The following is a 57,671-nucleotide window of genomic DNA, read 5'->3' as shown; positions in this document are numbered from 1 at the left end:
TCTTTATTAGAAAAGTTCAACTTTTTCAAGCAATCCTTGATGGTCGCGATTAATTGTCGTTCAAACTCCTTACTCCCAACGTAAAAGGAGCCACCTTCCATTCGTTCATCAGCAATTAATAAATACGGTGCGGAGCTAATGTTGCTCATCATCCGGCCCCCTTCAAATCCTTCAGCCGTTCTATAACCACTGAAGTAGACATTCAGAGGTGGTTTCAAATCACCAGGATTAAAGTAAGTCGCAATCTGGCCCCTATAATTTTGTTGATCGGTTAGGGTTTTAGATCCAACCATGTAAGTTCCAAGATTCCATCTTCGGTTTCTGATGTGAAGTCTTCGTAATGTAAACGATTCGATCGTGCCTTGCAGGAAGACCGAAACATATAGATTAGTAGGCTTTTTGGTCGTTTCGTAAGCAACCGGTTGGTCTAAATCAGACTCAGAAACAGTGAGCTGTTTTACGATCTGATCCGTTTCGACATCCAAAAAATACAGTTTAAATTGCACTTTTCCCGTACCTTGGAGTTTGTACTCTGGCCAAAACTCCATTAAAGTGTGATCTTTCCCTTGCGCTAGGGTCATTTGAAAATTAATGGCCTGGACCTGATCGGGCAAAGTTAAATTATGGAAACTAATCTGACCGGAACCGGTCTGTGTCATGTTGGGCAATAATTCAGAATTTACATCGATTCTGTCTTTGTCCAACCGATCTCCAAATTGACCCCCAAAATAAACCTGCTCAATTAGCTGAGTTACTTCATCAACATCCGCTAAGTTTGCGCTTTGCGCGTTTTTGTAGCTGAGGGCTTCACCAATTTCATCTGAAAAATTTTCCCCTTGCTGGTAAATAATATTATTGGCGGGAAGATCCTTAATCAGTTTCGGCATGATGTAAACCATGGACTGATTACCTAAGATAAACAGCGTATTGCTATATTTAGGGTCAAGGTGCTCCTGGTGTTTTTCATCCAATAGCTCTTGTTGCATCGCAAAAACGTCCTTGGGATCGGCCAGTGAAAAATACTGAAACTTGAATTTATCATTTAATGTTTGATTTAAATTCAACCGTTGCCCACCTAATTGAATGAGCTTCTTAGTCTTTGCCATTAATTTCGCCTCATTTCCTTAAAGATTGAATTGATTTCAGTGACAATCTTTTCACTGGAAAACATTTCAATCTTACTGATATCGGCAACCAGCGACTGGTTCCAATGATCCAAATGATCTAAGAAATAATTAACCGCTTTGATGAGATGCAAATCATTTTTAATGATGATGCCATTCTTGTCATAATCCACGTAGTTCGTTTTAACCACGTTAATTTGTGGAATTCCCGCGCTAATCGCACTAACCTGCAAATAAGGGCTCGGGAGCCGATTCAAATCAACCAAAACACGGGCCTCATGAATACTTTGCTGATAAAAGGATGGCTCATTATTAGAATAAATTTTGATCCGATCGAGCGTTTCACTCGCATCGACGAGTTGGTCCCAATTGGTTTGCTGCTCTTTTTCCTTCGCTCGTTTCCGTAGCTTAGGCGTTAACTGATGTCCCTTTTTTAATCTGAGGTACTTGTGCACCCACTTAAAATCAGTTGAACTTAACGAAACGTCGAAGTGGGTTTCTATTCCCGTGATGACTTCTTGTTTTAAGATTTCGTGAATATCTTCGTGATTTGCTCCAAAAGCGAGGGCCTTATCCTTACCCTTGATAACCACTTGCAGTAGCTTCTGGGTTAGTCGTCGAATGGTTCTTTCGGGCATTTGGTTAACTTTCCAAAAAATAACCTGCTGCTCCATACTATTGCTGATCCCTAAATTCAGATGGGCCGCGTATGGGGAAACAATTTTGACGTTCAGGGGATGTGCTTTCTCATGCCAAATCCGTTTGATTTTAGCGGCGAATAATTGGTTCGGCACTAGAATCACACTGTTCTTGGCAGATAGCTGGGCTAGAAATGGTCGCTTAATTAAGTTTGCATCGGTTAAGAAGCTACAGACCTGACACTTTCTTTGTAGCTCATGGGTAAGCGCTAAGCTATCTTCCGTCGGATTGTTAAGGATTTTAATATCAGGGTCAGCCTTGACCTGATTAAAATGATTTTGCGAAACCTCACTGATTAAATCCGTCAACTTAGAATAGTGCGAGTGCGTAAAGCGTTTTTGAAAGGGTTCAGCGATCTGAACCTGATCATTTTGAGTATGATTAATGGTTAAAACCACCTCTGAAAGTGGATTATACAATTGGGTTTGATAGGGAACACCATTATCGTACGTGCCCCTTCTTGATAAAAAGCCGCGCGAATCGAAATAATCAATGGCGGTTAACTGATCATCTTGATAATACTCAATCGTACTTAACACTTTTCCTGCAAAATAATTTGCCTTGGCGTACAATTGATCGTCCTTTAAAAATTGGACTCCTCGTGGTGAATAAACTCGTTCTAAATCACTAGAAAGGGGAAGATCCTCTATCGCTAACGGTTTGCCAATCTTAATGTGCACATCCTGAATTTCATCTAAGGCTTGCCAATACGGAGTACTAAGCAGTCCAAACTCATTTAATTGGTAAGTTAGCATGGGCAAAAAACTATTGGTAACTAACGTACAATCTTCATTATTATCCTGAAAAATCGCAAGTTGACTAATAATAATGTTATAACCCAGCTGCAACGTATAAGGACGCCAATTAGGGATAAAATAAACCATACACACTCCTACTAATAACTAAAAAATACGATAACGATATTTGTAAATCAGTGCCCGAATTTCTTGGGAAATGCCGTCTAAGATAGTAATTAAAATAAATAAGGACCCAAACAAAAACGAAAAATTCGTTACAATGGGAAAATATAAACCAACTACTAAGGGAGCTAAGGCAATCAACAAAATATAAATGGTACCGACAAACGACATAATGTTAACCTGTCCGGTCAGATACTTCTCGGTTTCTTTGCCAGGAGCCAAGTTAAAGATGTAATCGCCGCTTTCTTTTAATGATTTGGCAATTATATTGGGCTGGAAATTTACAAAGGCAAACAAATAACTTAGAACGATGATAATCAGACCGTAGGAAACAATTCCCTGCCACGTGTGATAAGAAAATAAAAGCGAAATAATTTTAGACAGCTTAGCGTTTACATTTAGGTTTGATACCACTAACAGTGGAATTGAAAACAACGATAGGGCAAACATAAACGGCATAGCGCCAGAAACCAGCACCTTAATGGGAATATATGAATCCGTTAAAAAACTATTAACCCCAATTCTTTCAACGGGAATTCGATATTCCCCCTCATTAACAAAGACCGTAATATAAACAAATAAAATGACGATGATGGCAACGATTATCCAACCGATAATCGAAAAATTCAGGGGCTTTTTTAGGCCTGAATCTAAAACGGTGGGCAGGTTTTTGACCAATCCTGGAATAATGAAGATACTGACTCCACCAACTCCAAGATCCTTATTTACGTCAGCCAGCCACACAATCAGCATGGCGCCAGCTAACAAGACCGTGAAGATGAACCAGAAAAAGGTCCCATCATCAAATCCCAGGGTCTTGGGTCGATAACGCAAGAATAACTTTGCCATCGCTAGGGCCTGCAGGGCCGCTAGCACAAAGGTAATGCCCTTTTGCCAGTATCCTGAAACCTTCTGAGACATTCGGCTAGTCGTTTTGTCGTCCACCGTCGTAATAACCTGCCATACAATTAAGGCCGTCATGTAAGGCCCTAGTCCTAGGGCGAATAAGCTGGGAACTGTGATTTGACTACCAAAGTTACTAGAAATTAAATTGATGTAGGCATTTTGATCTAACGCGCCAGCATAATTTTTTAATTGAAACCCTGGAATTAAGATAAATCCACCTAATTCAAACAAAGCCAATAAAAAGATTGTAAATGATCCCCGCTTTAAAAATTGCCTCACAACAAAATCTCCCTTTTTAACCTATACAAAAATCAAATCAATGGTGCCATCGTCCTTTTGTACGATTTCTGATAATAAGATGTTTCTAAGTATTAATAGATAAATTTTTTCGCGCATATTATGAAAAGCCCGACGCGCCTCGTGTTGATATTCATAAATTGGATTATGCTGACCCCAGTTTCGGCTGCTAACGGCTAATTTCAGCTGTTCCAGCGCATCAACTTGGTCGATCCACATCGTATCAATTGATTTTAATAAGACGAGTCGCTTGTACTCTAACAACTGATCCTTATTTTCAAATTGTTTATAGACACGCTGCTTTTTCGTTTCAATCATGTTTAACAACTGGGCTCTTAAGTATTTCCGGTCACGCCACCGATCCTTTAGGGTACTTTGATTAGGTAAAAACGAATAATCAATATTGTTATAAATGAAATTCGTGATATCAAAATAGTTTTTCCACTTCGGTAGGTAATTATCGATACAGGAATGAATCGCAGTATCAACGTAATGATCTAAATCATCAGACCGCATGACCTGATTACGGGTGTCGTAAAGGCAATTTCGCTGCGCCTTCACGACCTCATCAAATTTTAAGATGTTTTGCCGTTCGGAAATTTCACTATTTTTTTGGATCCCCTGTGCTTGATTAATAATGTTTTTAATCCGCGGCTTTTTTAGTGCACTCGTAACGTGCTTTTTGACCAACTTTTCCCGGTACCTTTTGACCCATTTGGGAGCATTTTCGGTAACAATCTTATCTTCCAGTGAAACATAAAACTTCGTGTCGCCGGGCTCACCCTGGCGGCCAGCACGACCACGTAGCTGATTATCAATTCGTAAGGAAGACATTCGTTCCGTTCCAACCACAAACAAACCGCCATTTTTAATGGCCTGATCGGAAAGCTTAATATCAGTGCCCCGGCCAGCCATTGAAGTGGCAACCGTAATGGAATTCGTCTTCCCAGCTTCAGCAATGATTCGACTTTCCTTGGGAGCACTATTAGCGTTCAAAATGTTATGGGGAATGCCTAGCGATAACAAAATATGCGAGTACAGTTTCGACATCGATACCGATCCGGTTTCAATCAGAACTGGTCGATGCAGTTCCCGCATTCGCTGAACCTCTTGCAGGGAAGCCTTAATCTTATCTTCGTTGGTGGCATAGATCTGGTCTGCATGATCCTTTCGAATGATCTTTTCATTGGTGGGAATAACAAACGTATTTAAATGGTAGGTTTCACGAAATTCGTCCGCATCCGTTTTGGCCGTTCCGGTCATGCCAGAAAGGCGGGTAAACAAGCGAAATAGGTTCTGATAGGTAATACTTGCTAACGCTCGACTGTCATCACTGATCTTGACGTGTTCCTTAGCTTCCAAAGCCTGATGGAGTCCCGATTGTAACTTGGTCCCATACAATTTACGTCCGTTCATTTTATCTAGTAGAACAATTTCATTGTTTTCCACCACATAACTTCGGTTTCGAACAAACAGACACTTGGCTTTCAGCGCTAAATTCAAGTGCTGATATAACTCATGAGCCTTAGGCGCTAGTAAATCGGGCACCCCCGAATACTCCTCTAAATTATTGATCCCGGTTTCGGTAAACCAGACCTTTTTCCCGTCTTCTGACTTTTTAAAATCAATCTTTTCGTCTAACTGTTGAATCATATTTTCACATAGCTGATACAAGTTGGACTGCACGTTTGGCGCCCCGGAGACAATCAGCGGCGTCTGGGCCTGATCCAATAAAATGGAATCAATTTCATCAATCAAGGCGAAATTCAAATGCTTAATATATTGGTTTTCCGGCTTCGTTGCTAAGTTGTCAAATAAATAATCAAATCCCAAGTTACTGTGGGTGGTGTAGACAATGTCCGAACTATAGATCTTCTTTAGGTCACGACTCTCATCATCACCGTCGTCCTCAGGGACGCCACTAGCAATCGTTAAGCCCAACCAGCGGTAGACTTTACCGATATCTTCCGCATCCCGTTTAGCCAAATAAGAATTAGCCGTAATTAAAAAGGCACCTTTCCCCACGAGTCCGTGTAAATACATGGGCATCGTGGCAGTCAGTGTTTTCCCTTCACCGGTTTTCATTTCGGCAATGTTGCCATAGTTCAAAACTACGGCACCTAGAATCTGCGTATAATATGGTGATAATCCTAAAACGCGGCGGTCAGCTTCACACACGGTGGCGTAGGCCTCCACGATCAAACTATCTAGTTTGGCTCCATTCTTTAACTGGTCTCTCAATCGCTTGGTTTGTTGCTTTAACCGTGCATCAGAAAAATGTTTTAAGTCTTTAATGCGTTTTTGCACTTTTAAAGCAATTTTTTTATATTTATACATTACTTAAAACATCCTCCTACTGTTTAAAAGTGATTTGAGCCAATCCTTCTCAATTACTTAATTATTTCACAAGCACAAAACATTTAGCCAAGCTTATTTTTTTTAATAATCATTCTTCTTACCATCGAGCAATTAATTACTTAACGGAAAAGTCCCCGTTGAGTAGCCTCTCACACCACTGTTACATATTCAAGAGCATTATAATTTTTTATGTTACACATATTTAATTATGTAACTTTTTAAATGGATTGTGATTAATTTTGAATTAAAATTATTGTGACTTTGATAACAATTTAAGAATAATTATTGTCTTAGAAGTCGACCATTATAGGCATTTATCGAATTACTGTCCTTCCCCCTCAATAAGAAAAAAAGAAATCACAAATGATTTGTGATTTCAAATTTACCTCATTTCGTCTCTTCATGGTTGCCATGACAGCCAAAATAACCATAAGAATTTTTGATAATAAAAAAGACCTACACCGATTGAAGATCGGTATAGGTCTTTGAAAGGATCAATTGTCTAATTTTGAGATAGTCCTGCATTTCGGTTCATTTCACGTGGCTTAATGCCGGCGAAGGTTGAACTTTCTAATTTGAAAAATTAAATAAATTAGCAACAACAAGATCACAAGTAACTCAAGCGCTCCCATGATCATCTTCATCACGTTGACTGGGTTAGCCACTTTGTAAACAACCGGAACACTCGTTTCACTTCCGGGAAGCAAATCGAGTTCATCTGAACCAGCTTTAATATTCACCGTTCCAACTTTTTCACCCTTAATGATGGGTGCAAGTGGCGTCTTAAAAATCTTGGAATTAGTATTTGAAACAAAATCAGTTTTTACCTTTTCGCCTTGCGGTAACCAGTACGTTTTCGGTGAAGTTGGGCCAATTTTCGTTGTCTTATGAACCCCGTTAACGACGTTCACCGTTTTAGTGGGCAAAACGTTGGCTCCAATCGTCGTCGGAAATAGATTTTGACTAATCTGATTTAGCATCAGCTGAGTCTGGGTAAACCGTTGATCCCTTGGAGCTCCCAGTACCACGGTAATAATCCGATCGTGATTGCTGGTCCCGGTTCCCACGAAGTTTTCACCAGCCGTGTCACTGGTACCGGTCTTGAGACCGTCAATTTTGAACGGATGAGTTTGTCCTAACAACAAATTCGTATTTTTATAAACTTTACCATCCCACTTCAAAGACGTCATTGAGGTGGTTTTCAAAATTTCTGGATGGTTTGTGATTAACTTTTGCGATAATTGGGCTAGACCCTCCGCTGACATGGTGTTTTCCGCATTGTCTTTCAGGTTGGGATCCTTTAAAGCCCCCAGATCACTGTTGGACAGTCCACAGGCGTTATATAGTCGAGCGTTTTTGATACCTAACTTATTAACTTCCTGGCTCATCATCTTGCCAAAGTCGTGGTTAGGTCCCGCCAGATATTCTCCTAGCGCCATGGCAGCGGCGTTAGCGGAACAAATTAGACTGGCATCGTAGAGTTGCTTGACCGTGTAGGACTTCCCGGCTTGGAGAGGAACGTTGGTAAAATCACTTCCCTGACTTAAATTGGCCACTTTTGGACTGATTTGGACCTTGCTGTCCCATGAAATCTTTTTGGCCTGAATTTGATTTAAAACAATATATGTAGTGATAAGTTTGCTGAGGGAGGCGATGGGAAGCTGTTGCTTGGCATTCTTATCGTAAATAATTTGACCGCTGGTAGCGTCAACGGCAATGGCACTCTTGGCACTTATGTTAATTTCATTTTGTGAAATGGGTGGCTGCCGGCTACTGGCAGTGACCGTGTCGGGATTAAAGATGAGTGGGATGACTAAAAAGATAAGCGAAAATAGGACGCTTAACGTTAGAACCTGATGTTTTTTAGCATTCAAAATCAGATGACCTCTTTTTTATTAAATAATATTTTTTATAAATAATCTTAACATACTCATTGTACTAAACTAATCAAGTAATAAAAATAATAAGCTAACAATCTCGTCAAAGATAGTTAGCTTAGACTTCCATTAATAAAATTTAGAAACCAGTAGCATTAGTTCCACCACAACATCACATAAACAATGGTGGCGAAGGCAAAGAAAAGCCCGTTAATTACGTAGGTTTTCTTAGTTGGATAACACATAAAATCAACCAGGTTCAAGATTAATAAAATGGGCATCCCAATCACCGAAAAGCCGGTTATCATTGTATCAATAAATTGTGGGATCTTCATCCCAATCATGATTAGTCCAAGAATCAGGGCCGCAATCACGTATACGATATTGACAATCAACATTCCCCGTGACGCGTACCTACTATTTTTAGTCTCAATCGGCTTCGTCTTTTTGAAGAGCACGTTATAGAACAGCGCGTAAACGACCGCGAACACGATAATTCCGTAGATCAGAATGATGAAAAACATGGCTGGACTGAGTGTGGGACTGGCCTTGATGTTTAAGACCGCAAATAATTCAGGAAAACTACCAAAGACCATCACCGCTGATATCAGTGGTGACAAGACAAACTTACCTAATGATTTAAGTAAACGCATATGGACACTCTTCTCTCGATTAAATTCATTCCTTAGATAAATTATACTATAAACGTAAAAAATACCAACTAACCCATTTTAGATTAGTTGGTATTTTGTTTTAATTATCATTTAAACTAATTTCTTCCGAATATAACCAGAACAGCCATCAATCACCATTACCATGACGACGATTCCGAACAGGATGATTCCAACTCGTGGCCAGTTTCGAGTGTTCAAAGCCATGATCATCGGCGCACCAATTCCGCCAGCTCCTACCAAACCAAGGATGGAGGCAGAACGAACGGAGATTTCAAAACTATACAAGGTGTATGAAATCAAAGCTGGTAGGATCGTGGGCCACGTTGATAACGCGAAAACCTGGGGTTTACTGCCACCGGCGGCCACAATTGAGTATTCCGAACTATGATTCATTTCTTCAATTGACTCTGAGAACAATTTTCCTAACATCCCAATTGAATGAATTCCAAGGGCCATAACACCAGCAAAACTACCGGGTCCCACGGCTTTAATGAACATAATTGCCAGTACAATCTCGGGGAAAGCTCGGATTGCGGTCAGAAGAAAGGTTCCCACTTTGGAAGTCACGTTATACTTACTGTTCTTGCTTCTAGAAGCAAAGAAGGCAAAGGGAACACTGATGATGGCGGCAATGATGGTTCCTAAAAACGCAATTGCCAGCGTCATAATCAGTTGGGAAACGAGGTCTTCTCCACTGCCGTTATAGATATAAGCCCAGTCGGGATGAATTAGTCCCATGAAGATGGATTTCGAAACCATCCCAGCCGATTCCTGAATATGACTAAATTTCATGTCAGAAAAACACCAGCCATAGATCACAATAATGATAATGCCCCAGATGATCCAACTGTAGCGATCTCGACGCTTTTGTTTTTCGTTAATTTTGGGAATGGTCACTGTAGTTTCCTCCTTAGATAATTGCTAAGGATGTCGATTACTAGGACAGTTGCAAACGTTGCTAGAATTACAACCGCCGTTTCTGAATAATTAAATTCGTCAATGGTCTGCTGCAGGTACAATCCTAATCCACCTGCTCCAACGTATCCTAAGACGGTTGAAGAACGAACGTTCACTTCGAGGGTGTACAAGAAGAAACTGCAGAACTGTCCCGCAATTTGGGGAATAATCGCCAACCGAATAATTTGGATAATGCTGGCACCAGAAGCCTTCATTGCTTCTGCTGGACCCATATCGACCGTCTCCAACACTTCGTAGAAAAGCTTGGAAATCATTCCAAACGAGAAAATCGCCAGGGTGATCGTTCCAGTTGTGGGACCAATGCCAAAGATGGCTACCAGGATGGCAGCAAGCAGTAGAGATGGCAACGTTCGAACAATATCTAAGACAAAGCGTGATGTGCCATGAACAACCATACTGTGATCCAGATTACGAGCCGCCAGAAAGGCCGCTGGAATTGCAAAAATCGTTCCAATCGTGGTTCCCAAGATAGCCATCTGAACCGTCTGGACCAGTGGATCCCAGATGAAACTAAAGTAGGACCAGTCTGGATTGCTCATCTGACCGATTAAAACCCCAAACTGAGCAATGTTAGAGACAAATAAACTTGGATCGACCCCACAAATCTTCAGCGAGTAAAGAAACAGGACAATTAGGATGGCAATCACGATAATGCCCTTAATATGATATTTTTTAACAAATGATCGCTTGGGCACTTCGCTAGTATGCATTAGCTATTGCCTCCCTCATAGATCTCCTTTAGATCATCGGGCGTCGACTGAGCAGCCGCTTTATCAAACACTAATTTTCCGTCCCGAATTCCGATAATTCGATCGGCAAACTCAAGTGCCAGGTCAATGGAATGTAAGTTAACGAGCACCGTGTCGTGATCCTTGACGTTTAGATTTCTTAAATCTTTCATGACGCCCTCACTCGTTTTGGGATCGAGCGAGGCCACGGGCTCGTCAGCCAAAACCAGGTCAGGTTCTTGCATCATTGTCCGGGCAATGGCGACCCGCTGCATCTGTCCCCCGGACAATGAGTCAGCCCGATCGTACAGCTTTTTTAACATATTTACGTGGTCCAGTGATCGGACCGCTTTTTCTTTGTCTTCCTTACTGTAAAGTCCCAAAATGGTCTTCCAGGTTGGATAATAGCCGACCCTTCCACTTAAGACGTTTTTTTGAACTGTAAGACGATTAACTAAATTAAAGCTTTGAAAAATCATGCCAATTTTGCGTCGAAAGTGTCGGAGTTCCTTACCCTTTAACTTAGAAATGTCAGTACCATTGATGAAAATTTCACCATTAGTGATATCCTGCATTCGATTGATGGAACGAAAAAGCGTACTTTTCCCCGCTCCGGATAGTCCGACCACGGCAATGAATTCGCCACGTTTCACATTAAAACTAATATCGTCTAATCCTTTGATACCGTTCGGATAAAGCTTGGTCACATGATTCACTTGTAAAATGTCGGAATCGCTCAATTTACTCCTCCTTAATTATTCTTTCGTCTTGCTAATCTTGTTGGCTTGATCCATGTACGAATGGAGTTGCTTGAACTGAGCTTTCTGATATGGAACGTATCCCTCTTCTTGATAAATCTTGAAGATGATATCGTGTCCCTCTTTCGTCTTAGCCATGTTTTCGTATGCTTTAGCAATCTTGTTTTTCCATGACTTCGACATGTCACTTCGAGTGGCTACGACATCATTAGGAATAGCCTTAGTCGTATAGATAACCTTTGTGTCCTTCATAACGTTCGGATCGTCCTTTTGAACAAGGGTCTGAGCACCTTGGAAAGTAAAGGCGGCATCGTTGTTCTTGTTTAAAACGGAAAGGACAGCTTGATCATAACCATTAATAACATCGGTCTTAATGCCATCCTTGTTGATGTTAATTCCGTGTTTCATGAGTTCCACAACGGGGTAGACGTAACCAGCCGTTGAATTAGGCGTTCCGATCGCGATTTTTTTACCTTTTAAATCATTAATATTATTAATCCCACTGTCCTTACGAACAACGACTGTCGAGTAAAAATGATCTGATGTTTTATTAGTAAGCTGTAAAGTCTTCGAATCGCGAGCCTGTCTGGTAGCTTGAACCAGTGGGGCCACCTGATAATTCTTTTGTGCTAATACAAAGTCACCAGGGTTCATCTCCGAAACATCTAAAGTCTTGGATCCCATGGCTTGAACGAGTGAGTTCCCATCCGTTGAAACCTTGACTGTGACAGGGATATGTAACTGTTTCTCTAATTGTTTGGCAAGTGGTTTGGCTTCAGCATTCGCTTGCCCTGCGTTAACTGATGGCGTAAATCCGACCGTTAACTTCTTGGGTTTGTAATTGCTAGACTGCTTGCCACAGCCCACTAATCCGATTGATAAAAAGGTGAGTGCTGCTCCTGCGGTGATCCATTTCAAAACTTTCTTAAGTTTCATTACGAAGTCCCTCCCAAAATTGTTGTACCAGACAAATTAATAATACCATTATACATACAATTTTCAACATATATCTTTATATTGTTCGTATTTTATCCATTATTTGGATTTTTATAAGTATTTTGTTCAATTTATTAATTAATTAACGAATATTAGTAATTATAATAATTAAATGGGTCACACCATTAAATACGTGCTGTCCAAGTCAAAATTTCTTTTAATAAAACTAATTTGTTTCATGTGAAACTATTTTATTAGTTAATTTAACTCCAAATAATAAAATAATTGACAAGCTAGTGAATTAGAAATAGAATTAAAGAGTAATAAAAAAGGAAGAGATGCTGTAGACATCTCTTCCCGCGCAGATTTATGTGTTATTGGACAAAAAACTAATCTTTATGATTAGCTTTTTTTATTATCTCATATAACGGAATGATTTTTTATGTTAAATAATAATTGACATTCTTCATCAACGGAAATAGAATAATAATATACTAAATAAAAAAGAAGAGATGCTGTTACCATCTCTTCTGCATAGGTTTAGTGCGTTACTGTGGATAAAAAGCTAATCTTTGCGGTTAGCTTTTTTTATTATCGCGTATGCTTTGGCAAAATTAATTGCTGCACGCGAGACAATAAGAACCACTACTGCTAATGGTACAATCCCAATAACCAACTTTCTTCTGTATTCAAACGACTCACCTCTTCGTTAATTATTAAGGTGGAGATGAGGTTCAACACAGTAAACCTACTAAAGCTCCAATTGGTGATCAAATCAATTGTCGCTCTGTATATAATCATACCTAATTATTTCAGATAATGGAACACAAAAAGCATCCCCACTTCCAAAAAAGTGAGGATGCTTTTTACGTATTTTATTTCGTATAAGTTCGAATCTTTGGTGCTGTGTATGTGGTCATAAATTTATAGATTTCTGGCAGTGAGTCCGAAAAGAGTAACTTCTTGCGATCTTCTACCGTCAAAAATTCTTTTTCGGTCATTTCGTCGAACATCTTCTTCAAGGTATCATAGTATCCTTGCACGTTGTAGATTACGCATGGATCGTCATTATCACCAATTCGCGCCCATGAAAATGCTTCAGAAATTTCTTCCAAAGTTCCTGGACCACCAGGAAGTGCGATGCATCCGTCGGACTGAGCAAGCATCTTTTGTTTCCGAATATCCATGTTAGGAACAACTTCTAGACTAGTAAGTCCGTCCATGCTGGCACCGCGATCAACAAGTTCTTTGGGCATAATTCCATGAACGACGCCACCTAGTTCCAAGACGGTACTGGCAAGCAGACCCATGAGTCCAACTCCGCCTCCACCATAAACTAATGTCAAATCGTGATTGACCAACCATTTAGCTAATTTCTTGGTAGCGTTTTGATATGCGGGATCGTTGCCGGGAGCAGCGCCGCAATATACTGCAACTGATTTCATTTTTATTTTTCCTCATTTCAATTTATTTTTACATTAAGTAGTGTACCACGTCACTTCAAGCCAGTAATAACAGGTGCTTTGGCAAATTGTTTCATGTGAAACAAAAGGGTTATTTTTTATGCTCATAATATAAGAAAACCTCGTTACATAATGCAACGAGGTTCTAATGGACGATGCTTAAAATATGGCTTGCAAAAAGCAGCTTATGTCATAAATAAAGTAACACACTATTTCGAGTCTTACTCGCCCAGATACTATTATAATAGTATCTTAATTTATTATAATAGTAAACTATTTACCAAAAGTTTTGTATGGAAATTTGCATTTCTTTTTTATCACTTTTGTTAAATTTGAATCTATATTTTTACCGTATAAGTAATGAGAATTAATATTATTTACAACAAAATCAGCAGCTTGGATTTTGTAATTTCTTTGAGAGTCGACATATTCAACATTAATATTTACGAATGGCCTATTAAAATCTCCCCATACTTTTTGTTTTATATACTCACCAAATGTTTTTTCATGACCAACTTTTATAGTCCTATTATCAAGATGAATTTTTAAGTTAGATAAATTATCATAGTCCTTTAATATATCTCTCACTAAAAAAGATAATAAATAATTATACAAAATATTCTGATGATCTCTTAAATTCCCATAAACTTGTTCTAAATCAACTACAACATAATAAATACTTGAAATGATATTACTTATACTTCGATAATAATAATCTTTAATTATTATGTTACATTCAGCAGATTTAACTTCTCCATTATTAGTATAACAATTGTTAAATTTTCCCTTAGCTTTTCTACTGCATTTTTTAATCTTATTTTTTAATTTTTTACTTTGTTGTCTATTCTCACAGCATATTCCAGCTATCGTAAAATAACGTCCCTGTGCACCTAAATTTCCAGATTCATCAATATACAAATCAATAATATCCACACTTCTTACCATATACATTTATAAATATTGCATACTATAATTATACATAAAAAAGTTAATATACAAAATAAGTAAACTACATTAATTTTTACTTATTTATCATAAATACTGGCATCACATTTAAAGGGATGCTCCTTAAATAACTTACTGTAAAAAGCACTCTCGGCGAAAGCTCGATTCAACTTCTTTATATCGCCATGCATTCCCGGTGCATCCTTCACAAAGTTTCCATCTACACCAAAATTCTTGTCGACATTTCGAACTGATGTCGGTTTTGGGAGAGTGAAAAAGCCCAATTGTCCAAGCGTCGGCAATAGTGCCGGGTACGAGAATTGACCACCACGCGAATTATTAGAGTAGGTAATAATTTTGGCGGGTTTACCCTTTGCTTCAAACGCCAAGAAGTCGAGTGCATTCTTCAAAACGGCAGGAAAGGAATGGTTATATTCGGGAACCAAAAAGATATATCCATCCGCCTTCCGCATGTCATCAACCCATCTTTGTTCATTAGGCTTTAATACTCGATTGGGGTTGTCCATCGGTGCCATGCTTTCGTAGAAAAACGGCAAATTATAATCCGATAAACTTATAAAATTAAACTTAACATCATTTACTTTTTCGAACTCATCCTGTCTACCAAGAAGATACTTAAAGAGCCGTCTACCAAGGCTTTCATCCCTGGTGCTTCCTAAAATCACATTAATTATCATTGGCCTTACCTCCATTCTCTTCTAATAATTATACCCTAGTAAAAATAAAAAAACCGAACCAGCCATCTCTAGCCGATCCGGAATTTTACTTATTTCTTAGTTTCTTCTTTGGGACGATCAATCACTCTCACCTTATCGCCACCGATGATTAACTGATCACAGATGTTCAGGAACAATCCATGTTCAACAACCCCAGTATAATTCTTTAGGTTGTGAGCTAATTTAGCTAAATCAGCGTCATCTGGGATCGTAATATCGATGAGGTAATTTCCTGAATCCGTCTGAAGGATGTCACCGTCGTCTCTAAAGCGGAACTCGGGCTTGTACCCAGCTTCGTTTAAGTAACGGAAGACACCCATTCCACCGAATGGAATTACTTCAACTGGTAACTTCTGACCCGCTAAGGTCTTGTGATACTTAGTGGAATCAACAATCCAGATGTTCTTGTCCGACATGGTGGCAACTAATTTTTCAAAGAGAAGGGCAGCTCCACCACCCTTGATCCCGTTGAGCTTATCGTCAACAGCGTCAGCGCCGTCAACCGTTAAATCAACGCGATCAATTGTATTAACATCAAGCATTGGCATGCCGAGACTTTCGGCTAATTTCTCGGTTCCAACGGAAGTTGCGACACACTGAATGTCGAGACCTTCCTTTTTGATTCGTTCATTAATCGCCTTAACGAAGTAAGCAGCCGTACTACCCGATCCAAGTCCCAGCACGATGTGATTAGGAACCTGTGCAGCCGCATATTCAGCAGCTTGCTTCTTCTCTTTCTCGATGGCTTCCTTGGTCTTGGAAGTTTTGCTGATAACGTCTAAAACATCCTTTTCGTAAGGAATGGAGTTCTGCGCACCGGCCACCTGAACTGTCAAAGAAGAGGCGTGGTTCGCGTACAACATCGCGTCACGAATGTTGGCACTGTTTAAATCCAATCGGGATGCCAAGGCACCAATGAAGGTGTCTCCGGCAGCCGTCGTGTCAACCGCTTTTACCTTAAATGCTGGGATAAACGCATGGCTGGCTGGAGTGGCGTAGAACGAACCCTTGTCACCAACGGTAATGATTACCATTCGAATTCCTAATTTGAAGAAGTATTCCGCATTCTTCATCATGGAATCATCATCAATGACTTTAATCCCAGTGAGAGCTTCGGCTTCCGTCTCATTTGGGGTAATAATGTCAGTTAACTGTAGGAGTTCTTCTGGTAACTTTTTGGCTGGTGCCGGGTTCAAAATGGTTTGAACCTCATTCTTCTTGGCAATCTTAAATGCTTCAATAATGGTTGGTACTGGAATCTCTAACTGCGCAATTGCTCGGTCAGCATTCTTAATGGCGTCTTCGTGTTGATCAACGTCTGCGGGGGTCATTGACATATTTGCTCCGCCATAGACGTAGATCGAGTTCTGTCCAGTACTGTCAACGGTAATGTAAGCTTGCCCGGTTTGACGAGCTTGAGTAGTAATTACGGAATCAATGTTCATTCCGTCTTTTTTAAATCCTTCAATCATGAATTTGGCGTCTTCGTCATCACCTAATTTCGTGATGAACGTTGTGTCAGCACCAGATCTTGCTGCAGCAATTGCTTGATTGGCACCCTTTCCGCCACCATGAGATTCTTGGTGGTTTTCGACCGCCAGGGTTTCACCTGGTAACGCATATTTATCAACGTTTAAAACTTTATCAACGTTGGTGGATCCGATCACAACAACTTTTTTACTCATTTTACTGCCTCCCTATTTGCAAACGCTTTCATAATATATGATATCATTGTGGGAAATAGTTGTATATAGATTTGGCTAAAATGATGTTTTATCACAGACAGTTAATTAATTCTTCAATGGTAAGTTTATCGACAAAAACACTTCACTCATTTAACCACTTCAACCCTTCATATTTTTAAGGTACCATACACGGTACCCAAAATGTTAATTTACACAAAAAAAGAGACGCCCTCAGGCATCCCTTTAAACCATTTAATTTATTTCTTCGATTCGTCTAAAGCCTTTTTAGCTAACACAAAGTCTCCGAATGTTGCGGAACCATTGTGAGGTACAACCGGACGACTAATGTACTCGTCAAGCGGACCAACATCAAGGTAGTTATCGAACAAGAGGTTGAATTGGTCACGAACCTTTTCAACGAATTGGGGAGTACATACTCCTCCACCAAGCACGATTTGATCAGGACGGAAGTTAACCGTCAAACTGATGACACCTTGAGCCACATAGTAAGCAATGATGTTCCAAACTGGATCATCTGGTGGAGTATCTTGACCTTTAATGTTATTTCGAGCTTCAAAAGTTGGGCCCGAAGCAACCCCTTCAAGACAGTCACCGTGATAAGGACAGATTCCATCAAAGTCCATGTCATCTCTGTGTCTCTTAACCCGAATGTGTCCGAATTCAGGGGTTCCACGAACTCCTAAGAATTCATCATTAATGACAGTTCCAGCACCAATTCCGGTTCCATCAGTGATGTAACTAACCGCTTCAATCTTGTTATTAGACTGACGACGCTTGATGTATTCACCATAAGCTGAACCGTTAACGTCAGTAGTCCAGTAAACTGGTACACCAAACTCGCGTTTCATGGTTCCAACAAAGTTAACGTTGCTCCAACCCTTTTTAGGAGTCTTGATGATCCAACCGTATTTGTCAGAATCTTTTCGAACATCGATTGGGCCAAATGAAGCAATTCCAAATGCATCAATGTGGTCAAACTTCTTAAAGTATTCCACTACCTTAGCCAAGGTTTCTTCTGGCGTAGTAGTTGGAATATGAACACTATCAACAATGTTGAAATCGTCGTCACCAACGGCACAAACAAACTTTGTTCCACCTGCTTCAATGCTTCCATATCGCATAAACATGATCCCCTTTGTAACATTTTGTGTTTCATTTATTGATATAAGTATAAAGCGCTTACATATCGAATGCAACACTTTTTATTCATTAGTTAAAAAATTAAGTAATCAGTAAACAAAAAGCTGGACTATTTTCACATAGTCCAGCTTTATTTTATTTCTTTTTCGCAATTTTTCCCTGCTGAATGTATACCGAAAGAATCGCAATGTCAGACGGATTAACCCCACTAATGCGGGCCGCCTGAGCAATCGTCTCTGGCTGAATCTTCTCCAACTTCTGACGACCCTCAGTCGCAATCCCATCAATCACGGAGTAGTCAATGTTGTCCGGAATCTTCTTTGATTCCATCTTCTTCATGCGGGCAACCTTGTCCTCTTCCTTCTTGATGTAACCAGCATACTTAGTTCGAATCTCAACCTGTTCCACCACTTCTGGATCCAATTTTTCGTCGGGTACTGAAATGAAATCAAGCAGTTTATCGTATGTTACATACGGACGCCGCAAGAACTGCGCCGCAATAATACCATCTTTAAGCGGTTTGTCACCCTGAGATTCCACAAACTGATTAACTTTTTCACTTGGTTTAATCCGAACGGTATTCAAGCGCTTAATTTCGTCTTCAACCGCCTTGCGTTTGGCAACAAACTTAGCGTAACGCTCATCTGAAATCAGTCCTAACTCATGACCAATTGGGGTTAAGCGCATATCAGCGTTGTCATTTCTAAGCAACAGTCGGTACTCGGCACGACTCGTCAAAAGTCGGTATGGTTCGTTGGTTCCTTTAGTAACCAAATCATCGATTAAGACCCCGATGTAGCCCTGATCACGCTGCAGAATCAACGGATCCTTGCCCTGAATCTTCAAAGCGGCGTTAATTCCGGCAATCAGCCCCTGACCAGCAGCTTCCTCGTATCCAGAAGTACCGTTGGTCTGACCGGCACTGAATAATCCGCTGACCTTCTTGGTCTCAAGGGTTGGTTTCAATTGGTAAGGGGAAATGATGTCGTATTCAATCGCATAACCGGGACGCATCATTTTGGCGTCCTCGAGTCCCTTCACGGAATGCAACATCTGTTGTTGAACCTCTTCTGGAAGGGAGGTCGACATCCCATCGACGTACCATTCTTCGTTGTGGCGTCCTTCCGGTTCTAAAAAGACCTGGTGTCGCTTCTTGTCCGCAAACCGGACCACCTTGTCTTCGATTGAAGGACAATAACGGGGTCCCACACCTTCAATGACCCCAGTAAACATGGGAGCACGATCCAAATTATCCTTGATAATCTGGTGAGTTTCCTCGTTCGTATACGTCAACCAGCAGGAAATTTGTTTCGAAACTGGCAGGTAGTCAGCATACGGGGTGGTGTAACTAAAGTGATGAGGTGTTTCATCCCCAGGTTGTTCCTCAGCTTCATCGTAATGAATGGTATCACCGTTCACTCGTGGTGGGGTTCCGGTCTTAAACCGCTTCAATTCGAAACCTAAATCTTCCAAGTTTTCTGAAAGATGAATGGCTGGAATCGAGTTATTTGGACCAGATGAGTACATCAACTCACCAATGATGATTTTGCCACGGGCGGCAGTTCCAGCACAGATCACAACTGCCTTAGAATGGTACTCCGCTCCGGTATTGGTAACGACGCCTTCAATCTGACCGTCTTTAACAATCAAACGATCGACGATTCCCTGACGCAAAGTTAAATTAGGCTCTTTTTCAAGGGTATTTTTCATTTCATGATGGTAAGCATGCTTATCGGCCTGAGCTCGTAAAGCCCTGACCGCAGGACCCTTTCCGGTGTTTAACATTCGCATCTGAATGTAGGTCTTGTCAATATTCTTTCCCATTTCACCGCCAAGGGCGTCGATCTCTCTGACCACGGTTCCCTTTGCGGGTCCACCAACTGATGGATTACATGGCATAAATGCCACCATATCAAGGTTAATTGTGACAAGGAGTGTCTTTTGACCCATGCGAGCGGCTGCCAGAGCGGCTTCACAACCAGCGTGTCCGGCACCCACCACGATGACGTCATAATCGCCACCGTTATAGGTCTTCTTCACTTCTTGTTGTATCATTTTATTCATTTAGTAACCTCCATTGAGTTAATCGCTTACTTACCCAAACAGAATTGGCTAAATAATTGATCCAACAATTCGCCATCGTAACTGTCTCCGGTGATCTCACCAAGTAAATCCCAAGCATTCGTCATGTCAATCTGAACTAGATCGACGGGCATCCCGTTATTTAAGCCATTTTCAACCGACTGAAGGGAATCACTCGCCTGTTGTAAAAGACTAATATGGCGGGCATTGGTAACCATGACGTCGTTTTGAGAACTCTTGATGCCACCATTGAAGAACATTTTGGCAATCGTATCTTCAAGTGACTGCGTTCCGTTATCCTTCGTCGCCTGGGTCTTGATGATATTTTCAGCGTGATAACGTTGCTTTAATTCGTTAACATTAATTTTTCCCGGTAAATCGGTCTTGTTCAGTAGAATAATCCGTTTACTCTTCTGGGTCAGATCAAGCAGTTCCCGGTCCTCGTCAGTCAGTGGCTCACTGGCATTCAATACCAGCAACACCAAATCCGCCTGTTTGATGGCGTTTCGGGAACGATCGACCCCGATTTTTTCAACCTTATCTTCAGTATCACGAATACCGGCAGTGTCGACCAAGTGCAGTGGTACCCCGGAAACGTTGACGTATTCATCCAAAACATCTCGCGTAGTCCCTGGCACATCGGTTACAATCGCCTTATCCTCGTGAAGCAACCGATTCAACAGACTCGACTTGCCCACGTTTGGTCGTCCAACAATGGCGGTATTCAGACCGTCCCGCAGGACTTTTCCCTGCTTCGCCGTCTTCAAAAGTTGGTCGATTTGGGCCTTTAATTCCTTCGATTTGTCCATCAGGAGTTTCGACGTCATGGTCTCCACGTCATCGTACTCAGGGTAGTCGATGTTGACTTCCACTTGGGCCAAGACGTCCAAGATGTCCTGTCTGAGATGCTTAATGAGGTGTGAAAGGTTGCCATCTAGTTGATTCAAAGCCGCTTTCATTGATTCATCGGTCTTGGCTTCAATTAGGTCCATCACAGCCTCTGACTGGGACAGGTCCAAACGGCCGTTTAGAAAGGCACGCTTGGTAAACTCACCCGGTTCCGCCATTCTGGCACCGTTACTTAGGACCAGCTGGAGAATCTTGTTAGTAGCCACGATCCCACCATGACAGTTAATCTCAATAATGTCTTCCTTGGTGTACGTCTTCGGTGCTCGCATAACCGAGACCATCACTTCATCAACTTCACTGTTGTGGTCTGACGGATCAACGATGTGACCGTAGTTAATCGTGTTAGAAGCAACTTTTGCAAGGTTCTTACCCCGATAAATCTTCTCAGCCACCTTCATTGCATCCGATCCACTAATGCGGACAATCGAAATGCCACCTTCACCAGGTGGGGTTGAAATTGCTGCAATTGTATCGTAATCAGTCGTTGTCAGTGCCATATCCAAACTCCTTTCTCATTTAATCGCATAAAAAAAGTACTCAAACCACGCCCTGTGCGTGGATAAAGTACTTTCACTACTTTACCTATTCGAATTTACAATCCTATATATACTAGGACGAAAATTTTATTTTGTCAATTATTTAGCGAGGAGCCACCACAATCGAACGGTGGGGTTCGCGTCCCGCTGAATACGTCATCACTTCTGAACTGTCCTGAAGTGTCACGTGAATTTGTTTGCGCTCAAAAGAGGGCATCGGGTCCAAGTAAACTGGTTTGCCTGTTGCCACAACTTCTCTAGCCGTCCGTTCGGCGAGACTAGTAAGGATCTGAAGCCGACGTTGGCGGTAATTAGCCGTGTCGAGTTCAACTTCCAGGTAGCTAATTCCCATGTTATTTAGGTAAATATTGCTCAATTCCTGCAGGGCGTTAATCGTCCGACCGTGCTTGCCGATTAACAAGCCTTCTTTGGGCGTATCAAAATTAATGGTCACGTGGCGATTGTTCGGCATCTCGTAGCTTAGTTCAGCCTCAATCCCCATTTGATCAGTAATGGCCTGTAAATATTGAATTAGTCCACTTACCGCCTCGACGTTTTTGGCGTGACGATCTTCGGTTTGGACCGGACTAGCAACAGCCGTACTAGCCTCCTTTTTGACTTTTAACTGACTTTCAGCCCGTTTCGGGGCTGGATCAGATGTTTTAACGTTCATTTCAACTTCTGCGGGATGCTTGAAAAATCCTAGAAATCCCTTACTAGCGGTTTTAATAACCTTAATTTCAACATTATTACGATTAGTATCAAGTGATTTTAAGCCATTTTGGATGGCTGCTTCGATGGTGGCTCCGGTGTATTTCGTCATTGTTGCTTCTCCTATATTTGTAAATGTCCAACGGTATTAATATTATCACAAATCAAATCGTTGAAGGAATAGGAATTCACAGATGTAATATTACAAATTACGAGAAAACAAAAAAAGCAGACCACCGTCTGCTTTTTTATTCGTTAATTATTTGTGATGTTTACTCTGCTTAGCTTTCCGAATGGCCTTTTTAACAGCCCGATCGTGTTGACGTTTTTCACGTTCTTTTTCTTCACGTTCACGATTGATCTTCCAGGGATTCTGGATTAACAACGTCTGAACTACTTGGAACGCATTCGTAACCACCCAGTACAAGGACAAGGCTGATGGTACGTTCAAAGCGGTGAAGAAGATAATGATTGGCATCCCAATCGTCATCATCGTTGTCATTCCGTTTGATTCTGGTTGGCCTTTCATAGACAACCAGGAACTAAGAAAGGTGAATAAAGCGGCTAGCACAGGCAAGATGTAGTACGGATCCGGATTACCAAGCTGCAGCCACAAGAAGTGACCAGTTCTTAGAATGTGAGTCCGCCAGATGGCTTGATACAAGGCAAAGATCACTGGTAGTTGAACAACCATCGGCAAACATCCGGCCCATGGATTAATGCCAGCTTCCTTATACAGCTTCTGTTGCTCCGTCTGTAATTTTTCCATTGTCTCGGAATCTTTACTGGAGTACTTCTTCTGCAGGGCCTTCAGTTGCGGCTGAATTTCCTGCGTCTTCTTCATACTCTTAGTCTGATACATCATTAGTGGTAGAAGGATAATTCTCACAATAATGGTGAAGATGATAATTCCGATTCCGTAGTTATCACCAAAGAATTTTGATAACCAAATAATTACTCTCGAGAAATTAAGGACAACTAAGCCATCCCAAATCCCCTTACTATGGTTAGTAATTGGAGCGTTACTACATGCCGTGAGCACCAGACCAAGGCTGGCAATCATCGCCGTAGTAGCGATTCTTTTCAATTTTTTCAATTTTATTCCTCGCTATAATCAGAATCTAATAGATGAGCTAACTTTAAAACATGAATCAGGCTCGCCTTGACGTCTTTTTGTGACATTCCATCAGCTCTGGGACGTGCAATGACTAAAAAATCCACGTCCGTTCTTAGATCCGGCTTCAGTTCTGTGATCGACTGGCGAATTCTCCGTTTGACCCAGTTTCGATGAACGGCATTTCCGATCTTCTTACCCACGGAAATTCCAATCCGGAAGTGTTTCTGTCCCGGTTTTTCCAGCTGGTACACGACAAATTGTCGGTTAGCAACCGAATCATGTTTTTCGAAAACCTTTTGAAAGTCAGCCTCTTTTTTGACACGGTACGATTTTCTCATGAATAATCTCCAAGTATTTTCAAAAAAATAATGAAAAAGACCACTGAATGGTCAGTGGCCTATGCCGATAATACTTTTCTACCTTTTTGACGTCGACGTGCTAAAACTCTACGACCCTTGCCAGTGCTCATGCGTTTTCTAAATCCATGAACGCAGTTTCTACGACGTTTCTTTGGTTGGTAAGTTCTTTTCATTACTAACCCTCCTTACTAATTAATCGCCTATATTAAGTTGTCTATTCAATAGCTTTTCTAACTTATAGTATCACAAATCTAATAATCTTCAAATAGGGATTTTAAATTAATACACAACACTCCGTTCGCTTTAAAAAAGTTTCATAAAATTTGCCTGTGGATTATTGTGGATAACTCCTGTGGGAATTAACATGAATTGAACACGTTTTTGAACAAAAACACAGCATGTTAACAACGTTAAACACAATCTGTGGATAAAGTTCATTATCAAGCCTCAATCCCCACTGTAACAACAATTAGTTATGCACAGCAAACTGTCGATTTCAGCAAATTATAAATTAATTTTTAGACTTATGAACAGGTGTGTGGATAACTAATGAACACCCTGTGAAACATTTATACACACCCTGTTTTTTCTGTGGAAAACTTTTTTTCTACATGCTAGAATACAATCATAATTTAAACACAAGGAGTCACTCTCAATGGATCAAAACGAATTATGGGACAAAATTAAGAATAAATTTAAAGCGGATCCGAAATTTGAGGGCACGACATACGATACTTGGATCGCCACCGTGAAACCAATTGCATACGACGGCGATACCTTGACACTCGAATTACCATCTTCGCTTCATCGTGACTACTGGGAAAAAATGCTCAAAAGTCAATTAGTTGAGTACGCATACTCCATTACTTATAAGAACATTTCTCCTAAATTTGTTTTAGAGGAAGAACTACAAAAGGAATCAAAACCCGCTGCAAAGCCAGCCGATGGCGGCCAAGACTCTTACAGCTACACCGATACCCACTTAGAACCAAACTATACGTTTGAAACCTTCGTGATTGGCCAGGGTAACAAAATGGCCCAAGCTGCGGCTCTCGCTGTTAGTGAATCACCCGGAAAATTATACAATCCGCTCTTCTTATATGGAGGAGTTGGACTGGGGAAGACCCACTTGATGCACGCGATCGGAAACAACATCGTCAAGCATGATCCCAGTCAGCGCGTGATGTACGTGACGAGTGAAAAATTTGCTAACGATTTCATCGGCGCCATTCAAAACAACAAAATGGATGAATTTCGTCACGTCTACCGAAACGTTGACGTTCTTTTAGTGGATGATATCCAGTTTTTTGGTAACAAAGAGGGCACCCAGGACGAATTCTTCAACACGTTTCAGGCGCTCTACTCCAATCATAAGCAAATCGTGCTAACGTCCGATCGACTTCCAAACGAAGTTCCCAAACTAAAGGATCGCTTGGTCTCGCGGTTTGCCTGGGGACTTTCCGTTGACATCACCGCGCCCGATCTGGAAACCAGAACCGCTATTTTGCGTGCGAAGGCCAAGGCCGACAATATGGACATCCCGGCTGACGCCCTAGGGTACATTGCCAGTCAGATCGAATCCAACGTGCGAGAACTGGAGGGGGCCTTATCCAGAGTGCAGGCGTATGCCAAGTTAAACAACGCACCCATCGATACCGAACTGGTCGCAAACGCACTTCGACCGCTCAAACTAGCGAAGGCACGCTCCGCTCTGACCGTTTCGGACATCATTTCGAAGGTGGCGTCCTACTATCACATCAGTGTCAAAGAAATTAAGGGCACCAAACGGGTCAAGGCAATCGTGGTTCCACGTCAGATCGCGATGTACCTGTCACGAGAAATGACCGACAACTCGCTTCCAAAAATCGGCGATGAGTTTGGCGGAAAGGATCACACCACCGTCATTCACGCCTACGACAAGATTAGTCGCGCATCCGCCAACGATTCTGACTTAAGCAAACAAATTTCGGACATTAAGACGGAGTTACAGCACTAACCGTGGTTCGATTTAAAAATGTTATAATTACGGGTGTGGATAACCTGCAAATAACTCAATGAGTTACTCACAAAGTTATCCACAGTTAATAACTTTTATTCCGTAAATAATTACCGAGTTATCCACAGTATTAACAGTGCCTACTGCTTCTACTGTTCTTTATATCTTTAATTAAGTAAATAGACATCACATTTTCAGGGGGACATTTGGCAATGAAATTCGTAACGAACCGTAATGCTTTTATCAAAGCACTCAATACCGTATCAAGAGCAATCTCATCAAAAACCACCATTCCAATCTTGACTGGTTTAAAGATGGACGTATCAGAAAGTGACATTCTTCTCACTGGTAGTAACGCTGATGTATCAATTCAAACCAGCGTTAAAGCAAGCAATCCTGACAACGAACTAACGATTAAATCAACTGGTAGTATCGTTCTACCGGCCCGTTTCTTTAGTGAAATTGTCAAAAAACTTCCTGACAAAACGATGTCACTAGAAGTTGGCGATAATTTTCAAACGACCATTAAATCAGGCAACTCTGAGTTCACCATTAACGGTCTTGATGCCAATGGTTATCCGCACCTTCCGGAAGTTGATACGGAAAACACCGTTGATCTAGCTGCCGACATTTTTAGACAGGTCATTGGTCAGACGGTCATTGCCGTTTCAAAGCAGGAAAGTCGTCCAATCCTGACAGGGGTTCATTTCACGCTTGCTAACAATAAGTTACTGGCCGTTGCGACCGATAGTCACCGTCTTAGCCAACGAAGAGTTAGCCTGCCAGCCGATGACGACGGTAAGTTTGACGTGGTGATCCCGGGAGACAGTTTAAAAGAACTTTCCCACATGTTGGACGGAATTGATCAGAACATTCAGATGAATTTATCAGAAAATCAAGTGCTCTTTACCCTGGGTGACACCAGATTCTATTCTCGCTTACTTGAGGGGAACTATCCGGACACTTCCCGTCTGATCCCGAAGTCATCTAATACTAAGATGGAGTTTGCAGCGGGCGACTTACTTTCAGCCATCGAACGAGCTTCCCTTCTTTCACACGAATCACGAAATAATGTCATTAAGTTGACCATTAAACCCAACGACCAGGTGGTTACTATTTCCGGGAATTCACCTGACGTAGGAACAGTGGAAGAAGACTTGAAGCCAAAAAGTTCTGAGGGTGAAGACCTTGAGATTTCATTTAACCCCGATTACATGAAGGAAGCCTTGCGGGTCTTCGGTCAGACTGACATTGAAATTTCGTTTACGTCCGCCTTACGACCATTTACCTTGGTTCCAACCGAAAACAAGGAAGATTTCATTCAACTCATTACCCCCGTTCGAACCTTTTAAATTAATAAATGATGATCAACGACCCCAAGTTGAGGTCGTTTTTTTGTGCGTGCAGTTTGAACTTACAAAAAGTTGGTAAATTAGTCAAAAAGCTCAAATTTCCATTTATTTACGAATATGAGCTTTTTAGTGCATTTGAGGCACTTATGTATGAAAAAGCACAAATGAGCATAAAACGCATAAAATCGCCCAATTTGTGTACTTTTGCCTATTTTTGGGGTATAATAGAAATAGATTTGAAAGTGGGTGAATTCATGAAAAAAGACATTTTCATAACGACTCCGTACATAACTTTGGGGCAACTTCTAAAAGAAGAGAACATTGTGGAATCAGGCGGAAAAGCTAAGTGGTACCTAAAGGAAAACATGGTGTACCTAAACGACGAACCTGAGAATCGACGTGGGAAGAAACTCTACAAGGGTGATACGGTCTCAATTCCAGACGTAGGAATGTTTTTTATTAAGACAAAGTAGGGTTAAGCATGCAGCTAGAAGAATTGAAATTACGCAATTTTCGTAATTATAAAGATGCTGATGTTCATTTTTCAGACGGAGTGAACGTTTTACTTGGACAAAATGCCCAGGGAAAGACCAATCTACTTGAAGCAATTTACGCGCTCGCACTCACTAAGAGCCATCGGACGACTACCAATCGTGATCTGATCAATTGGAAGGAGAACCATGCGCAACTATGGGGACGAGTTAAGAAGAATCATACCACCACTGAACTAGAACTTGATTTTGGTAAAAATGGCAAACGAGCCAAGGTGAATCACATTGAGCAACCCAAGCTATCGTCATACGTTGGGCAGCTTAACGTGATTTTATTTGCCCCCGAAGATTTGTCGATCGTAAAGGGATCACCACAGGTTCGTCGGCACTTTATGGACATGGAGTTCGGCCAGATGAGTAATCGCTACCTGTACAACACGACGCAGTATCGCCGGATCTTGAAGCAGCGAAATGCCTATCTGCGGGAACTCTTGTTACACCGACAAAGTGACATGGTTTATCTGGACGTTCTGTCGGACCAGCTGTCAGCGTATGCCGCCGAGATTATTTTTCAGCGTATTCAGCTGATTGCCAAGCTACAGAAGTGGTCGCAGGCAATTCATGCTGAAATTTCCCAGCAGAAGGAAACGTTACGCTTTAAATACGTAACATCCTTAAAGAAGGCGGACCTGACCTCGGTGGAACAGATCTATCAGAGTTTGTTAGCCAAGTTCAAGGCCAATCGTGACAAGGAAGTGAAGCAGGGAACGACCATCTTTGGTCCGCACCGAGACGACCTTCACTTCATGGTCAACGGGAAGGATGTTGCGACGTTTGGTTCGCAGGGTCAGCAACGAACCGCCGCCTTGTCTACGAAACTAGCAGAGATCGACTTAATGAAAGAAGAAACCGGGGAGTATCCGGTTCTTCTACTTGATGACGTGTTATCCGAACTGGATGAGAGTCGGCAGACCCACTTGCTAACGGCCATTCAGGACCGGGTTCAGACATTTTTGACCACCACAAGCATGAGTGGGGTGGCATCTAATTTAATTAATAACCCCAAAACTTTTCACATTGAAAAGGGAGTCATTGTATCCGAGTAATGTAGTTGAGGAGGAATTGTAGTGACTGATGAAGAAAAAGCAGCAAAAAGAGAACGTGCCGGCGAATACGACGCTAGTCAAATTCAAGTCTTAAAGGGACTTGAAGCGGTTAGAAAGCGTCCCGGGATGTACATTGGGGCCACTAACGAACAGGGACTTCACCATTTAGTTTGGGAAATTATTGATAATGGAATTGACGAAGCCCTTGCTGGTTTCGCCGATGAAATCAACGTTGTCGTTGAAAAAGACAATAGTATTACCGTTACCGATAACGGTCGTGGAATTCCGATTGGCACCCAGAGAGATACCGGTAAATCAGCGCTAGAGACCGTTTTCACGATCCTGCACGCTGGTGGTAAATTCGGCGGTGGCGGTTACAAGGTTTCTGGCGGACTTCACGGAGTTGGAGCCTCAGTTGTAAACGCCTTGTCAAAAGAACTGGACGTTGTGGTTACAAAAGGTGGCAAGCGCTACTACATGGACTTTGAAAGAGGCCACGTCAAGACCCCAATGAAGGTCATCGGTGATGCACCTCAAGACGCCCATGGAACTAAGGTTCACTTTGTTCCGGATCCAGATATCTTTACCGAAACCACGACCTTTAACATGAAGACTTTGACCACCCGGGTCAGAGAATTGGCCTTCTTAAACAAGGGTCTCCGCATCACGATCAGAGATGACCGTTCGGAAGAACCCGTTGAACACGACTTCTTCTACGAAGGTGGAATTCGTCATTACGTTGAATTCTTGGATCGTGGTCGAACCCCAATTTTCAAGGATCCCATTTACATTGAGGGTCAAGAAAACGGCATTACGGTTGAAGTTTCCATTCAATACACGAATGATTATCACAGTACCCTTTTGACGTTTACTAACAACATCAACACCTACGAAGGTGGAACCCACGAAGAAGGGTTCAAGCGGGCTTTGACACGAATTATTAATAACTATGGAAGAAACAACAATTTAATTAAGGACAGTGAACCCAACCTTTCGGGTGACGATGTGCGTGAAGGGATGACGGCCGTTGTCTCCATCAAGCATCCCGATCCTCAATTTGAAGGTCAGACCAAGACCAAGTTAGGTAATTCTGATGCTAGAACGGCTACTGACCACATCTTTGGTCAAGAGTTCTCCAAGTTCATGATGGAGCATCCTCAGATTGCTGAACAGATCGTTGAAAAGGGTTCGGTTGCTTCCAAGGCTCGAGCTGCGGCTAAACGAGCTCGGGAGGTAACTAGAAAACGAAGTGGACTGGAAATTAACAGTTTGCCCGGCAAATTGGCTAACAACACCAGCAAGGATCCGAACGTTTCTGAACTGTTCATCGTCGAAGGTGACTCCGCCGGTGGTTCAGCTAAGCAGGGTCGTTCTCGTTTAACCCAGGCCATTTTGCCAATTCGTGGGAAGATCCTGAACGTTGAAAAGGCCACCATGGAGAAAATCCTAGCAAACGAAGAAATTCGTTCCCTGTTTACCGCCATGGGAACGGGCTTTGGAAACGACTTTGATATCAGCAAGGTTAACTATCACAAGTTGATCATCATGACCGATGCCGATGTCGATGGCGCTCACATTCAGATTTTGCTGCTCACCTTAATTTACAATTACATGCGTCCAATGATTGATGCTGGATACGTCTACATCGCTCAGCCACCTTTGTATCGAGTTCGTCAGGGAAACAAATTCCAGCGATACGTTGATTCTGATGAAGAACTCCAGGAACTGCTAGGTCAGTTGCCGGCTTCACCAAAACCACAGATTCAAAGATATAAGGGTCTGGGTGAAATGGATGCTTCCCAGTTGTGGGACACAACCATGAATCCAGATCACCGTCGTTTATTAAGAGTTACTTCTGATGATGCTTCGGCAGCCCAAGAGGCCTTTACCATGTTAATGGGTGAAAAGGTGGCTCCTAGACGGAAGTTTATCGAAGACAACGCAACCTTTGTTGAAAACTTGGATGTATAAATTGTTTCACATGAAACAATTAGGTTAATTGACTGATTTAACAAGGAATGGAGGCAAAATCTCTTGGCAAATGAAGAAAATAATAAACCAAGTCGAGTTCAAAACGTTGAATTATCGAAGAAGATGAGATCATCGTTCTTGGATTATGCAATGAGTGTGATCGTGTCACGTGCGCTTCCTGACGTTCGGGACGGTTTAAAGCCGGTCCATCGTCGGATTCTGTACGATATGCACGAACTAGGTGTTACCCCAGACAAGCCTTACAAGAAGTCTGCCAGAATTGTGGGGGATGTTTTAGGTAAGTTTCATCCCCACGGTGACAGTTCCGTCTACGAAGCCATGGTACGAATGGCCCAGGAGTTCAGTTACCGTTACATGTTAGTTGACGGACACGGAAACTTCGGGTCAGTTGACGGTGATGGTGCCGCTGCCATGCGTTACACCGAGGTTCGTCTTTCCAAGATTTCAATGGAAATGTTGCGGGACATCAACAAGGACACCGTTGATTTTCAACCCAATTATGATGGAACCGAACGTGAACCAGTGGTTCTCCCAGCTCGAATTCCCAACCTGCTTTTAAACGGGGCTTCCGGAATTGCGGTTGGAATGGCCACTAACATCCCACCTCACAACCTAAGTGAAGTGATCAGCGCCATTCATATTTTGATGCGAAATCCAGACGCTACCACCAATGATTTGATGGAAGCACTTCCCGGACCAGACTTTCCAACTGGTGGAGTTGTCATGGGTAAATCTGGAATCAGAAGAGCCTACGAAACCGGCCGTGGAAGTATCATTGTTCGTGCCAAGGTTGACATTGAGGAACAAAAGAACGGGAAGCAACGTATTATTGCGACCGAACTTCCTTACATGGTCAACAAAGCCAAGTTGATCGAACGAATTGCTGATTTAGTGCGAGACAAACGAATTGAGGGCATTACCGCGATTAACGATGAGTCCGATAAGGACGGAATGCGGGTTGTCATTGACGTAAAACGGGATGCTTCTGCGGAAGTAATCTTGAACAACCTGTACAAGTTGACGTTGATGCAGACCTCATTTAGTTTCAACATGCTGGCCATCGTTGATGGTGCTCCGAAGGTCTTGAGCTTAAAGGAAATCCTGCAGTACTACCTGGAATACCAGGTTGAGGTAATTACCAGAAGAACTAAGTTTGATTTGCGCAAGGCCCAAGCCCGAGCTCACATTCTGGAAGGATTGCTGGTGGCTCTCGATAATATCGATGCGGTCATCAAGATTATCCGAAGTTCTTCGACTGGTGACATTGCCAAAAACGAACTGATCAATAATTTTGAACTAGATGACAAGCAGGCCCAGGCGATCCTAGACATGCGGCTAGTTCGTTTGACCGGACTGGAACGTGGCAAGATTACCGATGAACACAATAAATTACTTGCTAACATTAAAGATTACAAGGACATTTTAAATAGTCGGGACCGAATTAACGAGATCATCTATAACGAACTCCTTGAAATTCAGAAGAAGTTCGGTGACAAACGTCGGACCGAATTATTAGTTGGTGAAATTACCAGCATCGAAGACGAAGATTTAATCGAAGAGGAAAACGTGGTCATCACGTTGACCCACAACGGTTATATCAAACGTCTCCCAACGGACGAGTTCAAGGCGCAAAATCGTGGTGGACGTGGAGTTCAAGGCATGGGTGTTAATAAGGATGACTTTATTGAGCATCTGCTATCAACGGCGACCCACGATCGACTCTTGTTCTTTACTAACGCTGGTAAGGTTTACAGCATGAAAGCTTATGAAGTTCCAGAGTACGGCCGGGCTGCGAAGGGAATTCCAATCGTTAACCTATTGAACCTCGGTCAAAACGAGAAGATTCAGACGGTGATCAGCATCTCATCGAAACATAACGATCAGGATAAGTACCTGTTCTTCACCACGAAGCAAGGAACGGTTAAACGGACACCCGTTTCTGATTTCTTAAACATCAGAAAGAACGGTTTAAAAGCCATCCATTTACATGATGGTGATGAAGTGATCGGAGTTTCCATCGTTGATAACGGTGACAACATGATCATCGGAACCCATCTGGGTTACGCCGTCAGTTTCAAAGCTGATGACGTTCGTTCCATGGGTCGCTCGGCTTCTGGAGTCCGCGGAGTTCGCTTACGTCCTGAAGACTACGTGGTTGGAGCCGCCATCCTGACACCAGACAGTGACGTGTTCGTCATTTCTGAAAATGGATATGGTAAACGAACGAAAGCTGCCGATTACCCAATTAAGGGTCGTGGTGGTAAAGGAATCAAGACGTCCAATGTGACCAAGAAAAATGGTCCACTGGTTGGCTTGAGTACCGTTACTGGCGATGAAGACATCATGTTGATTACTAACATGGGTGTCATGATTCGATTCGCGGTTAATAACGTTTCTGAGACTGGTCGTGCCACTCTTGGAGTTCACTTAATCCGAGTTGATGATGACGCTAAGGTGGCTACCATGGCGGTCGTTGCTAAGGACCAAGAACAAGAATCAAAGGTTGAAGAACCAACTTCAGCTTCTGATCAATCCGAAGAATAAAACACAAAAGTAACACTACCTTTGGCGTAGTGCTATTTTTTTAACTAAAATTATTACTAATATTCGTAAACTGGCATTTTAATGTTGATTAAACGGGTTATTTCGGCTATGATATTGGTTGTGTTTGAAACAATTAAAGTCAAAATGACTTAATAGTTCGTAAAATGAGCAAGGAGATTTATGAAAATGGACGTGTTTGATTACGAAGATATTCAACTGATTCCGAATAAGTGTGTGGTTAACTCTCGAAGCGAATGTGACACTTCGGTTGAGTTTGGGGGCCGTAAGTTCAAGATCCCGGTCGTACCAGCTAACATGCAAACGGTGATTAACGCTGACCTAGCCGAGAGTCTCGCTAAAAATGGTTACTTCTACGTCATGCACCGTTTTCAACCAGAAAAACGCCTTGATTTTGTGAAAAAAATGCATGACGATGGGGTATTTGCCTCCATCAGTATCGGGGTTAAGCCCAACGAATACGATTTCATTAAGGAACTGGTCCAAGCCGACCAAATTCCAGAATACATCACGATTGACATTGCCCACGGTTACTCGGACTCGGTCATCAACATGATTAAGTTCGTTAAGGAACGGATGCCCAACACTTTTCTGATTGCTGGAAACGTTGGAACCCCAGAAGCCGTTCGGGCACTTGAAAATGCGGGTGCGGACGCCACCAAGGTCGGAATTGGACCCGGAAAGGCCTGCATCACTAAGATTAAGACCGGTTTTGGAACCGGGGGATGGCAACTAGCTGCCATTCGCTATTGTGCGAAAGGAGCCAGAAAACCCATCATCGCTGACGGAGGGATTCGGACCGATGGTGACATCGCGAAATCGATTCGCTTTGGTGCTACAATGTGCATGATCGGATCGATGTTTGCGGGCCATCAAGAGTCTCCGGGTCAAAAAGTAGAAAAAGATGGGAAGGAATACAAAGAATACTTTGGTTCTGCATCCCAATTTCAAAAGGGTGCCTACAAAAACGTGGAGGGAAAGAAGTTGTTAGTTCCTTTCAAGGGCAGCATCTATGACACTCTGCGTGAGATGCAAGAGGACCTGCAGTCATCAATCTCATACGCTGGTGGAAAAGATATCGACGCCATCCGGAAGGTTGACTACGTGGTCGTTAAAAATTCAATTTATAATGGTGATTAAAAATAATTCGCAGTGACCTGCGTATCTAATTATGTATCGCAAATCAACGCCTCAAATGTCTTATTGAAGTAGAGAACAATCAATGATACAATTAATCATTGTGAGTTCAATTAGGTTTTTAATTGACTCCCCTTGCTCCCCAAATCACTGGAGAGCCGACAGTCCACAAGGAGGTGTAATTCATGGAAAACAACAAATACGAAATTACTTATATCATCAGACCTGATATCGACGATGCTGCCAAGACTGACTTGGTTAACCGATTCGACAAGATCTTGACTGATAATGGTGCAAACGTAATCGATTCAAAAGACTGGCAAAAACGTCGTTTAGCCTACGAAATCGGCGGTTACAATGAAGGTACTTACCACATTGTCAACGTTGAAGAAGGCGACAACGACCAAGGTCTAAACGAGTTTGACCGTCTTGCCAAGTTTAACAAAGACATCTTACGTCATATGATCGTAAGAAGAGACGACAAATAATTTAAGATGAAAGGAGTTTTTCAGTATGATTAATACAGTAGTTCTTACTGGACGCTTAACACGAGACGTTGATTTGCGATACACCCAAAATGGCGCGGCAGTTGGTACTTTTACCCTAGCTGTTGACCGTCGTTTCACCAATTCGAATGGTGATCGGGAAGCTGACTTCGTCAACTGTGTTATTTGGCGAAAATCAGCTGAAAACTTTGCCAACTTCGTGCATAAGGGTTCACTTGTTGGAATCGAAGGTCGGATTCAGACCCGAAATTACGAGAACAAGCAGGGCCAACGAGTTTATGTTACCGAAGTAGTTGTTGAGAACTTTACCCTCCTTGAACCACGTTCACAGAACGGTGGTAATGGTCAGGGTCAAAGCAGCAATGGCAATCACGCTCCTAGCGAAAATCCATTTGGAACTCCAAAGACGAGTGGGCAATCCACTCCTAACAATGGCAAAAAGAATGACAATTCGAACGATCCCTTTGCCAACTCTGGAGACCAGATTGATATTTCCGATGATGATCTTCCATTTTAATGGAACGATTTGATTAATGTTTTAGGAGGGAAATACACATGGCTCAACAAAGAAGAGGTGGCCATCGTCGCCGTAAGGTTGACTTTATCGCCGCAAACCATATTGAATACATTGATTACAAAGACGTTGATTTATTAAGACGTTTCGTCTCAGAGCGTGGTAAGATTTTACCTCGTCGTGTGACCGGAACAAGTGCTAAGAACCAACGTAAGTTAACCATTGCGATCAAGCGTGCCCGTATCATGGGTTTAATGCCATTCGTAGTTGGTGACTAATTCAGAATTTGAGACTTAACTATTTTAGTTAGGTCTTTTTTTTACCCTTTTTATGGGATGAGCTCCAATGTGATAAAATAGAAGAAATAATGGAGTGGGAGATGGGAGTTACTATGAAAAAGTTCTTTTCACAAATGACGTTACCGCCATTTTTAAAAAATACACGATTAAGAAAAATTACGATTTTTATTGCGATTTCATTGATTTTGGGATTAGTAATTGCCTTTCTGTACAACTTCTTCATTGGAATTGTTCTATTGCTGGTGGCCTGTTTAGGACTGGTCTATACCATCAACACGATGAACCGAGTTGGTGAAGAATCCGACAAATACATTAATGACCTGTCCTACCAGATTATGCGGGGTCAGCAGGAATCTCTTCTGGAGATGCCGATTGGGATCCTGATCTTTAACGATGAACACGTGGTGGAATGGATTAATCCGTACCTGCAACCGTACTTTGACAGTTCGGAAGTAGTTGGTTATCCACTTGATCATTCCGCTCCCGACCTCTTTGACATAATTCAGGCCAACCTAGATCAGACGAAACCGTTTGAGATGACCTGGCGGGGACACAAGTTCGACATGTTGGTCCAAAAGGAATATAACACCGTCTACATGATGGATATTACCCATTATGCGGAAATCGAAAGTAAGTATGAGAATGGTAAAATTGCGGTTGGCCAGATCTTTCTGGATAACTTTGATGAAATTACCCAGTCAATGAGTGACCAAGACGTTTCTAACTTGAGAAATTACATCACCAATGAGCTAAGTTCGTGGGCGCAGGAGTATGGGATCTTCTTAAAACGAATTGATGCCGATCACTACTTTATCCTGTTGTACGTCTCCACTCTGAATCAGATTGAATCCGATAAGTTCAAGATACTGGACGTCATTCGGGAAAACACTTCCAAACAAAACCTCCCGTTGACGCTTAGTATGGGAATTTCATACGATGACAATAACCTGAATAATCTCGCTGACCAGGCCCAGAGTAACCTTGATTTGGCCCTTGGTCGTGGTGGTGATCAGGTCGTTGTTAAAGCCAAGGACAAGGAAGCCCGATACTATGGTGGCAAGACGAACCCGATGGAGAAACGAACCCGGGTTCGAGCTCGGATGATCTCCCACGCTTTACAAGAGTTAATGAAGGAATCCGACCAAATTTTCGTGCAGGGACACGCTCAGCCTGACATGGATGCCATGGGAGCTGCCATGGGAATCAGACGAATTGCCCAGATGAACGGTAAGCAGTGTTGGATTGTGATGGACGAAGAGGAACCGCATTCCGACATCAAACGGTTGTTGAATGCGATTGATGATTATCCTGACATTAAGGAATCAATCATTACCCCCGATAAGGCGCTCAAGAAGGCCACTGACAGCAGCTTGCTGATCATGGTCGACCACTCGAAGCCTGACATGGGAGTATCCGGGGATCTTTACAAGCGTCTCAAGAATCGCGTGGTCATTATCGACCATCATCGTCGGGGAGAGGACTTTCCCGAAAACCCAATCTTGGTCTACATTGAACCGTACGCTTCCTCCGCTTGTGAGCTGATTACCGAAATGTTTGAGTATCAGTCTCAGGATGCGGATCCCATTAATCAACTGGAGGCAACGGCGATGTTGAGTGGCATCGTGGTTGATACCCAGTCCTTTACCATTCGCACGGGAACGCGTACGTTTGATGCCGCCAGTTATCTCCGGTCAGCGGGTGCTAATGCCGACGAAATGTCTGACTTCATGAAAGAGAGTGTGACGAACTATATGGATCGAAACCACCTCATTTCCATGATGGAACAGATTGACGAAAACATGGCACTCATTACCGCCGAAAATGACAAAGAATACGACTCTGTAATTGCCGCTCAGGCCGTCGATTCCCTCCTGACAATTGATGGAGTTGAGGCTTCATTTATTGTCTTTAAACGAACAAACGGAAACATTGGCATTTCAGCCAGAAGTAATGGTAACATTAATGTTCAGCTGATTATGGAAGCACTTGGTGGTGGTGGTCATCTGTCCGCTGGTGCCACTCAGATTCCTGATGAAAGTGTTTCTGAGGTTAAAAAGACCCTGTTGGGTGCCATTAACAAGATCGTTAACAGCGATGATGAGAAAGCAGACAAATAGCAGAATGAACTTAAATCTGTTAAATTATTAGTAAACAAGGAGTGAATCAAAATGAAAGTAATCTTTTTGCAAGATGTTAAAGGTAAGGGTAACCGTGGTGACGTAAAGGAAATGCCATCTGGCTACGCTAACAACTTTTTGATTAAGAAGGGACTCGCTAAAGCAGCCACCAAACAGGCGATCAGCGAGTTAAAGGCCCAACAACACGTTGAAGCTGAACATCAAGAAGAGGAACTTGAAGATTCCAAACGTCTGAAAAAGGAGCTTGAAGATGACAAGACCGTCGTTGAACTAAAGGCGAAGGCAGGATCAGACGGACGATTGTTTGGTTCAATTACCAGCAAGCAGATTGCTCAAGGTCTGTTGGATCAGTACAACATCAAACTTGATAAACGGAAGATCGAAATGAGTGAACCAATCAAGTCCATGGGTTATACCGATGTTCCCGTTAAGGTTCATCCCCAGGTTTCCGCTCAAATTCGGGTTCACGTTAGCGAAAAATAAATGATCGTAAGTTACAGTTAGAAAAGAGTCGAGAATGAACAACGATACTTTAAATGATCACACACCACCGCAGAACATTGAGGCCGAAAAAGCCGTTTTGGGGTCCATCTTCCTAAGTACCGACGGACTAGTCGACGCCATGGAATACTTGAATCCTGATGATTTCTACAAGCGGGCTCACCAACTAATTTTTAAGGCGATGTTAGATTTAAACGAGGATGATCAGGGAATTGATGCCGTGACCGTTACCGACCTTTTAAAACAGCGTGACCAACTAGAAGATGTCGGTGGGGTTCCGTACATCATTGACCTAACGAACGCTGTACCAACGGCCGCTAACTTGGTGTACTACGCTAAGATTGTGAAAAATAAGGCCGTTTTAAGACGATTGATCCAGACCGCTACTAACATTGCGACCCAGGGATACGAACAGTCCGAAGACGTGGAAGATCTGTTGGATAACGCCGAACGGGACATCATGAACGTCTCGGAGGATCGGAATCAATCTGGATTTAAGAACATTAAGGATGTTTTAAACGAATCCTTTACTAAAATTGACCAACTTTCTCAAAATGGTGGGGATGACATTACCGGTCTTGCGACGGGCTATCATGAGCTTGACAAGATGACTACCGGCCTTCATCCCGGTGAATTGATGATTCTGGCGGCGCGACCAGCCGTTGGTAAAACCGCGTTTGCGTTGAACATCGCGCAGAACGTGGGAACGAAGACTGACAAGACGGTTGCCATTTTCAGTTTGGAAATGAGCGCGGAGTCGTTAGTGAACCGAATGTTATGTGCGGAAGGTAGTATTGATGCCAACCACCTGAGAACCGGTCAATTGACCGAAGAGGAATGGCAGAATTTAGTAATTGCGATGGGCAGTCTTTCAAGGGCTCACATCTACATTGACGATACTCCCGGCAATAAGATGGCTGGCATTCGTGCCAACTGCCGGCGGTTAGCTAAACAAACCGGCAATTTGGGATTGATCGTCGTCGATTACCTTCAGTTAATTGAAGGGAGTAACAAAGAAAATCGGCAACAGGAAGTTTCTGAAATTTCCCGTCAACTTAAAAAATTAGCGAATGAACTTCAGGTGCCAGTGATTGCGTTATCACAACTCTCACGTGGAGTGGAACAGCGTCAGGACAAGCGTCCGGTGTTGTCAGATATTCGTGAATCAGGATCAATCGAACAGGATGCTGACATCGTTGCCTTCTTATACCGGGAAGACTACTATGAGCATGACTCAGACGATGAAGATTCTGATCCCCGTTCTCAAGGAGCCGATGACGATGATAACGTCGGCGAGGTTGAAGTTATTATCGAAAAGAATCGTTCGGGTCCGAGGGGAACCGTTAAACTGCTCTTTGTAAAATCGTATAATAAATTCTCATCTATTTCCTATGCTTCGAATGATGGTGTACAATAAAAAGCCACTTACAGGGTAAGTGGCTTTTTTTATTAAAACTAAAATAAGAAAGATTGAGAGGATTTTCAATGAACAACAACGAAAAGACACAAGGGTTGCCAAAACTATCCATTGCGGCAATCTGGTTTCTATCCTTTGGAATTCTTGGAGTCCAAATGTCATTTGGGTTGATGAATTCGCAACTTGGAAGAATTTTTCAGACCCTTGGAACGTCACCGAGTCTCTTAGGACTTCTGTTTATCATTCCCCCGATTGCCGGGTTGTTCGTCCAACCCTTGGTCGGTGGATGGTCTGATCGGACCTGGGTTCCGAAGTGGGGAAGAAGAATTCCCTATCTAATTGTTGGGACCATTGCGGCCGCCATCACGTTATTCCTACTACCAAATGTCGGTGATTTCGGGTGGCCAAGCGTGGTTACAATTTCGTTAGCCGCTGTCATCACGTTGGTCTTGATGGTTGCCTTTAACATGTGTGTGCAGCCCTATAAAATGCTGATTGGTGACATGGTTAACCAACGGCAGAGTGGGTTTGCGTATTCGATTCAGAGTTTCTTCTTGAACATCGGTAGCGTGCTAGCGTGTTTATCACCATGGCTCTTTACCGAGATTGGGGTTAGTAACACTGCCAGCAAAGGGATGGTTCCTAACTCAGTAATCTTCTCGTTCTACGTTGCCGTCGTTGTCCTGATCTTCTGTACCATCGTCACCGTCTTAAAGGTTGACGAGTATCCACCAAAGCAGTTCAACGATTATCATGGTTTGGAACAGAACGGGAAACGAGCTAAGAAAAGCACGTGGATGCTTTTAAAGGATGCGCCCCGAGTTTTCTGGATCGTATCCATTATCCAACTCTTTGCCTACATTGGTTTTGCCTACATGTGGATGTACGGAACCAGTATCATTGCTAAAAACGTCTTTAACACCACTGACCCAATGAGCAGTGGCTACCAGGCTGGTGGTAATTTATTTGGAATTCTATCAGCGGTCTATGCGCTAGCCGCCGTGGTTGTTTCTCTGGTACTGGCACGAATTCCGCAACGAAAATACAAACTGTTCTTCTCGATTAGTTTAGTCATCGGGGGAGCGGGTTTCTTGATGTCAGCGCTGAGTCACACCACTTTCTCACAGGTGATCGCGTTTATCCTGATCGGTGTTGGTTGGGCCGGAATTTCGGTCTATCCGTTGACGTTTGTGACCCGTGAGATTCCTGGAAAATACATTGGGGTTTACATGGGACTATTTAACGTCCAGATTTGTATTCCGCAGATTGTGGCCTCACTGGCCAGTCCGGTGATTGTGATGGTAATTGGTTCCATCGCGAACATCTTTGTGATTGCGGCCGTCACCATGGGTTTGGCAGCAGGAGCAGTGTGGATTCTCCATGATATTCGGGACTAATTATTTTCAGAGGTTTAAAACACTAATGAATTTCACCGAGTCAAATTGGAATTGTTCCACGTGAAACAATTCGGATAATTACATGAAGCAAACGAGTTAGAAGGTGTCCAACACGAAAAAACAACAAGTACTAGTCGGAATTTTTGCTTTCTTGGCGGCCATGTTTTTAATTTTGATCCCGTTTATTGGAGATCAAAAGTTAATCTGGATCGCCATTGCGATGACCGCTTTGTGTGCTGGTCTGGCAATTTTAACCGAGATTTTAGCTATTAAAAAATAAAAAAGGGAAGATCTACCGTAAGTAACAACGATGGAGGTCTTCCTTTTTGTGTGAAATGAGGTAATAAAAAAAGGATCATGGTTTAAAACCATGATCCTGATATATGATGGGCAGTCAGGGGTTCGAACCCTGGACCCACGGATTAAGAGTCCGTTGCTCTGCCAGCTGAGCTAACTGCCCAAATCAAAAGTACATTTATTATAATAGCATACCGCCAAAACCCATGCAACGCTATTTTATAAAAAATTACAAAACAAGTGGTGTTAGAAGGGTCTTCCGTTGAGCCGTTGTTAATTAATAACAGTTGTTGAATAACGTGAAGCTAGTAATTTGATGTGTTACAATTTAACTAGGATTGAGCATAAAATAAGACTTGATTCTAAACTCGATTGTAATAGGGACTACCGCTAGTCCAAAGGAGACAAATAACATTATGAAGAAAAAAATTCTAGTTGTCGATGACGAAAAGCCAATTACAGATATTGAAAAATTTAGTTTAACCAAAGAAGGATTTGACGTTGATGTAGCTCACGATGGACAAGAAGCCCTCGACAAAGTCGATAGTAACACACCTGACCTCATTATCCTTGATTTAATGCTTCCCAAGGTTGACGGACTGGAAGTTGCCAAGGAAGTTCGAAAGACACATAACATGCCGATTATCATGGTAACTGCCAAAGACTCCGAGCTTGATAAGGTCTTGGGACTAGAACTTGGGGCGGATGATTACGTCACCAAGCCATTTTCAAACCGAGAATTAGTGGCCCGGGTAAAGGCCAATTTGCGTCGGCAAAACATCACCGGTTCAGCTGGTGAGGGAAAGGATGATAACCACGACATCGAAATCGGTGACCTGGTCATTCATCCCGATTCTTATTCCGTTACCAAACGCGGGAAGGGCGTTGATTTGACCCACCGTGAATTTGAATTGTTGCACTATTTGGCCCAACACATTGGTCAGGTAATGACCAGAGAGCATCTGCTTCAGACGGTTTGGGGCTACGATTACTTTGGTGACGTGCGAACGGTCGACGTTACCGTCCGTCGTTTACGGGAAAAAATCGAAGACGATTCAAGTCATCCAAAGTGGTTGGTAACCAGACGTGGAGTGGGCTACTACCTACGCGATTCCGAAAAGGAAGAATAACAAATTCGATTAATTTATTAGAGGTATTCATGCGATGAAGAAGAAAAGACGTTGGCACTTTCTGCGGTCGATTCACTTTAAGATTGCGCTGGTTTTCGCGTTAATGATGATTATCACCCTGGAAGTAGTGGGTGCCGTTTTTGTACGTCAACTCGAGTATCAAAATTTGAATACGTTTAAGGACTCCATTCAGTTGAAGCCCTATGTCAACACGTCCCTTAAGAAACAGTTAGCTAAAAAGAACCAAACCGACGCTAACAAGCAGATTCAGACCATCTTGGAAGACGTTGACACTAACAATTCTGATGACATTTTGGTGGTTGATTCCAGGGGTAACATTCGGGGAACCAACCAGAGCAGTGATCAGTCCTTAGTTGGACAAAAGACGACTGATAATGACATCAAGAATGCTTTAAATAACGGCAAAACGATTGAAAAGAACACCTATAGTGACGGGAACCGGTACTACACCATGATTACGCCTCTGATTAACAGTCAGGGAAACGAAAATAACATGGAAGGGGTCGTCTACGTTCGTGCTAATCTGAATCCGGTTTATCAAAACATTAACAGTATTACCCTGATTTACCTGTTTGCGGCAATTGTTGCCATCATCTTAGGGCTGCTTTTGACGTTCATTATTTCGCGTGCGATCACAAAGCCGATTGACGCGATGAAGAAGCAGACGGAACAGATTGCCCGGGGGAACTACTCGGGACACGTCAAGGTTTACGGAAACGATGAACTGGGGCAACTGGCGCGTGCCGTTAATAACTTGTCAGTGCGAGTTGAGGAGTCTCAGGAGTCCACGGAGTCCGAGCGAAGGCGACTGGATTCCGTCCTCGATAACATGACCGACGGAGTTGTTGCGACCGATCGCCGCGGGAACGTTATCATTATTAATGATGAGGCGCTCAGCTTCTTAGGGGTTACTAAGCAGCAGGTCATCGGGAAGTCCATTCTGGATGTCCTGCATCTCCGTGATCGGTTTACCCTAAAGGATCTCATTGAGGACCCCGGTCAGGTGAACTTGGACTTTTCTGATCGTGATCACAAGTTGATTCTGTTGGCTCATTTCTCACTGATTCAGCGGGAATCGGGCTTCATTAATGGACTCGTTTGTGTCTTTCATGACATTACCCTGCAACAGAAGATTGATGACGACCGGAAACAATTTGTATCGAACGTTTCTCACGAATTAAGAACCCCATTAACCAGTGTCCATTCCTACATCGAGGCTTTACAAGATGGAGCCTGGAAGGACAAGGACCTAGCACCCAAGTTTTTGAAGGTAACACAAGATGAGACCGACCGGATGACCCGAATGATTAACGATCTACTGACGTTATCACGAATGGATTCGGGCACTCAGAAATACGATACCGAATTAGTCAATATGAACAAACTCTTTAACTACATTCTGGATCGTTTTGACATGATCATTAAAACTGACGATAATCCGAAAAAGAAGTATTCCATCAAGCGTGATTTCACTAAACAAGACCTGTGGGCCGAGATTGATACCGATCGGTTTACCCAGGTAATTGATAACATCATGAACAATGCCATCAAGTATTCACCCGATGGTGGTGTGATTACGTGTCGAATCTACGAACAAAAGAACCGGATCATCATGAGTATTTCCGATCAGGGACTTGGAATGCCGAAGAAGGCCATTAAGCACATTTTTGATCGTTTCTATCGGGTTGATAAAGCCCGATCAAGAGCCCAAGGTGGAAGTGGCCTTGGACTAGCAATTTCGAAAGAAATCGTGGAAGCCTTTGGCGGACACATCTGGGTTGATAGTGTCGAAGGAAAAGGATCGACGTTCTATATCTCACTACCAAATGAACCAGTCGAGGAGGATCTTTGGGATGAAGGAGAAGCTTAAACCATACATTTTACCAGTTTCACTGTGTATTGCTGTGCTGGTCAGTTTGGTTCTGATCGTGGCGCTACTGGTTAATCCAGCTCGATTTGGCAGCCGCATGCACCAGGATAAGTCGGCCACGCTTAAAAGTGAGGTCTCTTCTAAAAATCGCTACGACATCTATTCTCCAACTGAGATCATCAGAACCACCAAGAGTGGCAAGCAGGGATTACTCACGAGTGAAACTACCAGTTTGACGGGGGAATTGGTCAAAAACATTGAAACTTACCACGTTGAATCGGTAAAGGAAGTTTCTCGGGATAACCAGAAACACTTTATTAATACCCTTAATTCTGATAACTCACTGATGTTGAACTATGGAAGCGAAATTCCAGTGAAATTGTTGAGTAAGATCTTTGATAGTAAGGTTGGAAGTAATAATTTCAACGTAAACCGAATGATCCTGCCCCTCGGTGACAACACCCACTTCTATCTTTTGGGTGATAATGGTTACCACGTTTATGAGGTAACCACCAAAAAACGAAATTTAAATCAACTTCAGAACATCCTGAATAAAAAGATTCAGTCCGTTAACGTTCAGATGCGGACCTTAAACGACCGTCCGTTTCTCTTCTACCCTAACCGGGTCAAGATGCGAAACTACGGTTACTTACTGGCTGAACAATCACAGACCGCCTACATTAACCGGGTGCTGGGCAACACGACGGACACCAGTGTTAAGCATCGAAAGAAGAGTACGACCTATAGTAGTCGGGACCAGTCCCTTAATTTTGATAATGATGATAACGTGATCTATCAGGACTACAAACAGAACAAGCGTGAGAGAAGCTACGCAAACGTCCTTAATTCCGCTTATGGATATGCTAACAAGTTGGGGATTCCGTTGGATAATGCCCGATTTGACAGCTATAATCCGGTGAAGAATACGGTGACTTATCGAACCTTCGTGGAAGGTTATCCGGTCTTTAACCAGAAACGACTTGGAACCTGTTCGTTTACGATGGGAAACGGCGGAGCAACTCGCTACGAGTTTTCCCTCCTAAGTTTTCAGATTCCAATTCCAACCAACGCGGAGAGTACCACCCTTCCAAGCACGGGAACGGTGCTGAATCAGTTATCCGCTGAGGGAATTGACATGAAGAAAGTGCGTTCAATCACTCTGGGATATCAGGTGGTTCCTGAGAAAAACAATAAACAATTAATCACCCTTCAGCCATCGTGGTTTGTGAACTACGACGGGTCCTGGATTAATTACCAGTTAATCGGTAATGGGACTGGAAAGGAGAGTTTCTAATGAATTTTAAGCGAATTCAAGAGGTCTTCTTGCTGGCTTTCATCATTTTGGACGTTTTCTTGGTCTTGATGATCGTTCAGAATCGGAACATGCAGTCGGAAAACACGAATCAGAGCAGTGCGAACGCTACCATCATCAAGGAAATGCGCCGTGATGAGATTTCCGTTGGCAAACTATCCAATAAGCGCTCTAGTGGTTACTACATTTCAGCGACCAACGACGGTAACCTAGCGAACGAGATGGGAAACTTGAGAAATCAGGACGCTCGGTTTGAAAATGGTGCGGTGGTTAGTACCCTTCGGACTCCCGTTCAGTTTGATGATCGTAACCCCCAAAACACGATTGATCCGCTCATGAAGAAAAAGAGCTTCGTGATTAATGGTGACGACTACGAGTACGATCCAAACCAGTCCAACTCTAGTAAAATCGTGTACATTCAGAAGGCCATGACCAGTACGTTGATGGATAATAACGCTAAGATCACCTTTAACCTTGATGAGGATGGCGATATTAAGAGTTACACCCAGACGGCGCTCACTAACATTAAGATTTTACACGAGAGTGCGGAAACCATCTCCCAGGAGCGGGCATTGATCTGGCTCTACCAGTACAATGAAATTCCGAATAATTCCAAGGTTCTCTGGACCAGACGGTCGTACACTAAATTACTGACCATTAAGAACAACGGGGTTTACATTCCCACCTGGGTCATTGCGATTCAGACACGTAACTCGAAGGACGTTTCGATCCGCAGAATTAACGCCTTTACCGGTTCAGTTCTGAAGACCGAGAACGTGCAGGGAAACTTTAAGAACAAAATTACAAGTGGTATGGAAGACAATTAGAAAGCTGGATGGAAAGTTGAACGATGATCCAATGAAAATTAGTGTCTTGTCGAGCGGAAGCGGCGGCAACGTCACGTACATTGAAACCAATCAGCACAAGGTGTTACTTGATGCGGGATTATCTGGAAAGAAAATTGAACACCTGATGAATTCCATTGGACGGAGTTTAAACGACGTAGACAAGTTGTTTGTGACACACGAGCACACCGACCACGCGAAGTCCGTTGGAATCCTGGCACGCAAGTACAACATGGAGGTCTACGCCAACGAAAAGACCTGGAACGCTATGAGCCGTAAGATTGGTAAATTTCCAGAAGAACAGAAGTTTATTTTTGATCCCGATACCATCAAGACCTTTGGTGACTTAGACGTTGAGAGCTTCAGTGTTTCTCACGATGCGGCCGATGCTCAGTTTTACAACTTTCATGATGGCGACAAGAGTTTCGTCGTTTTAACGGATACGGGCTATGTTTCGGACCATATCGAGGGTGTCATCAAGGACGCGAACGCCTACGTCTTGGAGTGTAATCATGACGTGGAAATGTTGCGAAACGGCGACTATTCGTGGCCGACAAAGCAACGTATCATGAGTGATGAGGGTCATTTATCAAATGAAGCCGGTGCGGATGCGATGATTGACATCATTGGACGCGACACCAAGAACATCTTCATTGGCCATCGTAGTCACCACAACAACATGAAGTCGTTGGCGCACCTTACCGTGGCCTCGATGCTTGAAAATGAGGACTTTGGCGTGGGACACGACTTTAATTTGTTTGATACGGACGTGGAAAAACCATCTAATTTAATAACTCTTTGAGAATTATTGACCCTTTCTTAAAAATTATTTGCTAGAATAATGTTAAATGGGGTGTAAATATGAAGAGAACACATCCACTACTAACGGTTGCCATTGTGGCCTTAGTAGCTGGTTTATTGGGTGGCGGAATTGCCTATGGAGGAATTACGTGGTATAACGGCGGAATGTCTCTTGGCACGCAAGCTGTCCCTGCTGGTTCCAATCGTGGTGGAACCGCAAAAGTTGAGAATGTGAAGGTCAATGCCTCTAATCAGGCTGAAAAAGTCTTTAAGGACAATAAAGACACGGTGGTTTCGGTTATTAATACCGAGAAGACCAAGTCCAACGACTCCGATCCACTATCAGGAATGTTTGGTGGGATGTTCGGCGGCAGTGACGGGAACGGCAGTAACAATAATCCATCGCAAAAGGACCAGCAACAGATTAGTGAAGGTTCTGGAGTGGTCTACAAGAAGGATAACGGTTCTGCTTACATTGTGACCAATAATCACGTGGTTTCTGGTTCATCAAGTCTTGAAGTAGTCTTGAGTAACGGGCAGAAGAAGGAAGCCAAGCTGGTTGGTCATGATGCTGTGACCGACCTGGCCGTCTTAAAGATTAACGGTAATGGTGTTAATCGAGTTGCCAACTTCGGAAATTCTGACGACATTAAAGTGGGTCAAACGGCCCTTGCGATCGGTTCCCCACTTGGTTCCGAATACGCATCGTCTCTGACTGAGGGAATCATTTCCGCCAAGAAACGGGAAGTTCCTCAGGCAAGTACCGAAAATGGGCAGCAGAATGCCAGTGCCGGTGATGCGACGGTCATTCAGACCGACGCAGCCATCAACCCCGGTAATTCTGGTGGACCACTATTAAACATTGCTGGACAGGTTGTTGGAATTAACTCCATGAAGCTGTCGAAGGATAGTTCTGGAACGAGCGTCGAAGGGATGGGCTTTGCGATCCCAAGTAACGAAGTCGTTCGGATCATCAACCAGCTGATTAAGGATGGAAAGGTCATTCGGCCGGAACTAGGGATTAAGTACGTAGACCTGGCCAACATCTCAGTTAAGCAGCAGAAGTCGATTCTAAAGCTTCCTGGAAACGTTAATGAAGGAGTTGTTGTCATGGACGTTAACGGTGGCTCACCGGCTTCTAAAGCGGGTCTCAAGAAGAATGACGTGATTACCAAGTTGGCTGGAAAAGCCATTACCAACCAGGGGAAGTTGCGTGATATCTTGTACGACCATAACGTTGGCGATAAGATCTCAGTTACCTATTATCGAAACGGCCAAATGAAGACCGCTCAGATCACGTTAGATCAACAAGCTAAACAACAATAGAATTAAAAAATGTTCGTCGTAGATGCGACGAACATTTTTTTGGTTCAAGATGGTAAACTGACAATTAATGGGGTTAATGAGATAATTAAAACGCTGGTGAAGGGAAAATAGCTGTTATTTAATGCACAAAAGCGTTTCTTTCGGGACCGATACGTTTCCTGGTAAACTCCGAACGAAAAGACGATTCTAAAATCGAATAATCAGAAAATGCTGATTTTGAAATGTCAAGGGGTAAAAGACTGTGCATAACTTTGGGGATAAACTCATTGTGAAAACACAAAGACTGTAATTAAGGCTTTTATTCACAGTGGAAAAGTATTACCGAGTTATCCACAAGCAGTGTGCATAAGTTTATGTAACAAAATTTTATGAAAAAAAGAACGCCACAAACGTTGATATGACAACAACAAAACTTGCGTTAACGAACGTATGTATTGTTTATTTCTGTGGATAAATAAAAATGTTGTTGACAAACGCTGGTTATTAACAGGTATTAAATTTTATCTAAATGTGCACATTTTGTGAAATAGCTTGTGGATAACTTTGTGGACAATCTGTTTAAAGGAGTCGACTTATGAACATTAAATTGGTGGTAGTTGGAAAATTGAAGGAAAAATACTTCAAAGACGGAATTAATGAGTACGCAAAACGACTTTCTAGATTTTGCAAGTTTAAAATTGTTCAGGTTCCAGACGAAAAGGCTCCTGAAACGCTTAGTCAAGCGGAGATGGACGATGTTATGGATAAAGAGGGAACTCGGATCTTGGCTAAAATCAAGGATCGGGAGTATGTGATTGCTTTAGCAATACAGGGAGAAGAACTCACTTCCGAGCAGTTTGCGAAAAAGATCCAGGATCTGACCACTTACGGGCACTCCGACATTACCTTTGTGATTGGCGGCTCGTTGGGACTTGCGCCCAAGGTTTTAAAACGTGCTAATTTTGAACTGTCGTTTGGACGCTTCACGTTGCCACATCAACTCATGCGGTTGGTGTTGACCGAACAAATTTACCGGGCCTTCATGATTAACAGTGGGAGTCCATACCACAAATAAAGCAAATTGACTTTTATTAGAATTTAAGCATATAATAAATATGTAATTAAAAAAGGAAGAGATGCTTGTATCATCTCTTCCATGTTCGCAAGTTAGGTGCGGTTACTGTGGTGAAGCTAATCAGTCATGATTAGCTTTTTTTATTATCGCATATGCTCTCGCAAGGTTAATCACGATTCGTGATAACACCCAAAGTCCTATTATATAGGACAATTTCCAGTAACCTTTCCTAGGTGATTTCATGTCCACCAACTCCTTTAATTAGGTTGGAGAAGTTTGGATATAACCACAGGCTTGCTAAAACGTTGTAAAGGTTCGCGAAACCTAAGCGCTCTATTTTTAATTATACAGCAAAATAAATTATTATTCATAGGAATTATTTTGGTCTCGTAGAAACGCCGAGAGGGTGTTAGAAATGAAATATTTAGATACGCATCACGTCATGCGCTTTTTAGTTCAGGTCTTAATCACAGCGGTTGGAACCGCCATTATCGCGGTGGGGATGACACTCATGCGCAAGGAAAATTTGGGGATGGATGCCTTTACCGCGCTGAGCGTTGGATTGTCGCATCACTTACCGATTGGACTGGGCAATATCCAACTGGGTGATTATCTGATTTTGTTAGTCATCGTGTTATTCATGGATTATCATCAAATCGGGTTTGGCACGCTCATTAACATGATGGTCGGATATGGCGTTCAGTATTTTACCCTTTGGTTTGGGGCGTACTTGGTTTTTACCAGTTTTTGGCTAAAATTACTTTTTGCCGTGCTAGGATTTCTGATCTTCACGGTGGGAATCGCCGTCTACATGTCGGCCAAGTTTGGGGTGTCGTCGTACGACGCGATTGCCCCGATTTTCTCCAAGAAGTTTCACATGCCGTACTGGTCGGTCCGAGTGATCCAAGACGTGTTGTTCATGTTTCTGGCCTTTCTCGCTTCGGGTCCCATTGGGATTATGACAATCATCATTTCGTTGTGTTCAGGACCATTTGTGGAATTCTGGGGCCGTCATCTAAATTTAATTCAATAAAAAATCCCGGTGGAAATTAATCCATCGGGAAATTTTTTTGGTTAATTATTTTTGATTATTAGCGTTAGGATCTACGCTGCAGCTTCCGCCTTCGCAGTTAGCACCCTTTGACTGGTCGTCATCGCCACCAACCATTTCGATTGGTTTAAAACTATCCCAGGCTTTGTCTAGTGCGGACTTGAAGACCTTAACTGGTTGAGCACCAGAAACGGCGTACTTCTTGTTGAAAACGTAGAACGGAACACCGTTGATTCCAACTTGTTGAGCGGCGGCTTCGTCAGCTCTTACGTCATTCTTGAATTTGTCACTGTCTAAGACGGATTTAACTTCGTCTTGGTTTAAACCAACACTCATGGCTAAGTCAGTTAAGACGGCGTTATCGTCAACGTTCAAGCCGTCGGCGAAGTAAGCTTCAAACAACTTGTCCATTAGTTCTGATTCTTTGCCCTTGGTTTCAGCGAAATGAAGCAAACGGTGAGCCTTTAAAGTATTGACCACTTTGATCTTGCTGGTATCCATCTTCAGGCCAGCTTCTTTTGCTAATTCGGTAATGGTTGATAGGAATTCGTCAACCTTTTCCTTGGACATTCCCTTTTCCTTGCTCATGTGGTCAGCCATGGTTTCTGGTTCACCAGAAGCGGTAGGATCAAGTTCGAAACTGTTGTAATGAACTTCAACGTCATCTTTATGATCGAAATCAGCGAGTGCTTGCTTAAAGTGAGCACGACCGATGTAACAGAATGGGCAGGCGATATCTGACCAAACTTGTACTTCCATTTTCTTTGCCATTTGATTACCTCCTCCATCAAATTTACTAACTAAACTATAGTATGCAATTGGATCAATCACAATTATATTGACTGGAAATTACTTATCGATTGCGTTGCTTGTTCCAAGTAATTTATCGTTCTTGATGCGGTTTGGATCTTGTTGTTCGTTAGTACCTTGGTTATTTTGACTGTCGTTATTTTTTGTGTCTTTAGTTTCGTTATTCTCATTCGTCTTATTCTCGGCATGATCCGATGACTTTTTGTCAGAATCGCCATGGACTGATTTGAGAATTTTATCAAGCCAATTCTTCATGTTACTTCCCCCTCATCTACTTCTCAGTTCATTATAGTATAGTAAGATTTGATTGTAATGGAAGTTGATGAATTTATAAAGAATTATGCCACCTCAACTGTAGTTATTGAAACGAGCATTTTGCTTGCTTTTACTTTGAAAATTAAATAAGATACTTATATAAGATAACTTACTTTTTGTGAGTAAAGGAGAGATATGGAATGAAAACAATTGATGTCATTTTAGGTAGTGCTCGTTCTAATTCGAGTGGTGCCGGGATTTTTAACTATTTAAAAAAGAATGCCAAAGAACTGGAATCTGACAACGGAGTCAAATTAAACTTCATGGCGATCAGAGACTTTGACCTGCCCACCTTCAACGAACCACTTCCACCAATGGGGAACCCGGATCGTAAGCTAACAGGGGCACCTAAGAAGTGGATTGATAACGTTAAAGCAGGGGACGGTTACTTGTTCATCGAACCCGTTTACGACAATGGTCTGTCCGGGGCATTCAAGAATGCGTTAGACTACATCGGATTTGAAACGGCTGACAAGCCCGCTCGGATTATCTCTTACTCTAGTAACGCCATGGCTGGTCAGGCTTCTGCTTTAGCACTCTTACCTACGCTTGCCATGTTAGGGATGGTTATGTTGCCACACATGACCATGATTGGTCACATCGATGATAACTTTGAAAAAGATGGTAACTTTGTAAGTAACGCTCCTTCAGAAGACTACTATTCTAAGCAGTTGAAGGATGCGGTAGCTGACATTGCTTCTTATACCAAGCTTTTAAATAAGTAGTCTGATACTACTAAAATTAAATACGTAAAAAAACGTCTCGTTTCTACTAAATTGTTAGAAACGAGACGTTTTTCTTTTCTATTAAAACATCATCTGAGCGACTATCAAGATGATTGAAATCAAAAAGACGGCCGTGATTATGTACTTGAAGAATTTGTTGATTTTGTTACTTCCCTCAGGAAACAACCACAGGATCATGATCAAAATGACGTTTAAACTAATGCCAACCCATGGATTGGGATGAAAAAGAGTCAAAACCATCAGTAACACTAGGATACACAGCTCAAGGAGCTCCTTAAAGATTGTCAACTTCCTAACCATTCCTTTCTTATGTATTTACTAAAAACACCAAATCCCAAGTAGACATGGAAATTTACTCAACTGATTTGGTGCACAGGTATGTTTTTAAAGTGGTAATGGGGATCAATGAATCATTTTCATTACCAAAATTAATTATACCATTGCGTTAAATAAAAAACTAGACCATTTTTAATTATCCTGAATGGTTGAAAAATCATTTCGATACTGTAGAATATTATATGTAACAGGGAGGGATCAGTATGAAATCGAAAAATAAATACAAAACGCTTTTTAATTCTCAACACTTGACTATTTCGGTTCACGTCAACAGTAAGAAACAGATTATTAAGGAAGCCAGTAAGCTGATTTTGGGATTGGCTTTAATTAAGGGCGTCGTTTTATTATGGCATCTAAAATAAGTTTGTGAAATTTAGCTTTTCAAGCTTATTTTTTTCGCCATCAAAACATCCAATTTATCACTATTTAAAAGGTCTGAGTCTTACCTGATACACTGTTATCACTAGTCTCACACATACAACAAGGTTAATTACTCAGGAGCAAAAATGTGTTACGTTCGAGCTCCTTTTTAAATGAAATAATTGTTACTTACGTAACTATTAAAAGGTGACTATAAAATTACTCAAAATGTATAATTTTCCTAGTATATCAAGCTTCATCGCACTTTACAAATTATCAATCTCTTAACAATTTACCAATATTTGTGAAACAGTTATCATTATTGAGTTTACGCTACGGAACAAATTTTCTTCCAATAAAAATGCTTGTGCAAAATTGCCACAACCCGTACTATGAAGGTGGTTAAAACGTTTAACCATATGCACAAGTAACAATCTTATGAGGAGGATTATTATGAAATCTGCAATTGAAGTGAACTCAGAAATTGGGCGCCTTAAATCTGTTTTGATGCACAGACCGGGCAAAGAGATTGAAAATGTCATTCCAGACACCATGAAGCAGATGTTGTTTGATGACATCCCATTTCAAAAGATCGCTGATAAAGAGCATGATTATTTCACAAACCTGTTACGAAACCATGGAGTGGAAGTCGTATACATTGAAGATTTGTTGGAAGATATCTTGCAAAAAGATGATGTGAGAGATGATTTCGAATCAACTTATTTAAATGAGCACTACTACCAGGGAAGTTCTGCTGAAGACATCAAGCAATACTTTGAAACCCTCTCAATTCATGACCTCGTGAGCACCATTTATGCGGGCCTCAGGCGAGAGAAAATTCACTTTACTCATCCTAGTCTGCACGACGTTGCTGGAACCAACGCTTTTGATCCATTTCTACTGGATCCACTTCCCAACGCCTACTTTACAAGGGACCCACAGGCTTCGATGGGATCTGGTCTAACCATTAACCACATGACCTTTGAAGCCAGAAGGCCGGAATCGCTGATTACCGAGTACGTGATGAAATACCATCCCCGGTTCGCTGGGAAGATTAACGTCTGGCTCGACCGTTACAATGACGCCCGGATTGAGGGCGGTGATGAGCTAGTCTTAAACGATCACGTGGTGGCGATTGGGTGTTCACAAAGAACTTCGACCCGGTCCATTGAAAAATTGGCCCATAAATTGTTTGAGGATCCTAATTCTCATTTTGACACGATCGTGGCAGTTCAGATTCCGCACAATCACGCCATGATGCACCTTGATACGGTCTTTACCATGGTCAACTATGATCAATTTACGGTATATCCTGGCATCATGAACGGTGGTAAGATGAATATTAACATCTTACATCCCGGAAAAGACAACACCATCAACTTGGAGCACCGCACTAGTTTGCCAGATACTCTCAAAGAAGTCTTAGGACTTTCTGAGATTGACCTAATGGAGACTGGTAATGGGGATCCGGTTGCTGCACCGCGTGAACAGTGGAACGATGGTTCTAATAATCTGGCAATTGCTCCTGGCGAGGTTGTCACTTACGATCGCAATACCGTTACCATCGATTTGATGCGCAAGCACGGCATTACCGTTCATGAGATCTATTCGTCCGAACTGTCGCGTGGCCGGGGTGGAGCTCGTTGCATGTCACAACCCATCATTCGGGAACCAATTGAGAAAAATTAATTAGGAGAGTAAATCAGATGAGTACATTATTAGAGGAACTAAAATCAATGCAAGGTCGTTCGTTTTTAAAGGAATCAGATTTTACCCCAACCCAGATTGAGGCTTTGATTGATTTCGCGATTAACTTAAAGAACGAACACAAGAAGTACGGTAAGGTTACCAAGTACTTACATGACAAAGACCTTGTCCTCTTGTTTCAAAAAACTTCAACGAGAACCAGACTTTCATTTGAACTGGGTGGAGACGATTTAGGTGGCAATACGGCCTACATTGATCCAACCTCAAGTCAGTTTGGGAAAAAAGAGTCGGTGGAAGATTCTGCCAGAGTCTTTGGTGAACTCGCCGATGGAATTGAGTACCGTGGTTTTGAACAATCCGACATGGACATCATGGCTAAGTATTCCGGTGTTCCGGTCTGGAATGGTCTTTCAAACGAATGGCATCCCACTCAGATGATTGCAGATTTCATGACCATTAAAGAAAATTTTGGTCACTTAAAAGGTTTAACTTTAACCTTCGTTGGCGATGGAAGAAACAACGTGGCCAATTCACTGCTAGTGACGGGTTCCATGCTGGGCGTAAACGTCCACATTGTGGCTCCTGATGAATTGCACCCCGAAAAATCCGTGGTGGATTTGGCGGAGAAATACGCTCAAGATTCTGGTGCGAAAATCATGATTACCTCTGACATCGACAAGGGTGTCAAGGGATCCAACATTGTTTACACCGACGTCTGGGTTTCAATGGGAGAAACTAACTGGCAACAACGAATTGACCAGTTATTACCATACCAAGTCAACATGGACCTCATGAAAAAGACGGGCACGCCAGATGATGAATTAATCTTCATGCACTGTCTCCCCGCCTTTCATGATGACAACACGACCACCGCTAAAGAAGCTGTGAAAAAATACAAAGGCCTCGACAGTCCCGAAATGGAAGTAACCGACGAGGTCTTTAGAAGTCCTTACGGCCGCCAGTTTGTTGAAGCTGGGAACCGTAAGCATTCAATTATGTCAATTATGGCCGCTACTTTAGGCGACCTAAGCATGTATAACGAAAATTAGATTTTACTAAAAGCATAAAATAGATATCAATGATACAATCATGTCCGAAGTTAGGATTTGAGAGGATTGCGTAAATTATATGGGAAATAAAAAGGGAGTTTCATTATTTGGATTAATTATGCTGGTGATTAGTTCCGCAATTGGTGCTGGAATTTATAATGCCAGTGAGCAGATTGCGGCAGCCGCCACTCCAGGACCTGCGCTAGTGGCGTGGGTTATCACTGGGGTCGGAATTTTTGCACTAGCGATGAGTTTGAAGTCTCTTAGTGAGGCTAAACCAGAGCTGACTGGTATTTCAGACTTCGCCAGAGATGGATTTGGTGATTTTGCTGGATTTCTATCAGGCTGGGGATACTGGCTTTCGGCATGGCTTGGCAACATTGCGTTTGCCACCATGATGATGTCAGCGATCGGTTATTTCTTTCCGGTTTTCCGATCAGGTAACTCAATTCAAGCAGTTATCATTGCGTCGATATTCACTTGGCTTCTAACGTGGTTAGTAACGATGGGGATTGAGAACGCGGCTTTCATTAATACAATCATAACTGTAATAAAAATAATCCCCTTGATTGCCTTCGCAATCTTAGGAATTGTCTTGTTCAAAGCCAACGTTTTCACGGCCCACTTTTGGGCGAACTTTAGCTCTAATTTCACGTATAGCCCCGCGACAGCAGTGGGGGTATTTGATCAAGTGAAAGGTTGTATCATCACCACCATGTGGATTTTCATTGGGATTGAAGGCGCCACAATGATGGCGGGCCACGCTAAGAAGCGTTCTGATGCAGCCAAGGCTACCATTATCGGAACCATTTCACTCTTGATCATCAACATCGTCATCGCGATGCTACCATATGGCTATTTACCCCAAGCAAAACTAGCTAAATTGAGCAACCCCGCCTTAACGTACGTCGTTAAAGATATGATTGGACCAATAGGTGCAGCTTTTGTCAGTATCTCACTCATAATCACAATGGTCGGTGCCCTCCTGTCATGGACCATGCTTCCGGTAGAAGCAACATCGCAACTGGCTGATCAGAAGCTGTTGCCCCGGTGGTTCGGTTACTTAAACAAGTACAAATCACCCTCACACTCATTATGGTTGACTCAGATTTTGGTACAAATTGTTTTGATTTCGTTACTATTTACCGACCAGGCCTACAACTTAGCAATTTCGTTGTGCACGGCGGCAATTGTGATTTGTTACGCGTTAGTCGGTGCCGATCAAATTAAGGCCGGACTTCAGGCGCATTCCGTAAAGAAAATGATACCAGGA

52 protein-coding genes and 1 tRNA gene (2 of these 53 running past the window's edge) are annotated in these 57,671 nt (G+C 42.4%); 28 read left to right on the top strand and 25 right to left on the bottom strand.

Annotation, left to right across the window (positions count from 1 at the left end; translation table 11 throughout):
• The 21 genes from asp2 to rpmH form a co-directional block, all read right to left on the bottom strand.
• Nucleotides 1-1,106: the 5' portion of an accessory Sec system protein Asp2 gene (asp2, locus tag LfDm3_RS01955; protein WP_052236566.1), read on the bottom strand. 469 nt of this gene lie to the left of the window's left edge; the window shows 1,106 of its 1,575 coding nt (coding positions 1-1,106); it begins with the start codon at nucleotides 1,104-1,106; the stop codon falls past the left edge of the window.
• A complete protein-coding gene (gene asp1 / locus LfDm3_RS01950; protein WP_039143626.1) occupies nucleotides 1,106-2,707 on the bottom strand; it encodes an accessory Sec system protein Asp1 in 1,602 nt (533 codons plus the stop codon). Before asp1 ends, asp2 begins: the two co-directional genes overlap by 1 nt.
• Nucleotides 2,708-2,725: 18 nt before the next feature.
• Nucleotides 2,726-3,928, bottom strand: coding sequence for a hypothetical protein (locus tag LfDm3_RS01945; RefSeq protein WP_039143623.1), 1,203 nt, complete (start codon nucleotides 3,926-3,928; stop codon nucleotides 2,726-2,728).
• Nucleotides 3,929-3,949: 21 nt separating this feature from the next.
• Nucleotides 3,950-6,283: an accessory Sec system translocase SecA2 gene (secA2, locus tag LfDm3_RS01940; protein ID WP_039143620.1), complete on the bottom strand. Its 2,334-nt coding sequence runs from the start codon at nucleotides 6,281-6,283 to the stop codon at nucleotides 3,950-3,952.
• A gap of 566 nt (nucleotides 6,284-6,849) precedes the next feature.
• The gene (locus LfDm3_RS01935) at nucleotides 6,850-8,178 is read right to left on the bottom strand and encodes a D-alanyl-D-alanine carboxypeptidase family protein (protein ID WP_039143618.1); all 1,329 of its coding nucleotides are present in this window, start codon (nucleotides 8,176-8,178) and stop codon (nucleotides 6,850-6,852) included.
• 158 nt (nucleotides 8,179-8,336) lie between these two features.
• Nucleotides 8,337-8,834: a hypothetical protein gene (locus LfDm3_RS01930; protein WP_039143615.1), complete on the bottom strand. Its 498-nt coding sequence runs from the start codon at nucleotides 8,832-8,834 to the stop codon at nucleotides 8,337-8,339.
• Nucleotides 8,835-8,945: 111 nt separating this feature from the next.
• Nucleotides 8,946-9,752: a phosphonate ABC transporter, permease protein PhnE gene (gene phnE, locus LfDm3_RS01925; RefSeq protein WP_156112336.1), complete on the bottom strand. Its 807-nt coding sequence runs from the start codon at nucleotides 9,750-9,752 to the stop codon at nucleotides 8,946-8,948.
• Complete coding sequence (gene phnE, locus LfDm3_RS01920) at nucleotides 9,749-10,543, bottom strand: phosphonate ABC transporter, permease protein PhnE (protein ID WP_039143613.1); 795 nt, start codon at nucleotides 10,541-10,543, stop codon at nucleotides 9,749-9,751. The genes phnE (LfDm3_RS01925) and phnE (LfDm3_RS01920) overlap by 4 nt, the downstream gene beginning before the upstream one ends.
• Nucleotides 10,543-11,301, bottom strand: a complete 759-nt coding sequence (phnC, locus tag LfDm3_RS01915; RefSeq protein WP_039143610.1) for a phosphonate ABC transporter ATP-binding protein — start codon at nucleotides 11,299-11,301, stop codon at nucleotides 10,543-10,545. The genes phnE (LfDm3_RS01920) and phnC overlap by 1 nt, the downstream gene beginning before the upstream one ends.
• 15 nt (nucleotides 11,302-11,316) lie before the next feature.
• The gene (locus LfDm3_RS01910) at nucleotides 11,317-12,255 is read right to left on the bottom strand and encodes a phosphate/phosphite/phosphonate ABC transporter substrate-binding protein (RefSeq protein ID WP_039143608.1); all 939 of its coding nucleotides are present in this window, start codon (nucleotides 12,253-12,255) and stop codon (nucleotides 11,317-11,319) included.
• An 875-nt stretch (nucleotides 12,256-13,130) separates the two neighbouring features.
• A complete protein-coding gene (locus tag LfDm3_RS01905) occupies nucleotides 13,131-13,700 on the bottom strand; it encodes an LOG family protein (protein WP_039143605.1) in 570 nt (189 codons plus the stop codon).
• A 291-nt stretch (nucleotides 13,701-13,991) separates the two neighbouring features.
• Nucleotides 13,992-14,636, bottom strand: a complete 645-nt coding sequence (locus LfDm3_RS01900) for a DUF3800 domain-containing protein (protein WP_191978911.1) — start codon at nucleotides 14,634-14,636, stop codon at nucleotides 13,992-13,994.
• A 107-nt stretch (nucleotides 14,637-14,743) separates the two neighbouring features.
• Nucleotides 14,744-15,361 (bottom strand): NADPH-dependent FMN reductase, encoded by a 618-nt coding sequence (locus LfDm3_RS01895; protein WP_039143602.1) that lies wholly within the window; start codon nucleotides 15,359-15,361, stop codon nucleotides 14,744-14,746.
• Between the two features lie 89 nt (nucleotides 15,362-15,450).
• Nucleotides 15,451-17,085: a ribokinase gene (rbsK, locus tag LfDm3_RS01890; protein ID WP_039143599.1), complete on the bottom strand. Its 1,635-nt coding sequence runs from the start codon at nucleotides 17,083-17,085 to the stop codon at nucleotides 15,451-15,453.
• Between the two features lie 257 nt (nucleotides 17,086-17,342).
• The gene (locus LfDm3_RS01885) at nucleotides 17,343-18,227 is read right to left on the bottom strand and encodes an ROK family protein (RefSeq protein ID WP_039143597.1); all 885 of its coding nucleotides are present in this window, start codon (nucleotides 18,225-18,227) and stop codon (nucleotides 17,343-17,345) included.
• A 154-nt stretch (nucleotides 18,228-18,381) separates the two neighbouring features.
• Complete coding sequence (gene mnmG, locus LfDm3_RS01880; protein ID WP_039143594.1) at nucleotides 18,382-20,310, bottom strand: tRNA uridine-5-carboxymethylaminomethyl(34) synthesis enzyme MnmG; 1,929 nt, start codon at nucleotides 20,308-20,310, stop codon at nucleotides 18,382-18,384.
• 26 nt (nucleotides 20,311-20,336) lie between these two features.
• Nucleotides 20,337-21,734, bottom strand: a complete 1,398-nt coding sequence (gene mnmE, locus LfDm3_RS01875; RefSeq protein ID WP_039143592.1) for a tRNA uridine-5-carboxymethylaminomethyl(34) synthesis GTPase MnmE — start codon at nucleotides 21,732-21,734, stop codon at nucleotides 20,337-20,339.
• A gap of 142 nt (nucleotides 21,735-21,876) precedes the next feature.
• Entirely contained in the window at nucleotides 21,877-22,596 is a 720-nt protein-coding gene (jag, locus tag LfDm3_RS01870; protein WP_039143590.1) for an RNA-binding cell elongation regulator Jag/EloR, read from the bottom strand.
• Between the two features lie 147 nt (nucleotides 22,597-22,743).
• Nucleotides 22,744-23,580: a YidC/Oxa1 family membrane protein insertase gene (locus LfDm3_RS01865; RefSeq protein WP_039143587.1), complete on the bottom strand. Its 837-nt coding sequence runs from the start codon at nucleotides 23,578-23,580 to the stop codon at nucleotides 22,744-22,746.
• A 2-nt stretch (nucleotides 23,581-23,582) separates the two neighbouring features.
• Nucleotides 23,583-23,939: a ribonuclease P protein component gene (gene rnpA, locus LfDm3_RS01860; protein ID WP_039143585.1), complete on the bottom strand. Its 357-nt coding sequence runs from the start codon at nucleotides 23,937-23,939 to the stop codon at nucleotides 23,583-23,585.
• Nucleotides 23,940-23,998: 59 nt separating this feature from the next.
• Nucleotides 23,999-24,133 carry a 50S ribosomal protein L34 gene (rpmH, locus tag LfDm3_RS01855; protein WP_039143583.1) on the bottom strand — a complete coding sequence of 45 codons (135 nt, stop codon included), beginning with the start codon at nucleotides 24,131-24,133 and terminating at the stop codon, nucleotides 23,999-24,001.
• Between the two features lie 482 nt (nucleotides 24,134-24,615).
• Here rpmH and dnaA point away from each other — a divergent pair, with 482 nt between their 5' ends.
• The 15 genes from dnaA to LfDm3_RS06820 all read left to right on the top strand — a co-directional run bounded on the left by dnaA (nucleotide 24,616) and on the right by LfDm3_RS06820 (nucleotide 41,648).
• Entirely contained in the window at nucleotides 24,616-25,956 is a 1,341-nt protein-coding gene (dnaA, locus tag LfDm3_RS01850) for a chromosomal replication initiator protein DnaA (RefSeq protein WP_010022182.1), read from the top strand.
• 212 nt (nucleotides 25,957-26,168) lie between these two features.
• Nucleotides 26,169-27,308 (top strand): DNA polymerase III subunit beta, encoded by a 1,140-nt coding sequence (gene dnaN / locus LfDm3_RS01845; RefSeq protein ID WP_039143581.1) that lies wholly within the window; start codon nucleotides 26,169-26,171, stop codon nucleotides 27,306-27,308.
• Between the two features lie 254 nt (nucleotides 27,309-27,562).
• Nucleotides 27,563-27,781, top strand: a complete 219-nt coding sequence (gene yaaA / locus LfDm3_RS01840; RefSeq protein WP_039143789.1) for a S4 domain-containing protein YaaA — start codon at nucleotides 27,563-27,565, stop codon at nucleotides 27,779-27,781.
• Nucleotides 27,782-27,789: 8 nt separating this feature from the next.
• A complete protein-coding gene (gene recF, locus LfDm3_RS01835) occupies nucleotides 27,790-28,905 on the top strand; it encodes a DNA replication/repair protein RecF (RefSeq protein ID WP_039143578.1) in 1,116 nt (371 codons plus the stop codon).
• A 21-nt stretch (nucleotides 28,906-28,926) separates the two neighbouring features.
• Nucleotides 28,927-30,876 (top strand): DNA topoisomerase (ATP-hydrolyzing) subunit B, encoded by a 1,950-nt coding sequence (gene gyrB / locus LfDm3_RS01830; RefSeq protein ID WP_039143575.1) that lies wholly within the window; start codon nucleotides 28,927-28,929, stop codon nucleotides 30,874-30,876.
• 123 nt (nucleotides 30,877-30,999) lie between these two features.
• Nucleotides 31,000-33,441: a DNA gyrase subunit A gene (gyrA, locus tag LfDm3_RS01825; protein ID WP_375378660.1), complete on the top strand. Its 2,442-nt coding sequence runs from the start codon at nucleotides 31,000-31,002 to the stop codon at nucleotides 33,439-33,441.
• 186 nt (nucleotides 33,442-33,627) lie between these two features.
• Entirely contained in the window at nucleotides 33,628-34,599 is a 972-nt protein-coding gene (locus LfDm3_RS01820; protein WP_039143571.1) for a GMP reductase, read from the top strand.
• 182 nt (nucleotides 34,600-34,781) lie between these two features.
• Entirely contained in the window at nucleotides 34,782-35,084 is a 303-nt protein-coding gene (rpsF, locus tag LfDm3_RS01815; protein ID WP_010022191.1) for a 30S ribosomal protein S6, read from the top strand.
• A 25-nt stretch (nucleotides 35,085-35,109) separates the two neighbouring features.
• A complete protein-coding gene (gene ssb / locus LfDm3_RS01810) occupies nucleotides 35,110-35,619 on the top strand; it encodes a single-stranded DNA-binding protein (protein WP_010022193.1) in 510 nt (169 codons plus the stop codon).
• 38 nt (nucleotides 35,620-35,657) lie between these two features.
• Nucleotides 35,658-35,894 (top strand): 30S ribosomal protein S18, encoded by a 237-nt coding sequence (gene rpsR, locus LfDm3_RS01805; protein WP_010022194.1) that lies wholly within the window; start codon nucleotides 35,658-35,660, stop codon nucleotides 35,892-35,894.
• A gap of 113 nt (nucleotides 35,895-36,007) precedes the next feature.
• The gene (locus LfDm3_RS01800) at nucleotides 36,008-38,032 is read left to right on the top strand and encodes a DHH family phosphoesterase (protein ID WP_156112335.1); all 2,025 of its coding nucleotides are present in this window, start codon (nucleotides 36,008-36,010) and stop codon (nucleotides 38,030-38,032) included.
• A 51-nt stretch (nucleotides 38,033-38,083) separates the two neighbouring features.
• Nucleotides 38,084-38,536, top strand: coding sequence for a 50S ribosomal protein L9 (gene rplI, locus LfDm3_RS01795; RefSeq protein WP_039143567.1), 453 nt, complete (start codon nucleotides 38,084-38,086; stop codon nucleotides 38,534-38,536).
• Between the two features lie 34 nt (nucleotides 38,537-38,570).
• Nucleotides 38,571-39,971, top strand: coding sequence for a replicative DNA helicase (dnaB, locus tag LfDm3_RS01790; RefSeq protein ID WP_039143564.1), 1,401 nt, complete (start codon nucleotides 38,571-38,573; stop codon nucleotides 39,969-39,971).
• Between the two features lie 68 nt (nucleotides 39,972-40,039).
• On the top strand, nucleotides 40,040-41,368 hold the full coding sequence (locus tag LfDm3_RS01785) for an MFS transporter (RefSeq protein WP_039143562.1): 1,329 nt from the start codon (nucleotides 40,040-40,042) through the stop codon (nucleotides 41,366-41,368).
• Between the two features lie 103 nt (nucleotides 41,369-41,471).
• Nucleotides 41,472-41,648: a hypothetical protein gene (locus LfDm3_RS06820; protein WP_156112334.1), complete on the top strand. Its 177-nt coding sequence runs from the start codon at nucleotides 41,472-41,474 to the stop codon at nucleotides 41,646-41,648.
• Between the two features lie 107 nt (nucleotides 41,649-41,755).
• Here LfDm3_RS06820 and LfDm3_RS01780 read toward each other — a convergent pair.
• Nucleotides 41,756-41,828 (bottom strand) — tRNA-Lys (locus LfDm3_RS01780).
• A 253-nt stretch (nucleotides 41,829-42,081) separates the two neighbouring features.
• On the opposite strand from LfDm3_RS01780, the gene yycF reads away from it, so the two are divergent.
• The 8 genes from yycF (at nucleotide 42,082) to LfDm3_RS01740 (ending at nucleotide 51,057) form a co-directional block, all read left to right on the top strand.
• On the top strand, nucleotides 42,082-42,795 hold the full coding sequence (gene yycF, locus LfDm3_RS01775; RefSeq protein WP_039143559.1) for a response regulator YycF: 714 nt from the start codon (nucleotides 42,082-42,084) through the stop codon (nucleotides 42,793-42,795).
• A gap of 34 nt (nucleotides 42,796-42,829) precedes the next feature.
• A complete protein-coding gene (walK, locus tag LfDm3_RS01770) occupies nucleotides 42,830-44,686 on the top strand; it encodes a cell wall metabolism sensor histidine kinase WalK (protein ID WP_039143556.1) in 1,857 nt (618 codons plus the stop codon).
• Entirely contained in the window at nucleotides 44,670-45,980 is a 1,311-nt protein-coding gene (locus tag LfDm3_RS01765; RefSeq protein WP_039143553.1) for a YycH family regulatory protein, read from the top strand. The genes walK and LfDm3_RS01765 overlap by 17 nt, the downstream gene beginning before the upstream one ends.
• The gene (locus tag LfDm3_RS01760) at nucleotides 45,980-46,825 is read left to right on the top strand and encodes a two-component system regulatory protein YycI (protein ID WP_039143549.1); all 846 of its coding nucleotides are present in this window, start codon (nucleotides 45,980-45,982) and stop codon (nucleotides 46,823-46,825) included. Before LfDm3_RS01765 ends, LfDm3_RS01760 begins: the two co-directional genes overlap by 1 nt.
• 31 nt (nucleotides 46,826-46,856) lie before the next feature.
• Nucleotides 46,857-47,645, top strand: a complete 789-nt coding sequence (locus tag LfDm3_RS01755; RefSeq protein ID WP_050780920.1) for an MBL fold metallo-hydrolase — start codon at nucleotides 46,857-46,859, stop codon at nucleotides 47,643-47,645.
• Between the two features lie 59 nt (nucleotides 47,646-47,704).
• A complete protein-coding gene (locus tag LfDm3_RS01750) occupies nucleotides 47,705-48,970 on the top strand; it encodes a S1C family serine protease (protein ID WP_039143547.1) in 1,266 nt (421 codons plus the stop codon).
• 574 nt (nucleotides 48,971-49,544) lie between these two features.
• A complete protein-coding gene (gene rlmH, locus LfDm3_RS01745; RefSeq protein WP_039143545.1) occupies nucleotides 49,545-50,024 on the top strand; it encodes a 23S rRNA (pseudouridine(1915)-N(3))-methyltransferase RlmH in 480 nt (159 codons plus the stop codon).
• Nucleotides 50,025-50,439: 415 nt separating this feature from the next.
• Nucleotides 50,440-51,057, top strand: a complete 618-nt coding sequence (locus LfDm3_RS01740; protein ID WP_052236565.1) for a YczE/YyaS/YitT family protein — start codon at nucleotides 50,440-50,442, stop codon at nucleotides 51,055-51,057.
• 45 nt (nucleotides 51,058-51,102) lie between these two features.
• On the opposite strand, the gene LfDm3_RS01735 is transcribed toward LfDm3_RS01740, so the two are convergent.
• Both LfDm3_RS01735 and LfDm3_RS01730 read right to left on the bottom strand, forming a co-directional pair.
• The gene (locus LfDm3_RS01735; protein WP_052236564.1) at nucleotides 51,103-51,846 is read right to left on the bottom strand and encodes a DsbA family oxidoreductase; all 744 of its coding nucleotides are present in this window, start codon (nucleotides 51,844-51,846) and stop codon (nucleotides 51,103-51,105) included.
• A 78-nt stretch (nucleotides 51,847-51,924) separates the two neighbouring features.
• On the bottom strand, nucleotides 51,925-52,140 hold the full coding sequence (locus LfDm3_RS01730) for a hypothetical protein (RefSeq protein WP_039143542.1): 216 nt from the start codon (nucleotides 52,138-52,140) through the stop codon (nucleotides 51,925-51,927).
• 200 nt (nucleotides 52,141-52,340) lie between these two features.
• On the opposite strand from LfDm3_RS01730, the gene LfDm3_RS01725 reads away from it, so the two are divergent.
• A complete protein-coding gene (locus LfDm3_RS01725; protein WP_039143539.1) occupies nucleotides 52,341-52,925 on the top strand; it encodes an NADPH-dependent FMN reductase in 585 nt (194 codons plus the stop codon).
• A gap of 81 nt (nucleotides 52,926-53,006) precedes the next feature.
• On the opposite strand, the gene LfDm3_RS01720 is transcribed toward LfDm3_RS01725, so the two are convergent.
• Complete coding sequence (locus LfDm3_RS01720; RefSeq protein ID WP_029327145.1) at nucleotides 53,007-53,186, bottom strand: hypothetical protein; 180 nt, start codon at nucleotides 53,184-53,186, stop codon at nucleotides 53,007-53,009.
• Between the two features lie 299 nt (nucleotides 53,187-53,485).
• Between LfDm3_RS01720 and LfDm3_RS06815 the strand changes: the two genes are divergently transcribed.
• The 4 genes from LfDm3_RS06815 to LfDm3_RS01705 all read left to right on the top strand — a co-directional run.
• The gene (locus tag LfDm3_RS06815) at nucleotides 53,486-53,644 is read left to right on the top strand and encodes a hypothetical protein (RefSeq protein WP_156112332.1); all 159 of its coding nucleotides are present in this window, start codon (nucleotides 53,486-53,488) and stop codon (nucleotides 53,642-53,644) included.
• Nucleotides 53,645-54,095: 451 nt separating this feature from the next.
• Nucleotides 54,096-55,331, top strand: a complete 1,236-nt coding sequence (locus LfDm3_RS01715; protein ID WP_039143535.1) for an arginine deiminase — start codon at nucleotides 54,096-54,098, stop codon at nucleotides 55,329-55,331.
• Nucleotides 55,332-55,348: 17 nt separating this feature from the next.
• Entirely contained in the window at nucleotides 55,349-56,398 is a 1,050-nt protein-coding gene (gene argF, locus LfDm3_RS01710; protein WP_039143532.1) for an ornithine carbamoyltransferase, read from the top strand.
• 79 nt (nucleotides 56,399-56,477) lie between these two features.
• Nucleotides 56,478-57,671, top strand: partial view of a basic amino acid/polyamine antiporter gene (locus LfDm3_RS01705; protein ID WP_039143531.1) — the 5' portion only. It continues 225 nt past the right edge of the window; 1,194 of the gene's 1,419 nt are visible here — the first part of the coding sequence; its start codon is at nucleotides 56,478-56,480; the stop codon falls past the right edge of the window.

Origin of the sequence: Fructilactobacillus fructivorans (assembly GCF_000814735.1) — a bacterium.
Taxonomy (GTDB): Bacteria; Bacillota; Bacilli; order Lactobacillales; family Lactobacillaceae; genus Fructilactobacillus; species Fructilactobacillus fructivorans.
The sequence above is the reverse complement of the archived record's forward strand: the minus strand, read 5'-3'. Positions and strand labels throughout refer to the sequence as shown.

Coding starts and splice junctions, on each gene's coding strand:
- LfDm3_RS01765 (WP_039143553.1), top strand. CDS start 44,670: ATGAAGGAGAAGCTTAAACCATACATTTTACCAGTTTCACTGTGTATT.
- rlmH (WP_039143545.1), top strand. CDS start 49,545: ATGAACATTAAATTGGTGGTAGTTGGAAAATTGAAGGAAAAATACTTC.
- rpmH (WP_039143583.1), bottom strand. CDS start 24,133: ATGAAAAGAACTTACCAACCAAAGAAACGTCGTAGAAACTGCGTTCAT.
- argF (WP_039143532.1), top strand. CDS start 55,349: ATGAGTACATTATTAGAGGAACTAAAATCAATGCAAGGTCGTTCGTTT.
- yaaA (WP_039143789.1), top strand. CDS start 27,563: ATGAAAAAAGACATTTTCATAACGACTCCGTACATAACTTTGGGGCAA.
- rpsR (WP_010022194.1), top strand. CDS start 35,658: ATGGCTCAACAAAGAAGAGGTGGCCATCGTCGCCGTAAGGTTGACTTT.
- yycF (WP_039143559.1), top strand. CDS start 42,082: ATGAAGAAAAAAATTCTAGTTGTCGATGACGAAAAGCCAATTACAGAT.
- LfDm3_RS01725 (WP_039143539.1), top strand. CDS start 52,341: ATGAAAACAATTGATGTCATTTTAGGTAGTGCTCGTTCTAATTCGAGT.
- LfDm3_RS01800 (WP_156112335.1), top strand. CDS start 36,008: ATGAAAAAGTTCTTTTCACAAATGACGTTACCGCCATTTTTAAAAAAT.
- LfDm3_RS01730 (WP_039143542.1), bottom strand. CDS start 52,140: ATGAAGAATTGGCTTGATAAAATTCTCAAATCAGTCCATGGCGATTCT.
- LfDm3_RS01895 (WP_039143602.1), bottom strand. CDS start 15,361: ATGATAATTAATGTGATTTTAGGAAGCACCAGGGATGAAAGCCTTGGT.
- LfDm3_RS01820 (WP_039143571.1), top strand. CDS start 33,628: ATGGACGTGTTTGATTACGAAGATATTCAACTGATTCCGAATAAGTGT.
- LfDm3_RS01735 (WP_052236564.1), bottom strand. CDS start 51,846: ATGGCAAAGAAAATGGAAGTACAAGTTTGGTCAGATATCGCCTGCCCA.
- LfDm3_RS01910 (WP_039143608.1), bottom strand. CDS start 12,255: ATGAAACTTAAGAAAGTTTTGAAATGGATCACCGCAGGAGCAGCACTC.
- asp1 (WP_039143626.1), bottom strand. CDS start 2,707: ATGGTTTATTTTATCCCTAATTGGCGTCCTTATACGTTGCAGCTGGGT.
- LfDm3_RS01905 (WP_039143605.1), bottom strand. CDS start 13,700: ATGAAATCAGTTGCAGTATATTGCGGCGCTGCTCCCGGCAACGATCCC.
- rpsF (WP_010022191.1), top strand. CDS start 34,782: ATGGAAAACAACAAATACGAAATTACTTATATCATCAGACCTGATATC.
- recF (WP_039143578.1), top strand. CDS start 27,790: ATGCAGCTAGAAGAATTGAAATTACGCAATTTTCGTAATTATAAAGAT.
- rplI (WP_039143567.1), top strand. CDS start 38,084: ATGAAAGTAATCTTTTTGCAAGATGTTAAAGGTAAGGGTAACCGTGGT.
- LfDm3_RS01750 (WP_039143547.1), top strand. CDS start 47,705: ATGAAGAGAACACATCCACTACTAACGGTTGCCATTGTGGCCTTAGTA.
- gyrA (WP_375378660.1), top strand. CDS start 31,000: ATGAGATCATCGTTCTTGGATTATGCAATGAGTGTGATCGTGTCACGT.
- mnmG (WP_039143594.1), bottom strand. CDS start 20,310: ATGAATAAAATGATACAACAAGAAGTGAAGAAGACCTATAACGGTGGC.
- LfDm3_RS01740 (WP_052236565.1), top strand. CDS start 50,440: ATGAAATATTTAGATACGCATCACGTCATGCGCTTTTTAGTTCAGGTC.
- dnaN (WP_039143581.1), top strand. CDS start 26,169: ATGAAATTCGTAACGAACCGTAATGCTTTTATCAAAGCACTCAATACC.
- rnpA (WP_039143585.1), bottom strand. CDS start 23,939: ATGAGAAAATCGTACCGTGTCAAAAAAGAGGCTGACTTTCAAAAGGTT.
- dnaA (WP_010022182.1), top strand. CDS start 24,616: ATGGATCAAAACGAATTATGGGACAAAATTAAGAATAAATTTAAAGCG.
- jag (WP_039143590.1), bottom strand. CDS start 22,596: ATGACGAAATACACCGGAGCCACCATCGAAGCAGCCATCCAAAATGGC.
- LfDm3_RS01885 (WP_039143597.1), bottom strand. CDS start 18,227: ATGCGATATGGAAGCATTGAAGCAGGTGGAACAAAGTTTGTTTGTGCC.
- mnmE (WP_039143592.1), bottom strand. CDS start 21,734: ATGGCACTGACAACGACTGATTACGATACAATTGCAGCAATTTCAACC.
- dnaB (WP_039143564.1), top strand. CDS start 38,571: ATGAACAACGATACTTTAAATGATCACACACCACCGCAGAACATTGAG.
- LfDm3_RS01755 (WP_050780920.1), top strand. CDS start 46,857: ATGAAAATTAGTGTCTTGTCGAGCGGAAGCGGCGGCAACGTCACGTAC.
- LfDm3_RS01720 (WP_029327145.1), bottom strand. CDS start 53,186: ATGGTTTTGACTCTTTTTCATCCCAATCCATGGGTTGGCATTAGTTTA.
- secA2 (WP_039143620.1), bottom strand. CDS start 6,283: ATGTATAAATATAAAAAAATTGCTTTAAAAGTGCAAAAACGCATTAAA.
- LfDm3_RS06815 (WP_156112332.1), top strand. CDS start 53,486: ATGAAATCGAAAAATAAATACAAAACGCTTTTTAATTCTCAACACTTG.
- LfDm3_RS01785 (WP_039143562.1), top strand. CDS start 40,040: ATGAACAACAACGAAAAGACACAAGGGTTGCCAAAACTATCCATTGCG.
- LfDm3_RS01930 (WP_039143615.1), bottom strand. CDS start 8,834: ATGCGTTTACTTAAATCATTAGGTAAGTTTGTCTTGTCACCACTGATA.
- ssb (WP_010022193.1), top strand. CDS start 35,110: ATGATTAATACAGTAGTTCTTACTGGACGCTTAACACGAGACGTTGAT.
- phnE (WP_039143613.1), bottom strand. CDS start 10,543: ATGCATACTAGCGAAGTGCCCAAGCGATCATTTGTTAAAAAATATCAT.
- walK (WP_039143556.1), top strand. CDS start 42,830: ATGAAGAAGAAAAGACGTTGGCACTTTCTGCGGTCGATTCACTTTAAG.
- rbsK (WP_039143599.1), bottom strand. CDS start 17,085: ATGAGTAAAAAAGTTGTTGTGATCGGATCCACCAACGTTGATAAAGTT.
- LfDm3_RS01760 (WP_039143549.1), top strand. CDS start 45,980: ATGAATTTTAAGCGAATTCAAGAGGTCTTCTTGCTGGCTTTCATCATT.
- LfDm3_RS01715 (WP_039143535.1), top strand. CDS start 54,096: ATGAAATCTGCAATTGAAGTGAACTCAGAAATTGGGCGCCTTAAATCT.